Annotated in this window: 31 protein-coding genes, 1 tRNA gene and 1 pseudogene; 14 read left to right on the top strand and 19 right to left on the bottom strand. The window is 41.7% G+C overall.

Features of this window, described 5'->3' with window-relative positions; genetic code table 11:
- Window positions 1-633, top strand: a pseudogene (locus tag FXW07_RS07050) (ISNCY family transposase); the annotation flags it as partial.
- Between the two features lie 653 nt (window positions 634-1,286).
- Entirely contained in the window at window positions 1,287-1,820 is a 534-nt protein-coding gene (locus FXW07_RS07045; RefSeq protein ID WP_229394831.1) for a hypothetical protein, read from the top strand.
- A 258-nt stretch (window positions 1,821-2,078) separates the two neighbouring features.
- Here the strand turns inward: FXW07_RS07045 and FXW07_RS07040 are convergent, their stop codons facing one another.
- From FXW07_RS07040 to FXW07_RS06965, 16 genes are all read right to left on the bottom strand, one after another.
- Window positions 2,079-3,536: a right-handed parallel beta-helix repeat-containing protein gene (locus FXW07_RS07040; protein WP_229394830.1), complete on the bottom strand. Its 1,458-nt coding sequence runs from the start codon at window positions 3,534-3,536 to the stop codon at window positions 2,079-2,081.
- Between the two features lie 967 nt (window positions 3,537-4,503).
- Entirely contained in the window at window positions 4,504-5,274 is a 771-nt protein-coding gene (locus FXW07_RS07035; protein ID WP_229394829.1) for a DUF2971 domain-containing protein, read from the bottom strand.
- Window positions 5,275-5,388: 114 nt separating this feature from the next.
- Window positions 5,389-5,619, bottom strand: coding sequence for a hypothetical protein (locus FXW07_RS07030; RefSeq protein ID WP_229394828.1), 231 nt, complete (start codon window positions 5,617-5,619; stop codon window positions 5,389-5,391).
- Between the two features lie 1,063 nt (window positions 5,620-6,682).
- Window positions 6,683-6,754, bottom strand: a tRNA-Arg gene (locus FXW07_RS07025).
- Window positions 6,755-6,930: 176 nt separating this feature from the next.
- The gene (locus tag FXW07_RS07020) at window positions 6,931-7,473 is read right to left on the bottom strand and encodes a nitroreductase family protein (protein WP_048118988.1); all 543 of its coding nucleotides are present in this window, start codon (window positions 7,471-7,473) and stop codon (window positions 6,931-6,933) included.
- Between the two features lie 76 nt (window positions 7,474-7,549).
- Entirely contained in the window at window positions 7,550-8,557 is a 1,008-nt protein-coding gene (ilvC, locus tag FXW07_RS07015; RefSeq protein ID WP_048118985.1) for a ketol-acid reductoisomerase, read from the bottom strand.
- Window positions 8,558-8,849: 292 nt separating this feature from the next.
- Window positions 8,850-9,335, bottom strand: a complete 486-nt coding sequence (ilvN, locus tag FXW07_RS07010; RefSeq protein ID WP_048118983.1) for an acetolactate synthase small subunit — start codon at window positions 9,333-9,335, stop codon at window positions 8,850-8,852.
- Window positions 9,335-11,101: an acetolactate synthase large subunit gene (locus FXW07_RS07005; RefSeq protein WP_229394827.1), complete on the bottom strand. Its 1,767-nt coding sequence runs from the start codon at window positions 11,099-11,101 to the stop codon at window positions 9,335-9,337. The genes ilvN and FXW07_RS07005 overlap by 1 nt, the downstream gene beginning before the upstream one ends.
- A 287-nt stretch (window positions 11,102-11,388) precedes the next feature.
- The gene (locus FXW07_RS07000) at window positions 11,389-12,876 is read right to left on the bottom strand and encodes a (R)-citramalate synthase (RefSeq protein ID WP_346655635.1); all 1,488 of its coding nucleotides are present in this window, start codon (window positions 12,874-12,876) and stop codon (window positions 11,389-11,391) included.
- 442 nt (window positions 12,877-13,318) lie between these two features.
- Complete coding sequence (locus FXW07_RS06995; protein WP_229394825.1) at window positions 13,319-14,035, bottom strand: SprT family zinc-dependent metalloprotease; 717 nt, start codon at window positions 14,033-14,035, stop codon at window positions 13,319-13,321.
- Window positions 14,035-17,169 (bottom strand): type I restriction endonuclease subunit R, encoded by a 3,135-nt coding sequence (locus FXW07_RS06990; RefSeq protein ID WP_229394824.1) that lies wholly within the window; start codon window positions 17,167-17,169, stop codon window positions 14,035-14,037. The genes FXW07_RS06995 and FXW07_RS06990 overlap by 1 nt, the downstream gene beginning before the upstream one ends.
- A 77-nt stretch (window positions 17,170-17,246) precedes the next feature.
- Window positions 17,247-18,137, bottom strand: coding sequence for a nucleoside 2-deoxyribosyltransferase (locus FXW07_RS06985; protein ID WP_229394823.1), 891 nt, complete (start codon window positions 18,135-18,137; stop codon window positions 17,247-17,249).
- A 225-nt stretch (window positions 18,138-18,362) separates the two neighbouring features.
- On the bottom strand, window positions 18,363-19,652 hold the full coding sequence (locus FXW07_RS06980) for a restriction endonuclease subunit S (RefSeq protein ID WP_229394822.1): 1,290 nt from the start codon (window positions 19,650-19,652) through the stop codon (window positions 18,363-18,365).
- Window positions 19,649-19,915, bottom strand: a complete 267-nt coding sequence (locus tag FXW07_RS06975) for a hypothetical protein (protein WP_229394821.1) — start codon at window positions 19,913-19,915, stop codon at window positions 19,649-19,651. Before FXW07_RS06975 ends, FXW07_RS06980 begins: the two co-directional genes overlap by 4 nt.
- Complete coding sequence (locus FXW07_RS06970) at window positions 19,912-22,308, bottom strand: type I restriction-modification system subunit M (RefSeq protein ID WP_229394820.1); 2,397 nt, start codon at window positions 22,306-22,308, stop codon at window positions 19,912-19,914. Before FXW07_RS06970 ends, FXW07_RS06975 begins: the two co-directional genes overlap by 4 nt.
- Window positions 22,309-22,883: 575 nt before the next feature.
- Window positions 22,884-23,957 (bottom strand): M42 family metallopeptidase, encoded by a 1,074-nt coding sequence (locus FXW07_RS06965; protein WP_229394819.1) that lies wholly within the window; start codon window positions 23,955-23,957, stop codon window positions 22,884-22,886.
- Between the two features lie 550 nt (window positions 23,958-24,507).
- Between FXW07_RS06965 and FXW07_RS06960 the strand changes: the two genes are divergently transcribed.
- The 6 genes from FXW07_RS06960 (at window position 24,508) to FXW07_RS06935 (ending at window position 30,464) form a co-directional block, all read left to right on the top strand.
- On the top strand, window positions 24,508-24,861 hold the full coding sequence (locus FXW07_RS06960; RefSeq protein ID WP_048118960.1) for a prefoldin subunit beta: 354 nt from the start codon (window positions 24,508-24,510) through the stop codon (window positions 24,859-24,861).
- 140 nt (window positions 24,862-25,001) lie between these two features.
- The gene (locus FXW07_RS06955; RefSeq protein ID WP_229394818.1) at window positions 25,002-26,009 is read left to right on the top strand and encodes a bifunctional oligoribonuclease/PAP phosphatase NrnA; all 1,008 of its coding nucleotides are present in this window, start codon (window positions 25,002-25,004) and stop codon (window positions 26,007-26,009) included.
- A 638-nt stretch (window positions 26,010-26,647) separates the two neighbouring features.
- Window positions 26,648-27,952 (top strand): phenylacetate--CoA ligase, encoded by a 1,305-nt coding sequence (locus FXW07_RS06950; protein ID WP_229394817.1) that lies wholly within the window; start codon window positions 26,648-26,650, stop codon window positions 27,950-27,952.
- A gap of 451 nt (window positions 27,953-28,403) precedes the next feature.
- Window positions 28,404-28,841, top strand: coding sequence for an ACT domain-containing protein (locus FXW07_RS06945; protein ID WP_048123724.1), 438 nt, complete (start codon window positions 28,404-28,406; stop codon window positions 28,839-28,841).
- Between the two features lie 268 nt (window positions 28,842-29,109).
- The gene (locus FXW07_RS06940; RefSeq protein ID WP_048123723.1) at window positions 29,110-29,463 is read left to right on the top strand and encodes a DUF2103 domain-containing protein; all 354 of its coding nucleotides are present in this window, start codon (window positions 29,110-29,112) and stop codon (window positions 29,461-29,463) included.
- 23 nt (window positions 29,464-29,486) lie between these two features.
- Window positions 29,487-30,464, top strand: coding sequence for a methanogenesis marker 12 protein (locus FXW07_RS06935; protein WP_229394816.1), 978 nt, complete (start codon window positions 29,487-29,489; stop codon window positions 30,462-30,464).
- Window positions 30,465-30,503: 39 nt separating this feature from the next.
- On the opposite strand, the gene FXW07_RS06930 is transcribed toward FXW07_RS06935, so the two are convergent.
- The 3 genes from FXW07_RS06930 to FXW07_RS06920 form a co-directional block, all read right to left on the bottom strand.
- Entirely contained in the window at window positions 30,504-31,088 is a 585-nt protein-coding gene (locus FXW07_RS06930; protein WP_048118952.1) for a TIGR00288 family NYN domain-containing protein, read from the bottom strand.
- 504 nt (window positions 31,089-31,592) lie between these two features.
- On the bottom strand, window positions 31,593-32,015 hold the full coding sequence (locus FXW07_RS06925; protein WP_229394815.1) for a hypothetical protein: 423 nt from the start codon (window positions 32,013-32,015) through the stop codon (window positions 31,593-31,595).
- Window positions 32,009-32,629, bottom strand: coding sequence for a rhomboid family intramembrane serine protease (locus tag FXW07_RS06920; RefSeq protein WP_229394814.1), 621 nt, complete (start codon window positions 32,627-32,629; stop codon window positions 32,009-32,011). Before FXW07_RS06920 ends, FXW07_RS06925 begins: the two co-directional genes overlap by 7 nt.
- A 1,887-nt stretch (window positions 32,630-34,516) precedes the next feature.
- Here FXW07_RS06920 and cdhA point away from each other — a divergent pair.
- The 6 genes from cdhA (at window position 34,517) to acsC (ending at window position 42,704) form a co-directional block, all read left to right on the top strand.
- A complete protein-coding gene (cdhA, locus tag FXW07_RS06915) occupies window positions 34,517-36,943 on the top strand; it encodes a CO dehydrogenase/acetyl-CoA synthase complex subunit alpha (protein ID WP_229394813.1) in 2,427 nt (808 codons plus the stop codon).
- A 2-nt stretch (window positions 36,944-36,945) separates the two neighbouring features.
- Window positions 36,946-37,458 (top strand): CO dehydrogenase/acetyl-CoA synthase complex subunit epsilon, encoded by a 513-nt coding sequence (gene cdhB / locus FXW07_RS06910; RefSeq protein WP_048154118.1) that lies wholly within the window; start codon window positions 36,946-36,948, stop codon window positions 37,456-37,458.
- A 24-nt stretch (window positions 37,459-37,482) separates the two neighbouring features.
- Complete coding sequence (gene cdhC / locus FXW07_RS06905) at window positions 37,483-38,901, top strand: CO dehydrogenase/CO-methylating acetyl-CoA synthase complex subunit beta (protein WP_229394812.1); 1,419 nt, start codon at window positions 37,483-37,485, stop codon at window positions 38,899-38,901.
- Window positions 38,902-38,959: 58 nt separating this feature from the next.
- The gene (locus FXW07_RS06900; protein WP_229394811.1) at window positions 38,960-39,721 is read left to right on the top strand and encodes an AAA family ATPase; all 762 of its coding nucleotides are present in this window, start codon (window positions 38,960-38,962) and stop codon (window positions 39,719-39,721) included.
- Window positions 39,722-39,965: 244 nt separating this feature from the next.
- Window positions 39,966-41,291 carry a CO dehydrogenase/acetyl-CoA synthase subunit delta gene (gene cdhD, locus FXW07_RS06895; protein WP_229394810.1) on the top strand — a complete coding sequence of 442 codons (1,326 nt, stop codon included), beginning with the start codon at window positions 39,966-39,968 and terminating at the stop codon, window positions 41,289-41,291.
- Between the two features lie 3 nt (window positions 41,292-41,294).
- Window positions 41,295-42,704, top strand: a complete 1,410-nt coding sequence (acsC, locus tag FXW07_RS06890; RefSeq protein ID WP_229394809.1) for an acetyl-CoA decarbonylase/synthase complex subunit gamma — start codon at window positions 41,295-41,297, stop codon at window positions 42,702-42,704.
- The last annotated feature ends 457 nt before the right edge of the window (window positions 42,705-43,161 follow it).

The following is a 43,161-nucleotide window of genomic DNA, read 5'->3' as shown; positions in this document are numbered from 1 at the left end:
ATTTTTGGGGATAAGTTAGTCCATCAATATTGTTTAATGCACTTAAACAAGCTTATTGTTAGTGATTTCCCAAAAAATACAACAATTGAACAGGAATTATTGAAGTACAGGTTATTGAATATATTTTACAATCGAGAGAATGAAATTAAATTTCTGGAAGAACTTCTATCTGAAGAACCTAATCTAGTTAATAAAGAAGAAAAACATCAGGAATGGAGTAAAAAMGCAAAAAAGAAATTTTACAAGTATAGAAATGAATTAAAGCTTGAAAGAAGACGRAAAAAGGAAAATCTTCCACTTAATAGTCTTGAAAAAGCAAAATATAACTTCAATAAATTAATGGAAAATATAAGAACATATGATGAATTGGTTCAAAAACGATTGTGGATGATCAATAAACACTGGCTAAATCTTACTTTGTTCCATTATCTTCCAGGAGCGCCGGCGACAAATAATCCTATTGAAAGTTATTATTCAAAAAGTCTAAAAACGGATAACAAGAAGCAGTTCAGGACTGATAAAGGAATTGAGAATCAGATCAAACTTGCTCAAATGAGAAGATTAAATTTGCTCAAGAAACCACAAAAGTCATTTCTGGAATTGTTCAGATTATTTACTCCATTTAAGCTTTAGTAAAAGATATTTTTGAGAGCTGAGTTAAGGATTAAGTAGCGGAGCGTATCGATTTTAGTCAAAAAATTCAGTGAAACAATTAACGGAGTAAAATAATTCTTTGGCATTCCTGCCAAAGAAATCATTTCTCAAGGATTATTACAGTTTATTTGAGCAGTTAGCAGAGAAAAGTGAAGTTTTAAGGACGGAAAAAATGAGAAATCACTAAATTATGAAACTGAGTCAAACAAATAGAAAACAAATAGATATCTTTATATAATGTATGATACAATATTTAATCGTTAAAGCAAATTTAATTGATTTTAGTGCTTTAATTCATTTTTATTGCCTGTCTTCCAGGCCTCCAAAAACGGGCTCAATATCTAATAATAACCTCCATTTTTATTTTTTCGTTTTCTCTTTATTTTGTATTTCATAAACAATTTAACTTTACTTTGGATAAATATCTAATGACTTCACAAGACTTACTTGAGGAATAAAATCTCAATTACGTCAAAGACTGTGTATTAAAGTTACGTTTTAGACAGTTAAGAGTCAGGTGCTGTTGATTTTTCAGTTCAACTGAGTAAGTCTTATTTTCTAGTTTTTTGTCATACTTCAGTGTAATATTTGTATCAATAACTTTTTTATATTCCTGCCTCTTATTTTCAGCTATGTCTCCTTGCAGCAAAACCAGAGCTTTAAGTCTTTTCATTCTTGTTATGCTTTTATTTGTCCCGATAGCAGGAGCGGTTTCAGATGCAGGCAATATTCAAAAAGCCGACCTGTATAATGCTCCAGAGAATACTACTACCGAAAATGCTCTCTTTGCAGAATTGAGTGCAAAAGCCGAGCTTTATAACAATAATTTTGATAAAGTTCCTGAAGTTCTGCAAAGACTTGTGGCCAGTGAGGAAATTGCCGGGAAAATCAAACTTGAGAACGGCGAGATGCTTTACGTGACCTTACTTATGGGAGGAGGAAAAATAAGAGATTTCTACAGCTATGAAACTCCTACTGATCCGAATTCAAAATTTGGGCCTTCCATTACAGTGGAAACCGATGAAAAAACCATACAAAAAGTGCTTGATTCGGAAGAACCCTTAAAAGAAGCCGTAAAATGTATGAATGACGACTCTTTAAAGGTGGAAACCGAAGGACTTTTCCGAAACCTGATGCTCTCAACTTTAAAAACGTTTTATAAATAATATCGCTTTATTCCTGAACTCTAGAAATCTGAGCTCTGGAAATCGGAGCTCTAGAAATCGGAGCTCTAGAAATCGGAGCTCTAGAAATTACTGATTTGAAATACTCTTTTCCTTTCCTGGAAAAGAGTACAATTTATTCAGAATCCATGGTTTTGTTCTCAAATTTTAAGAATTTACAGGATTTCTTTTTCAGTATCCTCTTCAAATTCAAGGGAGAATTTTCCAACTCAAAAAAAGGAGTAACGCAGATATAATGCGTTAACTCTTTGATTTTGATGCATATATTGTATTTCCGTAACTGCCTATATTAATCCTGCTTCCGTTGGGTTTCGGTTCCTGAGAATAACCCCACGATGGATGTCCGGCATCAATACAGGGAGAGATTACTGTGTCTTTAACCCAGGTTTTTCCATTCCATCTTCCAGTTTTTGACTTCAGATGGTAATCATGTTTTGTCTGGCTCGCGAATAGTGGATTTACATAGATGTCAGTTTTCGATGTGCAATTTTTATAATTTCCTACTGCATTTTTGTAGAGGCAGTTATACTGCATATATAATTTATGGTTGTTACTGATAAGATAATTCATCACACCATACCCTGTCCCACTTGGACTCTTTTTACGTTTCAGGGTATTTACAATTATATTGTTGCGGGCAATTGTTATGTATGGAGATGTAGACGCGTAATTTGGAGAATAATTTTCTGGATACAAATTGGCAATAGCCACATGATATATGCCATCAAAGACATTATTTTCAATGTAGGTATTGTGGAATCCACTAATTACAATACCGCCAACCCATTTAATGCTGGGATTGGTGCCTGTTCTGTAAAAGACATTATGGTGAATACGAATATTTTTTCCAAGATCTTTACTAGAAGAAGTAGTATCATAATTGAAAATCCAGATCCCAGGGCCATAGGTGTTATGGATAACATTATTGTATATACTAATATTATCCATAGTACCTGTACCAGTCCCACCTTTTTCTATCTGAATCCCCGGACCGCCTGCAGTCCAGTCATAGAAAGAGTCAATCACATTACCATAGAGTCTTACACCGTTTGAGTTCCAGATTCTAAGACCGCTGTTAGTCCTGCAGGTTATCCTGTTTTTCCAGGCCTGTACATACTGACTACGAATAGCAAACAGGCCATCGTGCCCCAGTTTGTCTATCTTGTTGTTATAAAACTGAATGTTTTTACAGGAATTTGCCCTCAGACCATCGCCGAGACCATCATACATATACATATTGTATACTTTGATATTGTTGCAGTTAGTGAAGTACATTATATTATAGTACCCGCCACCCAACGAAACTTTGGAATTGCCTTTACGGTTTCCATTAACCTTGAAACCTCTTACTACAATGTTATTATTCCCGGAAGTACTCATCTGCTTGATCAAGGGTTTCATTGCAACCCAGCCTGCATTATTAGCAAGCTTGATTACAGCACTTGAATCCCCTTCGAGAATAGTATTACTACCGATTAAAAGAGTATCGTCAATAACATATGTAAAAGGACCTTTGAGGTGGACAGTGGTGTATTTAGAGTTACCAGCTACAAACTTAAGGGCCTGATTTATCTGTATATGATCGTCTTTTCCATCACAGTTATATTTTCCAGTGCCATCCCCCGCAACGTACACTATTGATGAGCTAGTTGCGCATAAAGCTGTAGGAACACTTGCAAGAAGAAGAAAACCTACCAATAAAAAGATCCCTAATTCTCGTGTTAACAATGGCGTCACCTGGAGGAGATCATAATAAAATTCATTATTATTCTTAATAGACAGATATTGGTCAAATAACGTGTATACATCTCCTTGAAATTTATGACTTCTTACTAAACACTATGAAACATTATTCGTTTTTCAGGCATATTTGGGAATATTTTAAACTGTATTTTTATATTTATAATTGTATAGTTATAAAAAAAAGTTCTGGAAGGATTATTTACATTAAGAATTGTTGAACCCAAAAACATGCTATATACAGAATTTAGAAAAAATCTCCTGTTTTTCACGCCAATTCCTCTTAGTTACATGAGTTTCCTCTTAAGGGCATAAAGAATGAAGCTATAGAAACATTGGAAATTATAAAGCAATTCTCCAATAAAAAGATTCCCTGCCTCTTTTACAACATCGAGGTCGTCTGAACGTAGTCATTATAAAATTTAATAGAGATGCACAAATCGTTGTATAGATGAACACCTAAATCCGATAAGAATGTTTGATAAAATTTACATTTCGACTCCCTCCAAAAAAACACAACTTAATTTTTTATTCACACAGTTCGTTATTAATTTTACTTTTACTTCCATATTAATTACGTATGATTCAATATGTGTCTCCACATACAACTAAATTTTTAATTTGTTTTATAAATTTAAACTGGATTTTTTTGAACATTGTGGGATTCAAGTTAAAATCATTGATTTTGTTGAGCATGTGCCCGCATCTGATTCTATAAAGTTATATAGTTGTTGCAAAAATCACATTATTTTTGAGAGGGGGGTCGAAATGTAAATTGCAGGGCAATTTGCAAATATTTATAGTTTAAATAAAGAAAATAGACTTATTGTCTGAAAGGATCTTTTAACTGCTTGTATGATAAATAATTCAAATATTCTCAAGAATCGGGCAATTAGCCTACTTGTTAATCGATGGTTAAAACATATTAAGATGGTCCATCGTATAAATTCGATCGAATTATTTCTTTGTTCAACCCGTATTTTTTTGAAATTGATTTCACTAATTCTAAGAACCACTTTGATGACTTGGGAGAAACGTATATTTTTTCAATTAATATATTTAGTGAAATTGGAACGTATATACCATCATTAGTAAATTCACACTTTTGAAAAACTTGGTTTTTATCTATATAGCACATCTCACCATCACGCCTTACAGTGTAAACTAACGCTCGAATTTCATTTTCGTATTCAAAACTTCTCCTTTTGCATAGATAAGGTGAAAATACATTCTGTTGAGGTATTTTTTCAAGATTCCAATCAATATACTTTACTTTTCCAATATAGACCGGATACGGGCACTCAGAAAAACAATTTTTTAATCTGCCAAAGTCGGATTTAATTGAAATGCCTGCATTGTCATCTGAATAAAGTTTCCACATAGCAGCAGATTCCTCTTTATTCATGTGCCAACAGTTTAACATTACTCCATCTGTTTCTATTTTTGAGCTCTTAAGTAAAGCACGTATATTTTGAGCTATTACAGAGTTTCCATCGTATTTTTCTAGTAGCGAATTCATTTCAGTTCGATTAGCATTTGAATAGGAACCTTCATAAGGATCTTCAAATAACTCAGGTCTAGCGAAAAATAAACTGTTTTTATCCAGTAATGAAATAAAATATTGAAATTTTAGATATTTCCAAACTATCGTTGAATCTTTATTAGGTGGCTCAAAGCAGTAATGTTCCCTATACATTATATCAAAGAAATATCAATCAAACTTATAGTATAAAATTTATTGTCTGCTGTAGTCATATTAGGTTGATATTTAACTTAATAAAGATTAAAAAGTTGTTTAATTTTGTTAGTATTATAATTTAACTTCGATTAAAAGTTTTAATTTTTGGACCGGAAGTGGATTGTCAGGAAACACTGATCTAATTTTCTCAAAAAAATTTGCGTTTATCGCGTATTTTTCACCATTAGGATGAGGGAAAAGTATTACGTGATCACCAACATCAAGTATGTTATTCTTCGGAACAGCCACAATGTATCCTTCGTCTATTTGGATATAATATTCAGATTTTTCTGCTTCTTTCATTATTTGACCTCACGAGAGTTACTGTTTTTATATTTTTATCCTTCGCTACATTTTGAAGACATAGAGAATATTGTTTTTCATTGGTCATCGGTTAAGAAATTCTCTTGCCGCGGATCTCTATTTCAACAAAAAATCAAGCCCAAATTTTGAGCGTTTAAACTGAAATTGATATCAAACTCCAGCTTAATATCACTGAATGGTTTAACAAACTTTGTGGAAATCAATGCAATTGATAACGGTTTCTCCTTTACCGATGACCAATGTATTGTTTTTAGAACTTACGCACTTGAAGTACAAATCGAGCATATTAGGCGTTGTGACTAAGTTAGTGTATTAGACAGTTAAAGTTTTAACGTTATCGATTTTTCATTTTAACCGCGTAAGTCCTATGTTTATTGAATTATTTCTACGGCGCAATTATGCTAGAGGCACTGCAGTGTAGCAAAAGTTCGTATATTTCAAGCTCTCGTTTATGCACAGGTTTTGTAATAAAACCTATACATTTCAAGCGTTTTTTCTGATAAAATCAAGTGGAAATCTAGGCCACAAACCACAAAATATAGAGTTTTTATGAAAACGTTTTAGTTAGAAATCCAGTATTTTCCCATAAAACAACTGAATTTTGTTCTTAATATCAATCCATTGTCATAAAAATAAACTTAATTCAAATAGTATTAGTAAATATTCATTGATTGTAGTTACTAATTTACTGATCTTTCTAGATAAAACGTTCCAACATCCAGAAGTTCAGAAATATCTGAAATGAGTCAACAATTAATTAGAAGTTTTCCAGAACTACTTTCAAGAGTATAATCAGAACGACGATCAAAAACAGAGTCCACAAAAGCGGCAAAAGTATACGCAGCAAAAAATACAGTATTATCGCTATGAGAATTAACTGAATTAAAGATATCTTTCTTCCAGCACGCAGGAAGCGACGATTAAATCCTCTAGCCATAAATTACACCTTCTAACTTATATTCTGTTTTATTTCAGTATTATACTTTCTGCCCGGCAAATAATATAAAAAATAAAACCATACCTTACCAGATTTTTTAAAAAACAGGTCTGCTGGGAATCGAACCCAGGTTCGGAGCTCCGGAGGCTCCAGTGATATCCTCTACACTACAGACCTTCACTATGAAAAAGTTAAGATCAGTTCGTTAACAGATAAAACCATAGTCAGTTAACTGGCTGGTTATAGTGCTAAATAGCTTATAAACTTAATCCTTAATAATATTAAAATATCCTTTTGTATTTAATATTTAAAAACCATTAAAAGGAAACTTAACCTGAGAATCTCAGGATGTTTTACTCTTCCCATTTCTGGCCGTACTTTTCATTAAACACTATTTCGGAGAGAGCTCTACGTGTTGAAGTCCTTTCTTTTGGAACTGGTTCTCCGATTGCAAGAACTGCCATTAGCTCAAGATCGGAAGGACAGTCAAGAATGGAATTGACCTTCTCTTTTTGGTTAAGGATTTCTCCAAGCCAAACCCCGCCAAGGCCGAGATCACAGCAGGTGAGGAGCATATTCTCGACTGCAGCCCCTATTGCTTCGAGGTCTTTTGTCCTGTTATAAGAAGTTTCATTGTCCAGGAAAGTCGCAATAAGCAGAGGAGCTCCTGCCACGATACCTGAATAATGCGTGCATTCCGAGAGTTTCTGGATGGTCTCCCGGTCCCGAATAACAATGAAACGCCAGGGCTGGTTATTCAATCCGGAAGGAGCCCAGTGCCCTGAGTTCAGGATTATGCTGATATCTTCCTTGCTAACAGTTTTGTCCGTAAACTCCCGGACGCTCCGTCTGTTAAGGATAGTGTTAATGACTTTGCTTTCTCCTTTTACTGGCATTACTTTCCCTCCGGATTGAGTTTTAGATTTCCAGATTTATGAATTTTCTGTCTACAGGTTGTTAATTACTGTAGAATCAGTCATCATCAATCTTCTTGTTGAGCCAGGGGATGTTTGCACGGATCTGCTTTCCGACAACTTCAAGCTGGTGTTCCTTTTCCTGGCGTTCCATGGCTTTGAGTACGGGGTGGTTGACCATACCTTCGAGCACGAATTCCTTGGCAAATTCGCCGTTCTGGATTCTTCTCAGGGCTTCACGCATGGCTTCGCGGGACTCATCATTAATAATCCTGGGGCCGACTGTCATACCGCCGTATTCTGCGGTGTTGGAAACGGAATGCCACATTCTCTCAAGCCCGCCTTCATAGATAAGGTCAACAATGAGCTTGACTTCATGACAGGTTTCGAAATAAGCCATCTCAGGCTGGTATCCTGCCTCAACAAGTGTTTCAAAAGCGGTCTTGATAAGAGATGAAAGTCCTCCACAAAGGTCAACCTGTTCTCCGAAAAGATCGGTTTCGGTTTCTTCACGGAAAGTAGTTTCATAGACTCCTGCTCTGGTTGCACCGATCCCTTTGACATATGACAGAGCAATTTCCCTGGCGTTTCCGGTTGCATCCTGGTAGACTGCAATCAGAGCCGGGACACCGATACCCTCGGTATAGGTTCTTCTGACAATGTGACCAGGGCCCTTGGGAGCAGCCATGAAAACATCAACGTTTTTCGGGGGGACAATCTGGTTGTAGTGAATATTAAAACCGTGTGCAAAAGCAAGTGCGTTACCGGCTTCCAGATTTGGTGCGATTTCAGAATAATAAACAGATGCCTGATTTTCGTCAGGAAGGAGGATCATGATAACATCTGCAGCTTTTGCAGCTTCTGCCACAGTCATGACCTTCAGGCCGTCATTCTCGGCTCTTGCCCAGCTTGAACTGCTTTTTCTGAGCCCAACAACAACATTAAGCCCTGACTCATGGAGGTTGCGAGCGTGAGCATGACCCTGACTTCCGTAGCCCATTATTGCGATAGTTTTGTCCTTAAGTGCATCAAAAGTAGTTTCGTTATCATAAATTATATTTGCCATATTAGATTCTCCTGATGAATTTTTCAGTTTTTGAGCAAAGCTCCTAATATTTTGTGGGAAGCATATTATTATTAAATCCTTATTAAATCCGTTCACTTCCCTGTGAATTAAGTCGACCTAAGTTGATTCATGGAAAGTTGCTTTTTTCGGATAGGGCAGCTTTTGAAGTTTTAGCAGAGGCCTGAGACCTCAGGCTTACTCTTAGTGAAGCTTTGGGGGGTTAAAACGCCCCCGGCTGCCCCAATCTGTAAAAATAATTAAGCAGCTACCTTTCTTTACCTGCCCTTATTATTTAAACCTTCTTTGGGCCGCGGACCAGAGCAATCTTACCTGTCCTGGCCATTTCCTTAATCCCAAACTGCCTGAGGAGTTTTTCAATTGCCTGGATTTTGGCTTCGTCTCCAGTTACTTCGACAGTTATGGATTTAGGAGCTACGTCCACTATCCTTGCCCTGAAAATATCCGCAATCTGGATAATTTCGGTTCTCGCACTTACGTCAGCTGCAACTTTAATAAGAGCTAATTCCCTTTCTACGGCTTCATCTCCCCCGATATCAGAAACTTTGATCACATCAACGAGCTTGTTAAGCTGTTTAGTAACCTGTTCGAGAACATGGTCATCTCCATCAACGACTATAGTCATTCGGGAGGTTTTGGGGTCTTCAGTGACTCCAACAGCCAGGCTCTCGATATTGTATCCGCGCCTTGAGAAGAGCGAAGCCACCCTTGAGAGGACTCCTGACCTATTTTCCACAAGGACTGCCAGTGTATGTTTCATTACTGCTCCTCCAGGTCGAGAACTCTATCAGTTTTTGCCTTACGCAAATTTGGCATGGCGCAGGGAGTGTCTGCATGTTCTTCCATATCAAGGATTTCATTAATTGCAGCCCCTGCCGGCACCATAGGATAAACATTTGCCTCGCACTCAACAATCACATCAACAACAGCAGGCCTACCTGAGTTGACAGCTTCTTCGATTGCAGGTCTTACTTCGGACGGCCTTTCCGCACGCAGTCCAAGAGCCCCGTAAGCCTCGGCAAGTTTGACGAAATCGACACTGCCCTTAATAAATGTGTGAGAATACCGTTTGTCATAGAACAGCTCCTGCCACTGCCTGACCATGCCCAGATAACCATTATTGAGGATCACGGAAACAACCGGAATGTCGTTCTGGACTACAGTTGCAAGCTCCTGAGAGTTCATCTGGAAAGAACCATCGCCTGCAATGTTGATAACTGTTTTATCCGGCTTGCCGACCTTTGCTCCTATGGCTGCAGGGAAACCGTAGCCCATCGTACCAAGACCGCCTGATGTAATGAAGGTTCGGGGTTTTTTATACTTGAAGAACTGAGCAGCCCACATCTGGTGCTGTCCGACCTCAGTAACTATAATTGCATCCTTGCAAGCCTCAGAGATTTGCTCGATGACAAACTGGGGCATTATAACATCAGGTGACATCTGGTTATAGGTAAGTGGATATTCCTTCTTCCACTGTTTTATCTTTTCAATCCATGCTTCGGAGTTGCAGCGCTTGATATATTTATTAAGGGACTTGAGTACCTGTTTTGCGTCTCCGACGATTGGGATCTGGACCTTTACGTTCTTTGAGATCTCTGCAGGGTCGACATCGATGTGGATAACCCTTGCGTTGGGTGCAAAGGACTCAAGTTTTCCGGTCACGCGGTCATCGAACCTTGCGCCCACGGCAATAATGAGATCGGATTCCTGAATTGTATAATTCGCGTATTTGGTCCCGTGCATTCCAAGCATCCCAACATGCAGAGGGTGCTCGGTAGGAATTGCACCGATTCCCAAAAGAGTAGTCGTAACCGGAGCGTTAATTGTCTCAGCCAGCTCTACAAGCTCAGCGCTAGCATTAGAACTTATCACGCCACCACCTGCATATATAATAGGCATGCAGGAATTTGCAATTTCCTCGGCGGCTCGTTTGATTTGCTGGGGGTTGCCTTTGTAAGTTGGCTTATATCCTCTAAGCTCTACTTTGTCAGGATAGTAAAACTCGATCTCCGCGTTCTGTACATCTTTTGGAAGGTCAATTAATACCGGGCCAGGCCTTCCGGTAGAAGCAATATGGAAGGCTTCTTTTACGATTCTCGGGAGTTCGTTTACATCCTGTACTAAGTAGTTGTGCTTGGTAATGGGCTGGGTAATTCCCTTAATGTCGGCTTCCTGGAAAGCATCGTTACCTATCAGGAACGTTGGAACCTGGCCGGTTAAGGCTACAATAGGTACTGAGTCCATATATGCGGTAGCAATCCCTGTTACCAGGTTGGTTGCTCCGGGACCTGAGGTGGATACACAGACCCCGGTCTTTCCAGTCGCACGGGCATACCCGTCCGCAGCATGAGCTGCTGCCTGTTCGTGACGCACAAGTATATGGCGCAGATTCGAATCATAAATTTCGTTATAGAAGGGGATGATCTGCCCTCCTGGATATCCGAAGATGGTGTCAACACCTTCTTTTTCCAGGCACTTGATCAGAGCCCTTGCGCCATTAACTTTTTCTGTTGACCCGGTTGTCATTATTTAACTCCTTTTTATTTCTTAACGGTGATTTTACTGGGCACTCACCTGGAGATGAGTGCATTTCCAGTAAGGGTGTGTTCATTAAAAATATTTATCTCTCACACTCACATTTTCTAGTTATTAATTTTGTAAATATATCATAATCGATCATGTTATATAATGGATAAGGTTTTTCCTGATCCAGAAATATCAGCGGTGCGTGATTTCAAGAATTTTTCCAGCAGGAAAAAGAGGAGAGGACAGAACAGCCCTCCTGAAAAATCTATATAATTCATTTTCTGAAATCACTCGGCCCGGATAAGGCGGTTCATACCGTTCATTACAGCTTCTACGGAGGCCATAATTATGTCCGTCCTAGCTCCGCTTGCCGTAACTTCCTTCCCATCCTTGGAAAGTTTTACCCTTACTTCAACAAGGGCATCGGTTCCGCCAGTGATCGAGTCTACATGATACTCTTCAAGTATAATATCTTCCGCACAGGAACTTACAGCTCTCCGGATTGCATTGATTACAGCATCTACAGGCCCGTTCCCGATTCCTGCCTGTATTATAGCTTTATCTTTTACGTTAAGTTTTATCGATGCCGTTGGAGTCACCCGGTTTCCGGACACAATGGTAAACTCTTCCATTTTTACCAGGGGTTCCTTGTAAATATCAAGTACGTTTTCTGCAATAGTGTGCAGGTCAGCATCAGTTACGTGTTTTCCCTGGTCACCCATCTGCTTGACCCGGTTGAAAATTTCTTCGGTCTGGGCCTCATCAGCTACAAGCCCCATTTCCTTTAAGGCAAGAGTAATCGAGCTGCGCCCTGCATGTTTTCCAAGTACGATCTGACGCTGCCTTCCGATATATTCCGGACTCATCGGCTCATAGGTCGCCTTATCGGCAAGAAGACCGTGGACATGGATTCCTGCTTCGTGAGTGAATGCATTTCCACCTACAAGAGCCTTATTTGGTGATACGGGAATTCCTGTAAGCCGGCTTACAAGCCTTGAAGTCCGGTAGATCATCTCATGCTTGATACCTGTATTGTACTTGTAGAGCCATTCCAGGCTCGTTACTACTTCTTCAAGGGATGCGTTTCCAGCTCTTTCACCTAACCCGTTAACAGTTACATGGGCCTGTTTTGCCCCTGCAGCCAGGGCAGCAACCGTGTTCGCAGTTGCAAAACCGAAATCGTTGTGGCAGTGAATGCTGATAGGAGCTTTCAGTGAGGAAGTCAGGTCCCGGAAAATTTTGGTTGTCCTTTCAGGTACCAGAAGACCTACAGTATCGCAGAAACATATCCGATCAGCGCCTGCAGCTATTCCGTCGGCATAGATGGCTTTTAGAAACTCAGGGTCTGCACGCGAGGCATCTTCCCCGCTCAATTCCACAATCAGGCCGTGGTCCTTGGCATATTCCGTGGCTTCAACTGCGATCTGCCGTACTGCGTCCCGGTCCTTTTTGATTTTCGTCCTTATATGAAGGTCCGAAACAGGTGCTACAAGGTGGATAGAATCAACATCGCACTCCAGAGCACGGTCAACATCGGACTTTACAATTCTGCAGTAGCTGCAAATTTCAGCTTTAAGCCCTGCGTTTGCAACAGCCTTGATAGACTCCCTTTCACCTTTGGAAGTGATTGCAGAACCGGCCTCAATTATTGAGACTCCCATCTCATCAAGCGCTCGGGCGATTAAAAGCTTCTTGTCCTTTGTAAGGGCAACGCCAGGTGTTTGTTCACCGTCTCTCAAAGTAGTATCCAGAAAGCGGACATTTTCGAATAATATAATCCCTCAGTCTTTGTTTTATTGAGATAGATTCTTTCGGCAAAATAGGAAAATAATATCTATATAATACTTGTCATTTTATAATATTATGTCCTATTTTGTAAGCTTCAATGTATTAATACAAATGTTACATATATTTTTTCTCAGGAACCCGGCTTTTTCAGAAAGATTTCCTGGTTTACGCTGTGGCTCTCTGAAACTTTTCCTCAATAGGTAGACCATAGTATTTTTAGTTTACAGTTAACAAAAACAAGGTAGATTCCTTTCACAGCTCATAACAGTTTATATAGATATATAATGACGGGCTTGGAGAATGCCCTTATTTTACAAAAATGAAGCAAGCAAGTATTGAACCAACTTGAATGTGACTTTAAAGAAGTCATAAGGAATTAAATTTGAAAAGGATACATAGAAACTGGGAATTGGTTACAAAGAAATAGTATCAATAAGCCCATTCCTCATGGCTGACCGGTAACTGGTTCAGTTTATCCTTGCAGAACTGCCATTTTGGCATGAACTGGTCCATTAGCGTTATAAAGCGAGAATTATGTGTTGGCTCCAGCAGATGTGCCATTTCATGTACAATGGTATATTCAAGACATTCTTTTGGCTTCTTGGCAAGTTCAGTGTTAAGTCTAATGTTATGTGCTTTGTGGTTACAGCTTCCCCATTTTGTTTTCATCCTTTGAACAAAGAACCGCTCTACCTTCACTCCCAGAAGTGGTTCCCACATGGCAATTACCGGTGGCACAGCTTTTTTGAGTTGTTCACGATACCATGCATCAATAACAGATTGCTTTTTTTTGTCATCTGCTCCAGGTCGCACTCGCAATATCATCTTATTATGTTTCAATTCTACAGAGGGTGCTCCATCAACTTCAATAACTTTAAGCAAATAACGTCTTCCCCACACGTAATGGCTTTCAAGATCCAGGTACTCACGGGGAGTTTCACGATCCTGTTCCCGGAACTTTTTCTGTTTCTGTTTGATCCAGCCTAACCTGGAAATGGCGAAAACACGAATTGTATCAATATTCATTCTCAAAGGGGCTGAGATTTTTACCCTACCGACTGGAGGATACACGCTCAGATGAATGTTCTTGATATCTTTGAAAACTACGTCTACTGTGATATCACCAAGTTCGATCTGGGTATTCATCAGTATTCCCTTTGTGCCTTGATGATAAAGAAGATACGGTTAACCTCTGTTTCGTCGTGCAGGATCTCGTACAAGGCGTGCTTTATAGTCCTTTCACGTGGTTCAACACCACGCCAATCGTCAGACCTTACCCTTTTTATTGTTTCATCGAGTCTCAGTGCCAGGTCAAGAGTCGGATCGCTGGGTAATATATATTCGTCGTTTTCTTTTATCTGGTCCTCGAACTTTTTCCCACAGTCTTTCAGGTTGTTGTAGAGTGCTCTTAGAGCAGGGCTTTTCTTCAGTACATCGACGATATCGTCCTCATGTCCGGCTTCCACCTGCTTTACCAGATCCGCAATCCGCTTTAAGTATTCTTCATACTCAATGGCTTTTGCCTTCCTGGCTGCTATAATTTCTTCCAGCAGGGCAGACATCTTCTCGTAATAGGCCGGGTCGTTCAGTTGTTCCTTGATTATTTTGCTGCGGACGTTGTTCTCGATAGTCTCAGCAACAGCGTTTTTGTTGCCCTTCAGTCTATCAAGCTGAGTTGCAATGGCTTTGTCAATTCCCGTTTTTACGATCAAGTCCAGAAGAGGCATATCTTCAAAAGATGAAACCTTTCTGGGCTCGGCTGCCTCGATGTAAGTGTCGATAAGATGGCGCATATCTGCTTCATAAGCTTTCAGGTCAAGACTTTCACCGCTAGCCCTGCGGATGATCTCGCGGATATTTAGATAATAGTCCAGTAGCTGTTTAATGCGAGAAATATCTGATTTACTATATCCTGCAGCTTCCAGCTCGTCTGCAATGTTGGCATAGGAACGAACGAGTGAAGCAGTAGCTTTGTAGAGAGCAGCACGTTGAGTTTCATGTTCCTGGAGGTCAGTTGGGATTTCCGTATTCCCGCAGAAGTAGTGAATGTGTTCCAGTTCTCCCTTTGGTGGCTCAACAGGCTCGCATAGTATAGCCAATGCCTCTAAAGCATTGTCAAGGCGTTCCTTACCTTTTTTCAGGCGGTCCTGCATCAACACTTCCGGACTAGCGCCGCCAGCGCTGTAGTCAAGTTCGGAGGAATAAACCTGAAGTGCTCCGGTCCCCTTATCATTGACCAGATTCTTGAAAAGGTCTTTGTAATCCACAATATAACCGAACTCTTTGTCGTCTCCGTCCAGCCGGTTAGTGCGACAGATTGCCTGAAACAGGCCGTGGTCCTTCATTGACTTGTCTATGTAGAGGTAGGTACAGGGAGGGGCATCAAAGCCTGTGAGAAGTTTATCCACAACGATAAGCAATTTCATGTTCGCCGGTTCTTTAGTGAACAGGTCCTTTGCTTTCTCTTCATAGGTCTCGGTTTTTGTCATTCCTGGCCTGGTTTCTATATCTTTGAGCAGCTCGGTGTAAGTATTGTAGATGAACTCTTTTTCTGTTTCGGTATTTGCGCCTGTATCTTCTTTTGTTACGTCCTGAGCCTGCGGATTGTAGGAGGTTACCACGGCACATTTGCCTTTGAAAAGTGTCTTCTGGAAGAGGGTGAAGTACTTGCAAGCTTCGTAGATGCTTGAAGCTACCAGAATAGCATTTCCGCGTTCGCTGGTCAGGCGAGGCTTTTTTACGCCAAAATCAAAAATAATGTCAGTTACCACCTGATCCATGCGAGAGCGTGAACTGAGCACTTTCTGCATGGTGCCCCAATGCTTTTTGAGTTCGTCTTTCTGCCAGTCGTTAAGTCCTCTGGTTTTTGCCTCAAACCATGCATCAATTTTTGTCTCTGAGCCAAGGCGCTGGTCGATGTCGCGTGACTCATAAACTAGATCGAGCACTACTTTGTCTTCTACCGCCTCACAAAACTTGTAGGTATGGATGTAGCCGCCGAAAACTTCCAGGCTGGTCTGTTTATCCTTCTTGAGCAGTGGTGTACCTGTGAAACCGATAAAGACAGCACCTGGCATGATCGCCTTCATAGCCCGGTGCAATTTGCCGCTCTGGGTGCGGTGGCATTCGTCCACAAAGACAAAAATGTCGCCTACGGCTTTACCTGGCTGGGATTCCAGATCTCTGATATACGCATCGAAATCGTCAACTCCCTTGCGCCCGAATTTATGGACCAGTGAGCACAGGAGGCGCGGGGCAGCCTTTCCTAGACAGCTAATTAGTTCGCGGCCGCTGGTGGTTCGTTTGATATCCTCACCTGCATCATTGAAGATTCTTTTGATCTGTTTGTCCAGCTCGTCGCGGTCTGTGACCACAACCACGCGGGCATTGGGGTTGTTTTCCTTTATCCACTTGGCAAGCAGCACCATGACAATACTTTTTCCGCTGCCCTGTGTATGCCAGATAATACCTCCCCTGTGCTGCATAACATATTTCTGTGCTGCCTTGACAGCAAAATACTGGTGAACCCGTGGTAGTTTCTTGACGCCGCCGTCAAAGAGCACAAAATCATGCATCAGCTCTATAAGTCGGTCCTTATTGCACATCTTGAGCAGATATTTATCGAGCTTGAAACGGCTATTGTCCTTTTCGTCTTCTTTCCATTCAAGGAAGTACTTTTCAGGCGTGCCGATAGCGCCATATTTTAAGCCCTCGGAATCGTTGCCTGCAAAGATGAACTGGACAGTGCTGAAGAACCATTCGTTGAACTCTGGCCGCTGGTTGGATAGGTTCTGGCGGATTCCATCACCGATTGTCACACGGCTGTTCTTCAGTTCCAGAACGCCGACTGCGATGCCGTTCACATAGAGCACGATGTCGGGCCGACGTTCGCGGTTTCCCCTGAGAGTTACTTCTTCGGCAATGGCAAAATCGTTCTTCTCCGGCTCCTGCCAGTTTATAAGGTAGACGTTATCAGTGACCTTTCCAGCCTCAGTCTTCACAGGAACGCCATAACGCAACAGACTATAGACAGCTTGATTGTTGCCGTAGAGGCTTCGGTTGTGGTTGTTCGCTTCGATGTCCAGCTTGTAGAGAGCGACACCTATCTGGGTGGGGGTGTAGCCGCTTTTTGTCAGGTAGGTTTCGAGCAGTCCTTTTTCGATGTTGCTGTTTCCTTCACGGTCAATCCAGTTCCCGAGGTAGCTGTAGCCAAGCTCGTCATGAAAAAGAGAGATTATTCGGTCCTGGGTGACTCGTTCACTTTTTCCTATAGTGGTCATACTTCATCGCTCTCAATATAATTGGTAAATGCAGCAGTCCATTTTCCATCATCTGAAAATCACAGGTTATAATTTCATCACTTGGATCTATGCGAGGCTTGAAACGAGAAATCATAGTACTCGTTTGAAATATGTATTCGAAGCTTATAATTTGGAACTATCTGCGGGTCGTGTCTGTCAAGATAAATCTCAAATGATCCCATAGTATCAGGGGGCATAGAAGAAATATTAATAGGTATTCGATATTTAAATGGCAGCTTATCATTTCTATTAGGATTATAAACTAATTCGTAGGGAGGTGCTATTCCTATATATGGCCGAGAATCAGGATGATCAGCAAAAAGATAAATGTGCGTGATCTTTGGGATTTCCTGTAATGAATTGTTATGCAACTGGAAGTTAAGCCCATTACCTGAATAGATTATGATAGGAATAGGCTTGGAGAGACAATCTTCTGGAATCTCGGTGAATTCACAACCTTTTATATCCATCACAGATGCCGAAACTAAAATTCGTTTCGAATTATTCTCTTTCCCTTTTCTTTTAGATTCATTAATTGCCCAATTTAACCTTGGGTTTAACTCGCTACGTAAACTCTGGATTTTGCTGCCACCATTACCGTAAATAATGTGTTGCTTATGCTTCAGGTCAAATGGAATATCATCAGCTTTTTGAGTTAACAGCAATACTATTTTTCCTAAGGCATGTGCATAACCCACTTCATAAAACACATTTGGGTTTCGACCTGTCATATCCGCAACTATTACATCGGCTTTACTTATTTGATTGAATATTCTCTCAAGAATCCCTTCAGTGAAAATTTGTTCATCAACTCGCTCGGCATACGCACCGACTTCTTTTGCAGCTTCTTTAATACCAAGTTTGTAAATATCATCAAAATCTTCGTTGAAAGGCATTAGAACAAAAACAAATGGTTTAGGAGCAGTGGACAAAGTTTCTTCATTCATTCAAACCAAATAAAAAAAGTTACATAAAGAAATATAACATTTTTGGTTTTTATCTAACTCGCAAGCTGTTTTGTAACAAATTTGCTTCATTATTGGCGTACTAGAATCAAAAACCCTATCCGAAAAGTCAATAACTGGCATGTTGCAAAATTACCTTGACTCAGTATATTTCGGATAGGCTCTTTAGTGAACGAATATTCTAACTGAACTATCTGGCACAAACATTCAGATTAATCTAATCCTCCCTGTGAGCAGTTCCTGCATCATTCCTTGCTTGATCTGGCGGGCCTTGGCAAGTTTTTCTTCCAGCGCAGTAATTTCTGAATCCATGTCAGAAAGAATAGTGGCAATGGAATTCTTTTCCTCATCAGATTGTGGAAAAAGCACAGTAAAAGATGCCATGTCCTTGTTTGTAATTTGATTAATGGTTGCACCCATTATCTCATTGATTTGACGTTGAATAATTTCAGACTGAAATTGATAAAATACATACTTAGGATATTTTGAGCGGTAGATGGACATAAATGCACCAAATGCATCTCCGGCGGCGCGTTCATCAATCAAAGCACATTTCCCGATTAACTGACGACTACCATTACGCACACAAATCAAAATATCATCTTTTTCAACAATAACTCTTTCAGGTAGAGCCATATCAACGTATACATTATCTTCAAAAACCAACTTTCCGTTTTGGATGTTTGAAGAACGTAGAACAAGCGTGCCGAAATCTCGCACGTTCGAAGGACTATAGGTGAGGCCAGTTAGACTTCGACCAACATCAGAAAGATAAACAACATCCCAGTCCTCAGGAATCACTCCTATATCTGTCTGTTTGTATCTTTTACCTTCTCCAAATCCCGGCAACCTTCTTTTCCCAGTCAGCAATTCCTGCATGGCGCCCTGTTTGATCTGGCGTTTCTTGGCGATGAGCTGCTCAAGGGATTCGATAAAGGCATCCATATCGGAGAGAGCTTTGGCGATGGCGTTTTGTTCAGCTTTGGTGGGTGGGAAGAAAATAATAATTGATGAAAGTGTCTCTCTAGTAATTCCCAATATTGAAGTTCCTTGATTCTGATTTTTTAAAAGAGATTGATTCTTATCAAGGAATCTAAATAGATACTCAGTAGTCAGGTTCTCGCTTTTTGTGTATATCCCCGTAAGATCTTGGCTGATTGCTATATCACATGGTGCAATCGCCAATTTACCCACTCCTGTTCTTGAAACTAATAAGAGATTACCTTTGTTAACGACATTTGCTGAGCTATTTTTTACAGCATTTTTGGTAATAAATCGCCTGATTTCTGAGACCTGCTGACCTATAATATCTGCACCTGTAATCCAAGGAATATCCCCATTCCAATAATCTTCATATTTAGTAGAGGGTGTACCACCATGCACAAGTTTACTAACAACCTCTCCCAAAGTTGTAATCTTCCAATCCTCTGGAATCACCCCTACCTCGGTCTGTTTATATCCCGGCGGAATATTTCCGGCGCTGCATTCCGCGCTCATTGCTGTTCCTCCTTTTCGAGTTCGGGATTCCACAGATCTGCCTGCATTCTAATCCCGTCGAATTCGACGGGGTTGATATGGAACCTGGGCAATTGGTCGGCGGATTGCTGACTGATTTCACTTTCGGTTATTTTCGGGTAGTAAGTGCAGATTTGAGAGTCCAGAGTAGATTTTAATTTATTAAGGTCCGTCTGTGGGAAAGTATCATTTTTCGCCCCAGATTCCGCAGACATTATCTGCAAAATATTGTTCCCGGCGTTCATAATTTGAACCCCATTCTCTCCAGGTGTCGGTTCACTTTTTCCTCCAGCTCAGCAACACGGCCAGTCATCTGCGGCATAGGAGTTTCATAGCGTTCGGCAAGCTCTTTCACACGCTGGGTAAGGGACTGGCTTATCCGGTCCATCTCGCCGTGGATAGCAGTATCCAGTGAAGAGAGCCATTTGTCTTCCACAACCAGCGTTTTGACATCATCCTCGGTCAGCCTGGGGTAGTAATGACAGGCTTTTGAATCAAGTAGAGACTCGGCTTCCTTAAGACGTTTTTTCAGGTCTGCTTCTTTATTGGCGAGTTTCAGCCAGTCGTTGAGGACAGCAGATTCGTCCTTTGCTTCCGTATCGCCTTTTACATCCTTCAGGCGTGCAGCGACATTGGCCTTATTAACCTTATCAAGTTCGGAGAATGCGCCTTCTTCGCCGCCCTGTTCCTCTTCCAGCTCTGTCATGCTGGCAGTGATGCTTTCCAGCTCAGAAGCGAGTTTATCGATAGCTTCCTGCTCTTTGGCGAAGTAACAAGCCACTATGAGATACTTTGGCACAAGGTCGCAGGTCCAACCCTTGTCTTTCTCTCTTCCCTTCTTGTCTTTCTCAATAATGCGAGAAGTCTCAGCCTTCCATCCCTCGTCAGCTATGAGATAGCAATCATCCTGCATCGTTTCCTCCCAGTAATCCATCAGGTGTTGATAAATATCGTACTTATCAATGAGAGGCTTATCTTCATAGTGAGCAAGCAGGTCTTCTGCCAGCGTGGCTATAATTTCCTTTGGATGACAGCCTGCCTGCAACTGCCGGAGCATAGCAGAACTTTTAGTGCGCCAGGCAGCGAAATGCGCATTCATACCGGCTGTGAAAGCAACAAACTCTGGATGCTCGTAGATTGTAGATTTGATATCTGCCTTATCCACAGCAAGATCCAGATATCCAGGTCGATTTTCTTTGAACAGGGCCTGCCGAAGCTGTGGACAGACATCCCAGTACCGCTGGAGAGCATCCACATCAGCAGAAGGAATGCCTCCATGCAGATGTCCCTCAATATCCTGCAAGTCCTCAGCCTGCTGGCTGTCGATATAGCGCGGAAGGTTGAGGTTGAACTCATTCTTCTCGATCTCTTCAAAACTGACCATCCGCGAATATTTCGGGACCTCAGCCTTCTTATTGAAAACATCCACAATCTTGCGGATATCCTGAGCTCGGAGACGGTTCTTGGGACCATCCTTCGTGAAACCCGCACTGGCATCGATCATAAAGATACCTTTGCGGTTTTGAGCGTCCTCTTTGTCGATAACAACAATACAGGCAGGGATGCCGGTGCCGTAGAAAAGGTTGGCTGGAAGACCGATAATTCCCTTAATGTAACCCCTGCGTATGAGGGAACGGCGGATATCGGCCTCGGAATTACCACGGAATAACACGCCGTGCGGCAGGATGCAGGCCCCTTTTCCTGTGATCTTGAGCGAACGAACGATATGCAACAGATAAGCGTAATCTCCCTGCTTGGAAGGCGGAACCCCAAAAGGCTTGAAACGCTCGTAGGGGTCTTTCATTGGATCAAGGCCAGTGCTCCAGCGTTTGTCACTGAAAGGCGGATTGGCAACAACGTAATCAAAAGTCTTGAGTGTCTCACCATCCTTGAACCTGGGATTTGTCAGGGTGTTGCCCTGCACAATAAGTGCCTCAGGATTCTCATGCAGGATCATGTTCATGCGAGCAAGACCGGATGTAGCTGCGTCTTTTTCTTGACCGTAAAGGGTTATTTTGGTTCTTGCTTCATCTGCGACCTTCAAAAGCAACGAACCTGAACCACATGTAGGATCATAGGCCGTGGTCGAACTTGTCGTATTGGCCTGTCGGATACCGAGTATCTTTGCTATAACCCTGCTGACTTCAGCCGGAGTGTAGAATTGTCCTTTACTTTTGCCGCTTTCCGTTGCGAAGTGACGCATCAGATATTCATAAGCGTCGCCTAAGATATCGTCACCGTCTGCGCGGTTCTTCGAAAAATCAAGGGCAGGATTCTCAAAAATGGAAATGAGATTGGTAAGCCTGTCCACCTGTTCCTTACCGCTGCCGAGCTTGGTAGCGTCGTTGAAGTCCGGCATATCAGACAACTTGTTTTCATTGACCAGTGGACCAATTATTTTCTTGTTGATCTGATCGCCGATATCTGGTTTGCCTTTGAGTGCGACCATGTCCTTGAAACTTGCACCTTCAGGGATGGTGATAGGGGCAAAAGGCACACCGGCGTATTTATCGCTGACATATTTGATAAATAACAGAACGAGTACATAGTCCTTGTACTGGCTGGCATCCATTCCGCCACGCAGTTCGTCACAACTGGACCAGAGAGAAGAGTAAAGTTCAGATTTTTTAAGAGCCATGTTACGCAAACCTTGAATTATTCAATTATTACCTGGAATCGTATTCGTTTGATTGGATCGTTAAATGTAAACATGCAGGAATTGTACTAGCTTAATTATGTATGGTTGTTATCGAGGATCAAGAGCTTTTCCCTTTTTGCCGGTATTGGCGAACATATAAAATGTTATATGAGAAGTCTGTTCTCTGCATCTAAATGCTATATGAAGTCTGTTCTCTGTATCTAAATGCTATGAGAAGTCTGTTCTCTGTAGCTTGCTTGGAGTTTCACAATAAGAATTTTATTGAGACCTTAATAGCACCGTTTTAAAATGATTTAATGAAATATGTTCAATTACAGTTTTAACTTTTTTCGTTTCATTTTAAGGCTCCACTCTTAAGCGAGTCACCCCTTGAAAGCTGAAACAATAAATATTCATACCGGTGACTGAGCCACCGACAAACACAGATTATATGCAGAGAAAAAACGGAAAAAAAATCAAAAAACAAAACTGCAAGAGTTTTCCCCGCAACACACAGAGCAAAGTGTATGCGACTCTTGCGTAAAATTACCTATTATAGTTACTTTAAAAGGGCTTCAGAAATATTTGCCTACGTTTTCTATTGCTTTTACAATCAGGGAAACGCACGCGTCAATATCTGCCGTATCCAGGACTTCAACAGGTGAATGGATGTATCGAGTGGCTATGCTGACTGTACCTGTAGGAATACCTTCTTTTGTAAGGTGTATTGAGGTCGCATCGGTTGTGCCTCCCGAACCAACGCCGAGCTGGTAAGGGATCTCATTTTCAGTGGCAGTTTCCTTAAGCCACTTAATAATCTGCGGGTGAGCTATAAGGCCTCTTCCGGACGCATCGGCTAATGTAATTACAGGGCCTTTCCCGATTTCCAGGCAAGAATCGGTTTTAGTAATGCCCGGGTGGTCACCGGGAATAGTTGTATCAAGGGCAAGCGCAAGGTTCGGATAAACCCCAAAGGCAGAGGTTCTTGCACCTTTTAACCCCACCTCTTCCTGGACAGTACCTACGGCATAGACATTTGCTCCGATTTTATGTTTGGAAAGCCGTTTCATAACCTCAATAAGGATAACGATGCCTGCACGGTTGTCAAGGGCCTTTGAGGTTATCTTTCCGTTTGCCAGAGGCACAAAGTCCCGGTCAATAGAAACTGCCGTGCCTATCTCAATTCCAAGGTTCTCAGCATCTTCCCTGTCTTTTGCTCCGATATCGATGAACATATCGTCCAGCTTCACGGGTTTTTTCCTGTCCTCCTCTTTCATTACGTGAGGCGGCTTGGACCCGATAACTCCGGGAATTGAACCTTTTTTGCCGTGAAGTACAACTCTCTGGTTAAGAAGGGTCTGGTCAAACCATCCCCCGATCCCGACAAACCTGAGGAAGCCATTATCGTCAATATACCTGACCATAAGCCCGATTTCGTCCATATGGGCAGCCAGCATTATGGAAGGGCCTTCTCCTTTTTTGAGGGCTATAAGGTTTCCCATACAGTCTCTGCGCATGGTATCGACATAGGGTTCAAGTTCCTTTTCAAGGAGCTCTCGGATATCATCCTCAAAGCCTGAGATCCCGTGTGCATTGGTGAATTTTTCAAGCAGAGATTTAATCTCTCTAAGGTTTCCGCCTTTTTCCATCTTTGAATATCTCCTGAATATCAATAAATTTAAAGTTCAAATTGATCTTAATGAGACCAATCATAATTTAATAAGGTTAATTATAATTATCCCCTTATTATTCCCCTTTATTATATGGTTTTTTTACAACAACACTTTGATAAATGGTTTTTTATGGTCTCTTTTTGATAAACGGTTCTTTTATAATTATTCCTTCTCAAGCAATTTTCTCTTTAGACCATTGAGTTGGAGATTAACCAGCTCATTTATACTTCAGATATCCTTCAGATAACCTTCAGATCATTTTATACTTCAGATATCCTTCAGATCATTTATACTCAGATATCCTTCAGATCATTTTATACTTCAGATAACCTTCAGATATTCTTCAGATCATTTATACTTCAGATCAATAAATATTATACTGTTTGATATTTAGGATTAATCTGTTATTTGAGTTTCTGGCAGGAGGGCTCCAGATTAATTTCAATGGCGAAGGGAAACTTTTCGAAAGCTGTAACAGAAACATTAAAATCCCTTTAGGTTTATTGAGGACTCAGGTGAAAATCATATGACCGCAGAATTACCTCCTCAAGTTCAGAATCAGATAGCACAGCTTCAGCAGATACAGCAGCAGATACAGGCTCTGGCTATGCAAAAATCACAGATTGAAGCTATGCAAAAAGAGTCCAAGATGGCTCTGGACGAATTAGATAGACTTACTGACGATGCAGTAGTCTACCGCAATGTAGGGGAGTTAGTAATAAAAACGAGCAAGGAAGAGTCCATTACAAAATTGAAAGACAGAGAAGAAACACTCTCACTCAGGCTTCAGTCCATTTCCAGGCAGGAAGAAAGGCTCACATCTCGCTTTAAACAGCTTCAAGAGCAGATTCAGCAGGCTTTAGGCGCCAGAGCACAATAATTTTATTTTTCATTCCAGCATAAAGGAATATTAAATAAATTATAGCTTTGCCAAAACTCATAAAATAAGCCATGCCGAAATCTCGAAATTCTTGAATCCAGGGAGATCAATGCCTATAAAAACGATAGCCAGAGTGGACAATGGAAGTTAATGAAGCGGAGTTTTTCAACCGACTCCTCGACTATCGAAATATTTTATATTTGTGTCACCGGAATGCAGATCCGGATGCGGTTAGCAGTGCTTTTGCTCTTTCCGAAGCTATCGGAGGCACTGTCGGACTTGTGGACGGCTGCAACCGTGTAGCTGCTGTGCTTATCGAGAGACTTGGCATTGAGGTTGTTGATATACCTAATCCGGCTGATTACGGTTTTGTCGTTGTGGTTGATACCTCCACAAAAGCACAATTAAATGACCTGGAACTTACCAGGTATTGCGTTATCGATCATCATACAACTACTGCTCTTACAGAAAATGCCGAATTCTACCTGCACAGGAACAGTACCTCTACCGTAGAAATAGTTTACAATATCTTAAAAGCAATGGGAGCACCTATTAACCGGCGCGTGGGAATCGGGATGCTCACAGGAATCGTAACGGATACCGGGCATTTTAAACATGCATCGGCAGATACGTTCCGGGTAGTATCCAAAATTATAGAGGATAGCGGCGTTGAGTATGGGGAAGTGCTGGATCTTATGGCTGCTACCCCACAGGATATTTCAATGCGTATAGCTATCCTGAAAGCCGCAAGCCGCATCGAGCTCGATAGAGTACAGGATATGTTGATAGCATCTTCCCATGTCAGCTCTTTCGGAGGTTCTGCATCTTCCATGCTCATTAATATCGGTGCAGATGTCGCTTTTGTTGGCACGGCCAAAGGTGAAAGCGTCAGGATAAGTGCAAGGGCAAAGCGTGACGCCGTAAGTGCCGGGGTCAACCTTGGCCAGCTAATGGAAGATATAAGTAACGAGTACAACGGTACAGGCGGCGGACATTCCGGAGCTGCCGGAATCGATGTGATCGGTGATATGAAAGAAGTGCTGGATAAATGCAGGGAAAGAACAAAGAAGATTCTTGAAGCTTCTCTTGGAGGAACATCAAAAGAGATCTCTTTTAAGGATGATATCGAAGAGTTTGAAAATGAGTGATTTCTTAAAGTAAAACAAAGTTTTATTTTTCAGAATATAACCAAAATAGGTTCATTTTTTAGAATATAACCAAAATAGGTTCATTTTTTAGAATATAACCAAAATAGGTTCGTTTTTCAGAATATAACCAAAATAGGTTCATTTTTCAGAATATAACCAAAATAGGTTCATTTTTCAGAATATACTTCAAAAATCCCTTAATTCGTAGTATAATTAAAATCTTATTTTGTTTCATATGACCAGAGTTCGATAACTGATCTGGTAATTTCATCGGGTAGTTGCATCGGGGAATTACATCGGATAGTTGCATCGGGTAATTGCATCTGGTAAAACTTTTAGTTTTACTTATAAAATCTTTTTTCGTCCTAACAGCTTATTTATATGAGAATCTAGCTTAAACTTCATATTACTCCAGCTAATCTTCATATTATATTTGCCGGAAGTATATATCCTTTGAAAATAATAAACTCGAAAATAATAAACTCCGTAGTAAGAAAGCAATCGGAGTAAAAAAGCAATTACAGAGAACTGAAACATGACCTTAAAGCGGCATGAAATGAGATATGCAGGAAAAAAGCTAGAATCTATTGGGCCTGATATCGAGAGCCCAGAATATAAGATATACAGAGTGTGAAAAAATGCCAGAATACTGGGATCCTGAGATAGAGACAATGCCTGTAGTGGATTTGAATAAGCTGCAGGAAGAAAAGTTGAAGCAACTTGTACATTATGTGTATGAAAACTCTCCTTTTTATAGAAAAAAGTTTGATGAACACGGAGTTAAGCCGGAAGACATCAAAACTCTTGAAGATATAAGGAAGTTACCTTTTACAGTTAAACAGGATCTCAGAGATACCTATCCAACTGGTATGTTTTGCGTCCCGAACTCAAAACTCGCCCGTTTCCATGCTTCTTCAGGTACAACAGGCAAACCAATAGTCGTAGGATATACCCAGAATGACATTGATGAGTGGGCAGAGTCCCTTGCACGAGGATTTACTTCTGTTGGAATGGGAAAAAATGATATCCTTCAGGTAAGTTACGGGTACGGGCTTTTTACAGGTGGGCTTGGTGCTCATTACGGGAGCGAAAAACTGGGCGCAACCGTACTTCCTACAAGCTCCGGAAACACCGAGCGCCAGCTTGAGCTTATGAGAGACCTTGACGTCACTGCTATAGCCTGCACGCCTTCTTACTTCCTTTATATGATTGAGACTGCAAGGAAAGAAGGCATTAGTATCAGGGACGATACTAAATTAAAAATGGGATTTTTCGGGGCCGAGCCCTGGTCCGAAGAACTCAAAAAACGTATAGAAGACGAATCAGGGATTAAAGCTATTGATATTTACGGGACGTCGGAAATGAGCGGTCCTCTCTTTACCGAATGCTCGGAACAGTGCGGAATTCATATCTGGGCAGACAAGTTCCTTGTTGAGATTATTAATCCCGAAACAGGTGAGCCTGTTCCTGATGGCGAGATTGGGGAACTCGTAATCACTACCCTTAATAAAAAAGCTCTTCCTTTAATCCGTTACAGAGTACGGGACCTTACCCGAAAGCTTTCGGAGCCCTGTGCGTGCGGAAGAACCCATCCAAGGATTACACGCATCAGTGGGCGTTCGGATGATATGATTATCGTGCGCGGAATCAATGTGTTCCCAGGACAGGTAGAATCGGTCCTTATGAAGATTCCTGAAGTAGGAAACCATTTCATGATCATTGTAGACAGGATTGGACCCCTTGACTCCATGAAAGTCCAGATCGAAATGCATGAGTCTGCCTTTAGCGATAAAATGTCAGACATGATGGCACTTAAAAAGAAGATTTCGAGCGCACTTAAAAGCGTACTGAATCTTGCAGTCGAGGTGGAACTGGTGGAGCACGGCTCTCTGCCCCGTTCTGAAGGAAAATCAAAGAAAGTTATCGACAAGCGAAAGATTTGAAAGCTTCAAAGAGCGAAAACAAAACCTGCAAATATTACTATCCTGCAGGTTTCACTTTTATGGGGACAATCTCTCGAGTTTCTTTTACCATGCTGAGCCAGACGTAAAGTAAAGTTATCAGATATAATATAAAATAGCCAGTGCAGAATAAAACAACCAGTGCAGAAAAGATTTAGATTATATACAAGAACAATATCAGTAAATAACACTCTAAATAGGACTCTGAATAGGGCGATTTACTGCTGAATTGATTATAACTGGTTATAAGCTTAAAAACTGTATGTAAGCTTAAAGTATACATAGAGACTATATTATATTTGATATGGAGATGTTACTTGACATCGAGACTTATATTATACTCTGGTAAGAAGACTATAAAAAGAAGTAAGAGAGAATATGAATAAACAGTATAAGGACAAAGAACAAGCAATATAAGGACATGGGTGCTGGAATGGATGACAAAATTATAAAGCAGATTTCCCTTTTTGCGGAAAATAAACCTGGCAGACTTGCAAACGTCGCAAATAAACTGAAAAGCGCCGGCATAAATATCAGGGCATTTACCATTGCCGAGTCTGGAGACTTCGGAATAATTCGCATGGTTGTGGACAGGTCCGACTATGCTCACAGCATACTCCATGATGCAGGATTTACCGTTTCCGAAACCAACGTTCTGGGAATCGAAATGGATGATGTCCCTGGCAGCATGTCCCGTATTGCAGAAGTGTTCGGAAAAGTCAAGATCAACATTGACTATGCATATGCCTTTGTCACCAGGGATCAGAAAGCCCTTTTAATAGTCAGGGTCAACGACATTGAAAAGGCAATTCAAACACTTGAAGAAGAAGGCATCAAGCTCATAAGCATGAAGGAACTTGAAAAGATCTGATTTTAACGAAAAAACGGACTTTCACAAAAAAAGCGTTTTTAGAGAAAAACGAAATTATCCAGAATCTGGAGTATTTGTGTTCCTGGGATTCTGGAGATCTTCTTTTTACAGCTTCTGGCTTCAGGACAAAACCTTGATAAGAAGGTTTATAGTCTGAACCACTTCTTTGAGATTCTGACCAGATAAATAGATATACGTGATAAATATAAAAACGATAAATAAGAAAAGGAAAAAGGTGCCAGGGAAACAGGTTACCGATTTGACTACAATGACTGAAAATAAAATTAAATTACAGGAAAATGCACAAAGCTCCTCAAAAAATAAGCTTGGTGGAGCTCATACGACAATTATTGGGGGAAGGGCTGGTAAAAAACTTGTAAAGCTTGTGAGCCAGCACCCTGAAGTAAAAAAGGTAATCCCAACCGTAATTTCCGTAAAAGGCATTGCTGGAGGCAGCCTCACTGGAAAAGTACTGCGTGCGGATGCGAGAGGGAACTTGAGGCTATTGCTCTCTGAAGGCAGAAGTTTTCAGGAAATAAGACTGGTAACAACAGTTGGGACCGCTGAAGAGGGAGATAGAATTATGAATGAACTGAATGAAATCTTGAAAACTGCCCTCTGAGGCGTTAAAGGAGAGACAGGTAATTGGCTTTTATAGGGATTGATCATGGCACCACTGCAATGCGTTTTGCTCTCATAGAAGGGGAAAATACCCATACCTTTGAGCTTGAGAGGGCTGAGGCAGCAGCCATGTCCGAAAATGAGATTTTGACCTCGCTTGAGGAGCATTTTGGAATTCAGCGTGAGACAATCGACCTTATTGCACTGACGTACTCGATGGGAGACGGTTTTTCCACAATAAAGGATGTTAGAAACCTTAAAGGAAGAGGGCTCAAGAGTATTGAAGGGGCGGGAAAAAAGACAGGAGGGGGCACAAGAGTTTTTGATGCCATTCGGAACTCCGGAATCCCGGCAATAGCAATCCCTGGCCTTCATACGGAGAGCAAAGTAGATTCCAGAATGAAGGTATTTTCCCACCTTACAAGTCCCGAAAAACTGGGAATTGCTTACCATATCCTGTGCCTTGGTTATAATAACTTCGTGGTTTCCGATATAAGTTCAAACACTGTTACTCTTGCCGTTGTCGATGGGAAGGTAATTGGGGCAATCGATGCTTGCATATTTGCCCCGGGTGTTCATCACGGGCCCCTTGACCTGCAAGCTATCAGGGACGTGGATTACGGGCACTGTACAGCCAACCAGGCTTTTATGGAAGCCGGAGCTCTGAAAATGACTCCATATAAAGATAGGGAAGAACTCTTCCTTGCAGCCGAAAAAGAAGAAAGTCCTGCCCTCCTGGCCCTTGATACTATTTCGCTGTTTGCAGCCATGGAAATTGCGTCAATGCAGCTTCTTCTTAAGGACTATGGAACAATCGGAGAGGTTTTTCTTGCAGGGTCCGTAGGCGAATTCGAATATGTGCAGAAAAAAATCCGTGCACATCTGGGGCAAGAATGTCAGTGCCTTGGAAAGTGGCATGCTGCAATAGGCTGTGCCGAGATCGCACGGGATGTTTTTGCAGGAGAGAAAGAAATCCTTGGCGTAGAGGTTAACTACTCTTAAAAAAGTGAGAAAGGAATATCAAAAAAGGACAGGCATAAATCAGGTCTTTTCTATGGATTCTTCATACATACTGTCCTGATATTCCGATGTATCAATTTTTCCTTCACCTGGTCCTATTCCATCGGACTCATCATAACTGCTCATTCTGTCTTTCTTCATAAGAATAACATAGTCCGCCGAATTCTTTAGTGCTGTGGAAAAACCGGGCTCGACTCCAAAAATAATAGTTTCTTTGCCGTGCTCATTTGCTTTGTTCAAAAGCGGCTTGAAGTCCGCATCCCTTGTAACGATTGCAAGAGTATCAATGTTAGGATTATATACTAGCTCCATGCCCTCTACCGCGAGGCGCACATCAACATCGCTCGAACAAATTATAGGTTCAAGTCCATGATTTTCGATAGCTTCCACGAGCTTGTCAGAGGCGTACTGGTTAAGGAAAACGCGCCCAATTTTGATATTTCCATAATCTTTCAGGACGTCCCTTATCTCCTCAAGATTTACATCAAATTCTTTTCTGAGAATATTGGGACCATCCACTAAAAGCCCTATTTTCCGCCTGCCAACTTCTTTTTTCGAGCGGAGGTATTTTGATATTGAGTCGATTCCGCTTTTTACAGGTTTCATTATCAATGTCCTCTGTGATCTTACAGTTCACGGAACCTGTACCTTATTTGTTTGCGCCATATGACAATACAGCACTAACTCTGGGGGAAGCTACACTACCAGCAGCCCTCCAATCTGCCGGTACAGAGTTTATGCTTCCGCGATCAGTATTTGAGGTTTAAAGTTCCGAATTTCTAAGATTTATATCTTGATACCACAATTTTGCATTCAATCCGATGATACCTTATATCTGCTTTTCTGTAGTAAAACATTTGCATATTAAGGCAATCAACGTTTGCAACTCTATCCTTCTATGAACGATTGGATTGAAAAACCTGAGAATCTTCCTGCGAACAGGAAGGAAGAAACTCCGGCAAAACAAAAATCCTGATCTATAATATGTAGATCTATAACATCGTAAATCTATAACATCGTAGATCTGTAACATCGTAGATCTATAACATTGTAGATCTATAAAATCGTAGATCTATAAAATCGTAGATCTATAAAACGTAGTAATTTTATTTATAAATTGTCGGAAAAGGGTCCCTTTTTTACTTCTCGAATAACGTATGGAGATTCTTTGAGTTCAAAGATGTTTTCCGCTCTTCTTCCTTTTTTACGCCTGAGGTACTGGATTTCTCCAAGCCTTTCCAGAAAAGCCTCATAAACTTCCATAAACTGCTCAAACTCCGGGTCAGTAAGTTCTATCATTCCTTCTCTGCCCGCAAGCCAGTCATAGACATGGAGCAGATTAATTTCCCTCACCCTTTTCAGGTTTTCATTATCGGGTTTTTTTTCAAAGTATAGGGTCTTTTTAAAATCCGGAGACCATGCTGCAAATAGTCTCCTGAAATTTAAAACCAGGATAGGAATTTTCTCTCCTGGATCGGGTTTTGGATAGTAGTATGTGCCCTCCAGAAGGTCATTTCCTTCCAGAGTCACCACCTGCCGATATATCCCGGTCTTAAATTTTCCTCGATTTTCTTTATGCGGAAGCCCATATAAAGACCGACAAAGAGACCGCTAAGGTGAGCTGTATGGGCTATCATGTCAGATGAGTTTACCATCAGAAAATCAAACAGAGCAAAAAGCACCAGGGCATGTTTTAGCTTCATCGGGACAAAGTAGACATAAACACGAATATCAGGCTCAAGTATTGTAAGGGCTGCAAAGACCCCGTAGATTGCTCCGCTTGCGCCAACCATTGGACCAGGCGAGATATTGAATATTGGCTGGCTTAAAAACGTATACCCTATTGCCGATAGAACTCCGGCTGTGAAGAAAATTGCCAGAAGCTGTCTGTTCCCTATCCGCCGCTCAAGTGCAGTTCCGAAGAAGTACAGGACGAGCATATTGAATAAAAGATGGAATAAACCATTGTGCAGAAACATGTATGTAACAAGCGTCCAGGGCCTTGTTACAAGATAACTGGGGTCAAAATAAAAAATACTATAATAAACATCACCTATGCCCGGAATCATTTCCAGGAAGAATGAAAGCGTGCACAGGGCAATGATTACCATTGAAGGGCTTGCGAAAACAGAATCTTTACTTGCCACCTGTTCCGCCTCCAGGGGTGTAAGCTGCATTAAGGTCAAACATATTTCCAATTACTCTCCGGTTTATATTCTAATTATTCTCCGGTTTATATTCTATATTCCCCGGTTTATATTCTAATCAATCTAAGGTTTATATTCTAATCAATCTAAGGTTTATATTCTAATCATTCTCCGGTTTGTATTCTAATTATCTCAGGTTTATATTCTGATCATTCTCCGATTTGTACTCTAATTATCTCCGGTTTATATTCTAATTATTTTCATTTAATCTCATCACAGCCTTAAACTTGAAGCAATTATAGAATTTGAGGCGATTAGAGTATCATTAGAGTATTTAGAGTATCGAGTATTTAGTATCTAGAGTATTATTAGAGTATTTCACCTGTATCTCAGATAAAGAATCTCAGCTTAGAATGATATCGGCAATATCGTTTTCATTGACCTAGTAATTGATATTTTAGTATCCTCTTCAAATCGTATGGGTAAAAGTAAATTTCATGTATTTGCTGAAAATTTAAGAATTTAACCAGGTCAGAAAAACAATACCAAGAGATGTATTAACTCTACAACTAGATGATAAAATTGTTGTGTATTTCTCAAGTTGGAAAGTTCTCCATTGAATTTGAAGAGGGATACATATTTTATATCATTTATGTGTAAACCAGTAAATTTCCGGATACTATGGCTTAGACATTCACCTTATTTAAAATTCCGTTTTTCAGAGGTCTATTAACTAAGGAATGATAAAAATCTGACTTCATCTTTTGAGTCTGGGAGTTGACCTATAATTTCTCCAAATAATCATTTTCGGCAACAAAAACCTTTGATATTATATTTGAATCATTCTTAAGCCAATTTACCCTCGTCCAAACTTTTGATGAAATAAATCGGAGGCTAAAGCTCGTGGGAAACTCAAAATCAATTCCTTAAAAGTTGTTCTCATTCTGTTCAAGAATAACCTGTTCAAGAGTAGCTTATTAGAGAATGAATTTATGTTATATTTTATCTGATTATATAATATTTTAATGAAAAAATAAACAGATTAATATTTTAATATAGATATTATATTTACATGTTGCCTGTGAAAATACAAAAATAGTTTACGGCGTTTACTGTGTAAAGCAGTATGGCAATGCTAAGCCTATAAATATTTTTCGATTTAATTATTCAACAAACATTTATAAAATTGAAAACATTTATTCATTTTTATATCTCCCGTAAGGATAAGTTTTGGCTAAGGATTATTACCTCATTTGATAACAAATATTTACATAATCACTTGTTGTAAATACGAGGAAAAAGTATAATTGTTAACAAGTAATAGCACAAAGAGATAAAACACCAGGGTTATAATGGTTTTTTCTAAAAAACCCATGTCTAAAGACACTAACTTCTTTTTTGCATACATAGTTAAAATAAACTCACAAAGTCAACTGATTTTGAACATTCCCACTTTACCCATCTCGAAATGCGTGTTACAAATTAGAAAATATTATATAGATTTGGTACGTTAAGACATTTAATTAGTGTTTATTATCCATCGGTAGCGACCTCTGCTTATCATTTAGGTCTCAATCGTTGGCAAAAACGGTTTTTTTGAGATAAAGGGCGTAAAAATGGATTTGAAGAGCGGTTAAGCCCTAAAAACGACTTTTATGTGGAAATATTTCCTCTAAAAACGACTTTAGCTGGAAAAACGCTGGTGAAATATTTGCTATTTGAAAAAAAGTAGCTAATAGCATTTTACCAGAAGCGCATTTACTTACACGGTTGTAACTTTAAGCAGACGGCAAGGAGTGTTTGAGAATTACAAATATGCCGAAAAATTAGAAATTGCAATCGTCTTGGTGAAGTCGACTTTATACAAATTTAGGAGGTAAAGCTCAAATGAGCAAACTAACTACCGGGAGTTTTTCTATCGAAGATCTGGAATCCGTTCAGATCACTATTAACAATATTGTAGGGGCAGCAAAGGAGGTTGCCAAAGAGGCAAAAGAAGCAGAAGAAGAACTTGGCCCGATGGGTCCGACCCCCTTCCCCTCAATCGGCACATTAAGAAGCTGGAGTTTTACACTGTTCGACCGTTATGAGCCTGTATATACTCCAATGTGTGACCAGTGTTGCTACTGTACCTTTGGACCGTGTAACCTGGAAGGAAACAAGAGAGGTGCTTGCGGTCTTGACATGAAAGGTCAGGCTGCAAGAGAGTTCTTCCTGCGCTGTCTGACAGGTTGTGCATGTCACAGTGCCCACGGCCGCCACCTGCTCAATCACATTGTTGACCTCTTCGGGGGAGATATGCCGATTAACATGGGCGCTTCGAATGTTATTGCCCCCAATATTCAGCTTGTCACAGGTCGGCAGCCGAAGACCCTCGGCGAACTCAAACCAATAATGGAATATGTTGAAGAAGAGGTAGGCCAGTTACTTGCAACTGTACACGCAGGACAGGAAGCAGCAGCAATTGACTATGATAACAAGGCAATGTTTGCTGGAGTTCTTGACCACGTAGGTATGGAAGTTTCCGATATTGCCCAGGTTACTGCACTCGGTTTCCCGAAATCCGATCCTGAGGCTCCTCTTGTTGAAGTAGGTATGGGAACAATTGATGCTTCCAAGCCAGTCATCATTGCCATTGGGCACAACGTTGCCGGTGTCACCTACATCATGGACTACATGGAAGACAATGGTCTGACTGACAAGATGGAAATCGGAGGTCTCTGCTGTACTGCATTCGACATGACCAGATACAAGAGAGAAGACCGGAAAGCCCCATATGCAAAGATCGTCGGTACCATCTCAAAGGAACTGAAGATCGTACGCTCCGGAATTCCGGATGTAGTTGTTCTCGATGAACAGTGCGTAAGGGCAGACCTTGTAGAAGAAGGAAAGAAACTCAAGATCCCAATTATTGCATCCAATGAAAAGATCATGTATGGCCTGGAAGACAGGACCAATGATGATGTAGATGCAATCGTAGAAGACCTGGTATCTGGCAAGATCCCTGGCTGTGTGATGCTGGACTACGAGAAACTAGGAGAACTTGTACCCAAAGTTGCTCTGAAGATGGCCCCAATCCGCGAAGCTGAAGGACTCTCAGCAATCCCCACAGACGAAGAGATGAAAGTTCTCGTTTCCAAGTGTGTAGAATGCGGAGAATGTGCACTGGCATGCCCAGAAGAACTGGCAATCCCTGCAGCAATTGCAGTGGCTAAGGGAGAAGACTACTCTGCCCTGGAAGAGCTGCATGACCTTTGTGTAGGCTGCCGCAGGTGCGAGCAGGTCTGTAATAAGGAAATCCCAATCCTGAGTCTGATCGAGAAGGCTGCCCAGAAGGCTATTGCCGAAGAGAAAGGCTTTGTAAGAGCAGGAAGAGGTCAGGTAAGCGATCCAGAAATCAGAGCAGAAGGTCTGAATCTGGTTATGGGTACTACCCCGGGTGTTATTGCAATTATCGGATGTTCCAACTTCCCTGCAGGCACCAAGGACGTATACAACATCGCAGAAGAATTCCTTAACAGGAACTACATCGTTGCAGTTTCCGGATGTTCTGCAATGGACATCGGTATGTACAAGGATGCTGACGGAAAGACTCTCTACGAGAGGTTCCCGGGCAGATTCGAGAGAGGTAACATCTTCAACACCGGATCCTGTGTTTCGAACGCTCACATTTCGGCTACATGTCATAAGGTCGCTGCAATCTTTGCAGGTCGAAACCTTTCAGGCAACCTCGCCGAGATTGCAGACTATTCACTCAACCGTATCGGTGCAGTAGGACTTGCATGGGGTGCATACTCTCAGAAGGCAGCAGCTATCGGTACTGGATGTAACATGTATGGTATTCCTGCAGTACTCGGTCCCCACAGCGGTAAGTACAGGAGAGCTTTGATCGCAAAGACCTACGATGACAGCAAATGGAAACTTTACGACAGCAGAAACGGTTCCGAAATGGCAATTCCACCATCTCCAGAGTTCCTCATTACCACTGCAGAAACCTGGCAGGAAGCCTGTGTAATGCTGGCAAAGAACTGTATCCGTGTATCCGACAATAACATGGGCAGGTCCATTAAGTTGACCCACTGGCTGGAAATCAGCGAGAAGTATCTTGGTGTGCTACCTGATGACTGGTGGAAATTTGTCAGGAATGAAGCTGATCTCCCACTTGCCAAGCGTGAAATGCTTATGAAGATGCTTGAATCCGAACACGGATGGGAGATTGACTGGAAGAAGAAGAAGATCATTTCCGGTCCGGCAATTAAGTTCGATGTCTCTTCACAGCCGACTAACCTTAAGAGACTTTGCAAGGAGGCCTGAAGATGGTTGACACTACTAAGAATACTAAACTGTTTACCACCTACGGTGTAAAGACCTCAAAAGCTATAAGCACAGAAATAGCCGCCAAGCTTATTTCAAAGGCTAAGAGGCCACTTTTTGTAGTTGGAACCGGAGTTCTCGACCCCGAGGTTCTGGACCGTGCAGTGAAGATCTCAAAAGCAAAAAACATCCCGATTGCAGCAACCGGTAGCTCAATGATTGGTTTTGTGGACAAGGGTGTCAATGCCAAGTACATCAACCTGCACGCGCTTGGCTTCTATCTGACAGATCCTAACTGGCCAGGACTTGATGGCAATGGTAACTATGACACAATCATACTCCTGGGCCACAAGAAGTACTACATCAACCAGGTATTGTCAGCAACTAAAAATTTCAGTGATGTAAAAGCAATTTCGATAGACAAGAGCTACATCCAGAATGCAACGATGTCCTTTGGAAACCTTAGCAAAGCAGATCACATCGCAGCACTGGATGAGGTAATTGACCTTTTATAAGTTTAATTTAGGAGGCGAAATATAATGGCAGAATTCCCATTTGAGATTTCCCCAATGTTTGAAGGAGAAAGAGTAAGAAAGGAAGGAATGTTTGTTGAACTAGGTGGCCCAAAGTCCCTGGGTCTGGAACTTGTCCGTGCAAAACCCATGGACGAGATCGAAGATGACAAAGTTACGATTATCGGTCCTGATCTCAAGGAAATGGAAGARGGTAAAACCTAYCCCTGGGCAATGRTCTTCAACATCGGTGGAGAACTCATAGAGGCTGACCTTGAATCTGTWATCGAGAGGCGTATCCACGATTTCATCAACTACTGCCAGGGCATTATGCACCTGAACCAGAGATATGATGTCTGGATGAGAATCTCCAAGGACACAGCTGCAAAGATGGACTCCCTYGATTCTTTCGGAAAAGCTGTCATGATGCTCTTCAAGACCGAGCTTCCCTTTATTGAGAAGATGCAGGTGACCTTCTACACCGACCAGGCTGAAGTTGAGAASAAGCTGGWAGAAGCAAAGGAAATTTTCAAGACAAGAGATGCCAGGACAAAGAACCTCCATGACGAAGATGTTGACGTCTTCTATGGATGTACCCTCTGTCAGGCTTTTGCTCCAACCAACGTCTGTGTAGTTTCCCCYGACAGAGTCTCTCTTTGTGGTGCAATCAACTGGTTCGAYGGCCGTGCAGCAGCAAAAGTAGACCCAGAAGGCCCTCAGTTTGCAATCGAKAAGGGTGAACTCCTCGATTCCAAYACMGGTGAATACTCCGGTGTCAATGAYATTGCTGTAAAGCTTTCAAGTGGYGAATTTARCAAGATTAAACTCCACTCCTTCTTCGACTCCCCACACACCTCMTGTGGCTGCTTTGAAGTAGTMGGATTCTACATCCCTGAGGTTGACGGTATTGGCTGGGTTAGCAGAGAATACCAGGGAATGGCCCCTAACGGCCTTGGTTTCTCCTCTATGGCAGGTCAGACAGGCGGTGGAAAGCAGATCGTAGGTTTCCTCGGTATCGGTGTCGCCTACTTCTATTCCCCCAAGTTCATCCAGGCTGATGGTGGCTGGAACAGAGTTGTCTGGCTCCCATCCATGCTCAAGGAAAAGATTGCMGAMACYATTCCAGAAGACATCAAAGATAAGATCGCAACTGAGAACGATGCAACTGACATTGATTCCTTGAAGGCTTTCCTGCAGGAGAAGAACCACCCGGTCGTTGCTAGCTGGGCAGCTGCGGAAGAAGAGGAAGAAGAAGAGGAAGAGGAAGAAGCCGAGGAAGTAGCTGTTGCAGCCGCTCCAATGATGATGCCTGCAGCCGGTTTCCAGATGCCTGCAATGGCTTCAATGCCAATGATGCCTGCTGGTAAGGCTGGTGGAATTAAGATCACTTTCAAGAATGCAAAGATCTCCATTGACAAAATGATCATCAGCGAGAAGAAGGACTAAACGTAGTTGGGTGACTAAGTAATCGCCTAAGACGAAAAACAATCCAATGGGGTATTCTGTGACAAAAGTAATTGCAATAACGGGAAAAGGTGGGACTGGTAAAACAGCGGTAGCGGCTCTTCTGATCCGCTCCCTTTCCAAAAAAGGTCAGTTTCTACTGGCAGTTGATGCAGATGCAGACACTAACCTGCCTGAGACTCTTGGCTGTGAGGACGTAAAAACAATCGGGGATGCAAAGGAGTATTTACAGGCTGAGATCACAAAACCAAGGCCTGACAATCCCGATATGAATAAAGAGTCCGTACTTAAAAGCAAGGTTTATGAGATCATCGAAGAAATGCCTGGCTATGACCTCCTGGTCATGGGCCGGCCCGAAGGTTCAGGMTGYTACTGTTATGTAAACAACCTTCTCCGTGGCATCATGGAYAAGCTGATCATGAATTATGATGTAGTTATCATTGATGCAGAGGCCGGGCTTGAACATTTCAGCAGGAAGATTATACGGGACATAGATGACCTTATTGTCGTAACAGACGCWTCTCGAAGGGGTTTTCGGACTGCTGAGAGAATTCATGAACTTGTGGRTGAACTGGACTCAAACATTGGTAGAATTCACGTTATTGCAAACAAGGTTACAGATGCTAACCGCGACAAGCTTGTCAAACTGGCAGAGGACCTGAAACTTAACATGATAGGTATGATTCCACTCGACCCTAAAATCGAGGAAATGGATATAAAAGGCATACCKCTCTTCGAAATTTCGGACGACTCAATTGCTGCAGTAGAAATCGAAAATATTGTGAAAAAACTGGGATTCTAATCCCGGTTTCCTTTTGAACTGTAATATTGCAGAAAAACGTGCCGGAAATAAGATACAAATCCTTTTGCCCGTTTTAATAGCTTAAAACAATATTCAAAATCATGTGAAATATGGGGCAGAGTTTACTTCAACTTCAATTTTTCTTTCCATATCAGGGAAGAATCTGGAAGTAAAATCTGTATTATTTCTTTATTTATACAGTCACTCATCAAAACGGAAAACTTACGGAAAAGGTGAGGTTTACATGGCAAAGAAAGTTAAGTTATCAGAAATGACAGACATGTTCAAGGATATGGACATACTCTCCCTTGAAGGTGTAACTATAGAAGGGGACATTGAGCTTGAACTCAGTGGACTCGGAGGTGGCTTTGACCCGATGCTTGCTGCTCTCCTCGGACAGGAGAATGCAGTACTTGCACAGCACTTTGCAAGACTTGCTGGCATGTTTGGTGTCCCTGTAGGCATTGGTGCCCCTGCGGCTGGTGCCCCTGCTGCCCCTGCKATTTCCCCTGCTCTGGCAGCTCCTAAGTTTAAGGATCTCATTCCTGCCAAATTCAGTTTTGAAAACTTTGCAGAATGGGCAACCCCTATTCAGGAAGTCCCAATAGGTAACACCTCTGCAGATGGTGGAAGCCGTGGAAAGAGAGTGTTGGTTGGTGGCGAAAAAGCCCTTCCATTCTTCCCTGACGCCGTAATGCCCAACAGGAACCAGGTTACCATTGACGTATTCGATATGAGAATCGGTCTKGCAAAAGCTGTCAAGGARAACTACGATGAGGTCATGGACAGCCCAGGAGAATGGGCAAAGAAGAACGTTGAAAAGTTCAACGCAGACATGATCACAATCCACCTGATTTCAACCGACCCACTGGTTAAAGACACACCTGCCAAGGAAGCAGCAAAGACTGTGGAAGAAGTACTTCAGGCTGTTGATGTCCCAATCGCAATTGGCGGTTCCGGGAACCCACAGAAAGACCCTGAAGTACTTGCAAGAGCTGCAGAAGTTGCAGAAGGAGAGCGCTGCCTGATTGCATCTGCAAGCCTGAACCTTGACTATGCAAAGATTGCAGAGGCKGCATTAAAGTACGACCACGATGTCCTTTCMTGGACTCAGCTGGATATGAACTCCCAGAAGGAACTTAACAGGAAGCTCATGAAGCAGTGCAACGTCCCAAGAGACAGGATCATCATGGACCCAACCACTGCAGCACTCGGCTATGGTCTCGACTACGCTTACACCAACATGGAGCGTATCCGCCTTGCAGCCCTTATGGGTGACGAAGAACTGACCTTCCCAATGTCATCCGGTACCACCAATGCATGGGGTGCCCGTGAGTCCTGGATGGTTAGCTCACCACTKAAGGAAGACTCGGATTGGGGCCCCAGAGAATACAGAGGACCAATCTGGGAAATCGTTACAGGTCTCTCTCTTGCTATTGCAGGAAACGACCTCTTCATGATGATGCAYCCAACCTCGGTTGCTGTCCTGAAGCACATTACCCAGACTTTATTTGGTTCAATTGAGGCAGAGCCTATTGACCTTGCTAACTGGATTGGATCGGGGGTGTAAAACATGAAAATAAACAGCCCATTAGAAGCTTACAAATACCTTCCTCAGACCAACTGTGGAGAATGTGGTGAGCCTACCTGTATGGCATTTGCCTCCAAGCTGATCGACAGATCCGGGAAGACAACAGACTGCCCACCCCTCGTAAAGGAGAAGAAGTTTGCAAAGAAACTCGCAGAGCTTGACAAGCTCCTTGCCCCGGAAATTCGTGAAGTTGCAATAGGTGTAGGCGACAGAGTAGCCAAGATTGGTGGCGACGATGTGCTTTACCGTCACAAGCTGACCTTCTTCAACAAGACAAAGATGTTCTTCGATGTKACTGATACAATGGAGGAAGCTGCCCTTGTTGAAAGAGTTAAGAAAATTACKGACTACAAAAAGTTCTACGTCGGACGCAACCTGCTCCTTGACGGKGTAGCAATAAGAGCTGCATCCAATGACCCTGCAAAGTTTGCAGCAGCTGTCAAGAAARTTATAGAAAACACAGAATTGCCAGTGATTCTCTGTTCCTTTAACCCTGCAGTCCTGAAGGCAGGACTTGAGGTTGCAAAGGACAAGAACCCTCTGCTTTATGCTGCAAACAAAGACAATTGGAAGGAAGTAGGAGAACTGGYCCTTGAATATAAGGTGCCTGTCGTAGTCTCAGCTTTCAATGACCTTGATACCCTTAAGAGCCTCGCAAAAACCTTTGCAGAAGCAGGTATCAAGGACATTGTTCTCGACCCAGGAACCTACCCAAGTGGCAAAGGCCTGAAAGACACCTTTACCAACTTCCTGAAGATTAGGAGAGCAGGYATTATGGGCGATACCGAGATCGCATATCCAATCATGGCTATGCCGCTTACTGCCTGGATGTCTGGAATTTCGGACCCTGTCAGTGCCTCCTACTGGGAAACAGTTCTTTCCTCGGTCTTTACCATCAGGTACGGAGACATTATGCTTCTCCACAGCATGGAACCATACGCCACCATGCCCGAAGTGCACCTGGCAGAGACAATTTACACCGACCCGAGGTCTCCTGTCGCTGTGGACTCGAAGATGTACAAGGTAGGAACTCCAGACGAGAAYTCCCCAGTTCTCTTCACAACAAACTTTGCTCTTACCTACTACACAGTAGAGAGCGATCTTGCCTCAAACGGCATCAACTGCTGGCTGCTTGCAGTTAACACAGACGGTATCGGTGTGGAAGCATCTGTTGCCGGTGGGCAGCTGACCGCTGAYAAAGTGAAGGAAGCTTTTGAGAAGTCAGGATTTGACCTCAAGAAAGATGTTACYCACAACACKGTAATTACTCCGGGTCTTGCTGCCCGTCTACAGGGTGACATTGAGGACAAACTCGGTGCAAAGGTTCTTGTGGGACCAATGGACTCAGGAAGGCTACCTGGATTTATGGAAAAGAACTGGCCTCCAAAATAATCAGGAAATAAATTTGAATATTAATATTCCGTGCCGAAAGGACACGGAAATTTCTTTTTTTGATATGGAATGTCGTTTATTGAAACTTTTACAAAACACAGATGTCGACTTTCTTATTGAAATTTTTACAAAACACAGATGTCGACTTTCCAGATAGGTTCTGAATTGAAGAAAAAATGACATAAAAAGTAAAATGTAGAAGAAAGATAACAGAAAAAATAGTAAGAATGCAAACAGGAAAAAATAGTAGATGCAAACAGGAAAAATAGTAGATGCAAACAGGAAAAATAGTAGAATACAAATTGCGACTCAGTCCCAAAATCTAGTGATAAAAGTAAGTGTAACATCACTACACAAAATTATAATTCTATAATTATGTAATGATGTTACGGCAAAAACAATGGTAACTATAAACCTTACTCTTAATAACTTTTCGGAGCTCCCTGCTCTCTTAGAC

The organism is Methanosarcina sp. DH1 (genome assembly GCF_020804205.1).
Classification (GTDB): Archaea; Halobacteriota; Methanosarcinia; order Methanosarcinales; family Methanosarcinaceae; genus Methanosarcina; species Methanosarcina vacuolata.
The sequence above is the reverse complement of the archived record's forward strand: the minus strand, read 5'-3'. Positions and strand labels throughout refer to the sequence as shown.

Coding starts and splice junctions, on each gene's coding strand:
- FXW07_RS07045 (WP_229394831.1), top strand. CDS start 1,287: ATGTCTCCTTGCAGCAAAACCAGAGCTTTAAGTCTTTTCATTCTTGTT.
- FXW07_RS07035 (WP_229394829.1), bottom strand. CDS start 5,274: ATGTATAGGGAACATTACTGCTTTGAGCCACCTAATAAAGATTCAACG.
- FXW07_RS07030 (WP_229394828.1), bottom strand. CDS start 5,619: ATGAAAGAAGCAGAAAAATCTGAATATTATATCCAAATAGACGAAGGA.
- FXW07_RS07020 (WP_048118988.1), bottom strand. CDS start 7,473: ATGCCAGTAAAAGGAGAAAGCAAAGTCATTAACACTATCCTTAACAGA.
- ilvC (WP_048118985.1), bottom strand. CDS start 8,557: ATGGCAAATATAATTTATGATAACGAAACTACTTTTGATGCACTTAAG.
- ilvN (WP_048118983.1), bottom strand. CDS start 9,335: ATGAAACATACACTGGCAGTCCTTGTGGAAAATAGGTCAGGAGTCCTC.
- FXW07_RS07005 (WP_229394827.1), bottom strand. CDS start 11,101: ATGACAACCGGGTCAACAGAAAAAGTTAATGGCGCAAGGGCTCTGATC.
- FXW07_RS06995 (WP_229394825.1), bottom strand. CDS start 14,035: ATGAATACCCAGATCGAACTTGGTGATATCACAGTAGACGTAGTTTTC.
- FXW07_RS06990 (WP_229394824.1), bottom strand. CDS start 17,169: ATGACCACTATAGGAAAAAGTGAACGAGTCACCCAGGACCGAATAATC.
- FXW07_RS06985 (WP_229394823.1), bottom strand. CDS start 18,137: ATGAATGAAGAAACTTTGTCCACTGCTCCTAAACCATTTGTTTTTGTT.
- FXW07_RS06980 (WP_229394822.1), bottom strand. CDS start 19,652: ATGAGCGCGGAATGCAGCGCCGGAAATATTCCGCCGGGATATAAACAG.
- FXW07_RS06975 (WP_229394821.1), bottom strand. CDS start 19,915: ATGAACGCCGGGAACAATATTTTGCAGATAATGTCTGCGGAATCTGGG.
- FXW07_RS06970 (WP_229394820.1), bottom strand. CDS start 22,308: ATGGCTCTTAAAAAATCTGAACTTTACTCTTCTCTCTGGTCCAGTTGT.
- FXW07_RS06965 (WP_229394819.1), bottom strand. CDS start 23,957: ATGGAAAAAGGCGGAAACCTTAGAGAGATTAAATCTCTGCTTGAAAAA.
- FXW07_RS06960 (WP_048118960.1), top strand. CDS start 24,508: ATGACCGCAGAATTACCTCCTCAAGTTCAGAATCAGATAGCACAGCTT.
- FXW07_RS06955 (WP_229394818.1), top strand. CDS start 25,002: ATGGAAGTTAATGAAGCGGAGTTTTTCAACCGACTCCTCGACTATCGA.
- FXW07_RS06950 (WP_229394817.1), top strand. CDS start 26,648: ATGCCAGAATACTGGGATCCTGAGATAGAGACAATGCCTGTAGTGGAT.
- FXW07_RS06945 (WP_048123724.1), top strand. CDS start 28,404: ATGGATGACAAAATTATAAAGCAGATTTCCCTTTTTGCGGAAAATAAA.
- FXW07_RS06940 (WP_048123723.1), top strand. CDS start 29,110: ATGACTGAAAATAAAATTAAATTACAGGAAAATGCACAAAGCTCCTCA.
- FXW07_RS06930 (WP_048118952.1), bottom strand. CDS start 31,088: ATGAAACCTGTAAAAAGCGGAATCGACTCAATATCAAAATACCTCCGC.
- cdhA (WP_229394813.1), top strand. CDS start 34,517: ATGAGCAAACTAACTACCGGGAGTTTTTCTATCGAAGATCTGGAATCC.
- cdhB (WP_048154118.1), top strand. CDS start 36,946: ATGGTTGACACTACTAAGAATACTAAACTGTTTACCACCTACGGTGTA.